The sequence below is a fragment of the Pseudomonas sp. R2-7-07 genome, from assembly GCF_003852355.1.
Taxonomy (GTDB): domain Bacteria; phylum Pseudomonadota; class Gammaproteobacteria; order Pseudomonadales; family Pseudomonadaceae; genus Aquipseudomonas.
In genome coordinates this window covers 1,444,766-1,501,475 of sequence record NZ_CP027759.1, presented here as the reverse complement: position 1 = coordinate 1,501,475, position 56,710 = coordinate 1,444,766, and the positions used below count along the sequence as shown (strand labels likewise).

Sequence of the window (56,710 nt, the reverse complement as noted above, 5' to 3'; positions counted from 1 at the left end):
AAAGGTTCAAGGACGAGCAATTCTGGGGGCAATTATGAAATATATTTGTAACTACTCAATTCTTAGGTTCCTGCCTTACCCGGAAACCGGTGAGTTCGTGAACATCGGTATTGTGCTGCTCGCAAATACGGGCGAATTCAAATTCAAAGTCGCTGCAAAACGCCAACGTGTCACGCGTTTCTTCGAGACTCTTGAGCATAAGGTCTATCTCCGCGCCAAAGGTGAAGTCGAGGACGAGTTCAACCGTCTCGTGGGATTCTTCGCGAACCATAAAACTGAGACGACGTTACTGACGAGTACGTTCAAACACCTCATCCATCCACGGGAAACGATGATGCGTTTCAGCCAGCCTGGATCCATGGCGACCGATAATATCGGACAAGCGCTGGACGAATTGTTTGAGCATTATGTAAATCACAGCTTTGCCAGTAAGGAATATCAAGAGAAGGTCCTAGAGCGTCAGCTAGGCACTCTTTTGGCCTCGTCGAATCTCAAGCAACTTTATAAAGAGCAACGATTGGGTACAAATGACTACGATGTGAGATTCCCATTCGTCATGCTTGACGATCAAATTGCTGAGCAGGCAATCAAACCGATTTTCTTTGGTCAGTCTGAACCAGGAAAAATCCTTGAACATGGTGACGCATGGCTGTCGAAAGTTATGCGTCTGAACAAAGCCAATAAATTAGCCAAGGACACCTTATTCATTGCTGAGCCTCCGGCCCAGGGTAAACCAAAGCTATTTAAGGCTTACGAGGAAGTCACACTTGCACTTGCTGAGTTCGACGGTGTGAGGGTCATCAACGCACACATGACAAACTCGCAAAAGCTCCAAGAAATAAAACGCGGCGTCCCGGAGATGTCTCACTAAAAAATCGGCCATGGCCGGTTTTTTCCATCCGTGCCACAAGCCCAGTCACGCCTGCATGCACACAGTTTACGGTCGTTCCATCGTCACGACCGATCCGTAACAGTCAGTCGCGGCGCCAGGCGAATTGACGTGGCATAATCCGCGATCTTTCATTTTTCATTCGTCCAAAGGGGGCAATTCCTTGACCGCTTCAAGCAAAACCTTGCACCTTTTCGGCATCAAAGCCTGCGACACCATGAAAAAGGCGCGCACCTGGCTTGATGAGCACGCTGTGAGCTATGAGTTCCATGATTACAAAACGGCCGGTATCGACCGCGAACACTTGACCCAATGGTGCGACGAGCACGGTTGGCAGGTGGTTTTGAACCGTGCGGGCACCACCTTTCGCAAACTCGAAGACGAACGCAAAGCCGATCTCGATCAGTCGAAAGCCATTGAATTGATGCTCGCGCAACCCTCGATGATCAAGCGCCCGGTGCTCGATCTCGGTGACAGAACCCTGATTGGCTTCAAGCCAGATAGTTATTCGGCGGCCCTCAAGTAGGCCAGCCTTCCATTTTTGTAGAGGTAACAGCATGTCCAATTCCCTGTTCAGCCTGGGCTTCGGCGTCGGCACTCAGAACCGCCAAGGTGCTTGGCTGGAAGTGTTTTACGCACAGCCCTTGCTCAACCCGTCGGCTGACATCGTCGCGGCCATCGCGCCGATCCTTGGCTACACCGAAGGCAACCAGGCGATTACCTTCACCGTCACCCAGGCCCTGCAACTGGCCGATGCGCTCAAAGGCGTCGACGCCACCCAGGCCGCCCTGTTGAGCCGCCTGGCTGAAAGCCATACGCCGCTGGTTGCGACCTTGCTGGCCGAAGACGCCGCTCTGACCTCCACGCCTGAGGCCTACCTCAAGCTGCACCTGCTGTCCCACCGCCTGGTCAAGCCCCACGGCCTGAACCTGGCCGGCGTGTTCCCGCAACTGCCGAACGTGGCCTGGACCAGCCAGGGCGCCATCGACATCGCCGAACTGGCCGAACGCCAGTTGGAAGCACGCCTGCGCGGCGAGCTGCTGGAAGTGTTCTCGGTGGACAAATTCCCGAAAATGACCGACTACGTCGTACCGAGCGGTGTGCGTATCGCTGATGCCGCCCGCCTGCGCCTGGGCGCCTACGTGGGCGAAGGCACCACCGTCATGCACGAAGGTTTCGTCAACTTCAACGCCGGCACCGAAGGCCCGGGCATGATCGAAGGCCGCGTATCGGCTGGCGTGTTCGTCGGCAAGGGTTCCGACCTGGGCGGCGGCTGCTCGACCATGGGTACCCTGTCGGGCGGCGGCAACATCGTGATCAAGGTCGGCGAAGGCTGCCTGATCGGCGCCAATGCCGGTATCGGTATCCCGCTGGGCGACCGCAACACCGTGGAGTCCGGCCTGTACGTGACCGCCGGGACCAAAGTTGCCTTGCTGGACGAGAAGAACCAACTGGTCAAAGTGGTCAAGGCGCGTGAGCTGGCCGGCCAACCGGACCTGCTGTTCCGCCGCAACTCCGAGACCGGTGCCGTGGAGTGCAAAACCCACAAATCGGCCATCGAACTGAACGAAGCGCTGCACGCTCACAACTAAGCAGCCACTCGATGCCCCAGCGGGCCGCACCTTCGGGTGCGGCTCGCTTATACGAGTCTTGAACCCCATGCTTGTGCCCTCCCCCTGGCGTGCCGACTTTCCAGCCATCGCCACCCTGCAACGGCAAGACCAGACCTACCTGGACAACGCCGCCACCACGCAAAAGCCCCAAGCCCTGCTGGATGCAATCAGCCATTACTACGCCAATGGCGCAGCCAATGTGCACCGTGCCCAGCATTTGCCGGGTGCCCATGCGACCCAGGCGTTTGAAGACAGCCGCAGCAAGGTTGCGCAGTGGTTGAATGCGGGTGACAGCGGGCAGGTAGTGTTTACCCACGGCGCAACCTCTGCGCTGAACCTCCTGGCCTACGGCCTCGAGCACTTATTCGACGCGGGCGATGAGATTGCCATCAGCGCCCTGGAGCACCACGCCAACCTGTTGCCCTGGCAGCAACTGGCCAGACGTCGCGCACTGACGCTGGTGATACTACCCCTGGACGCTGACGGCGTGATCGACCTTGACGCCGCTGCCCGGCTGATCGGCCCGCGCACGCGGCTGTTGGCGGTCAGCCAGTTATCCAACGTACTCGGCACCTGGCAGCCGCTCGACGCCTTGCTCGGGCTGGCCCGCAGCCACGGCGCGCTGACGGTGATCGACGGTGCCCAAGGCATTGTCCATGGCCGCCACGACGTGCAGGCTCTGGGCTGCGACTTCTATGTATTTTCCAGTCACAAACTGTACGGCCCAGACGGGGTCGGCGTGCTCTACGGCCGCCACGAAGCCTTGCACCGCCTGCGCCACTGGCAGTTTGGCGGAGAAATGGTGCAACAGACGGACTACCACAGCGCCAGCTTCCGCCCTGCCCCCCTGGGTCTTGAGGCGGGAACGCCACCGATAGCCGGCGTGATCGGCCTGGGGGCGACCCTGGATTACCTGACTTCGCTGGATCCACAAACGGTGGTCAGGCATGAAGCGGCACTGCACGATTATTTGCTGCGCGGCTTAAAAGCGCGCAATGGCGTGCGCATACTCGGCGCGCCGCAAGTGGCGCTGGTCAGCTTTGTGGTCGAGGGCGTGCATAACGCCGACCTCGCGCACCTGCTGACCGAGCAGGGGATCGCCGTGCGTGCCGGTCATCACTGTGCGATGCCACTGCTCAAGATGCTGCAACTGTCGGGGGCGATTCGCGTGTCCCTCGCGCTGTACAACGACTCCGATGACCTGGAACGCTTCTTTGAAGCGCTGGACCAGGCGCTGGATATGCTGCGATGAGCTTGCCGGTGGATGCGGTGGCTGCGCTGGAAGCCTTTCAGTCAGTCGGCAGTTGGGAACAACGCGCCCGAATGCTGATGCAATGGGGTGAGCGCCTGCCCGCCTTGGCGGATGAGGATAAGGTCGATGCCAACCTCGTACAGGGCTGTGAGAGCCTGGTGTGGTTGGTGGGGCATTTGCACAATGGCCACTGGCAGTTTGCCGCCAGCAGCGAAGCGCGGATGATTCGGGGGTTGGTGGCGTTGTTGCTGGCGCGGGTGAATGGGTTGTCGGCGGCTGAGTTGCAGGCGGTGGACTTGCCCGACTGGTTCACTCAACTCGGGCTTTCCCGCCAACTATCGCCGTCACGCAGCAATGGCCTCAATGCAGTCTTGCAGCGCATGCGTTCCCTGAGCCGTACACAAAACTGAATGTGGGAGGGGGCAAGCCCCCTCCCACATTTTCAGGCAGGCTTGACCCGCTCCGACGGCCGGCGAACCCCGGCCACAATCTTGTCCACCGCCTTGGTCGCCGCCACCATGCCGAACGTAGCGGTCACCATCATTACCGCGCCAAACCCTCCCGCGCAGTCCAGCTTCACGCCGTCGCCGACAAAGCTCTTCTGCAAACAGATGCTGCCGTCCGGCTTGGGGTAGCGCAGCTGCTCGGTGGAAAACACGCAGGGCACGCTGTAATGGCGGGTCACCGTGCGTGAGAAACCATAGTCACGACGAAGGGTGGAGCGTACTTTCGAGGCCAGCGGGTCGTTGAAGGTGCGGTTCAGGTCGCACACCTGGATCAGCGTCGGGTCGATCTGCCCGCCAGCGCCACCGGTGGTGATGATCTGGATCTTGCGGCGTTTGCACCAGGCAATCAGCGCCGCCTTGGCGTTGACCGCGTCGATGCAATCGATCACGCAATCGATGTTCGGGGTGATGTACTCGGCCATGGTGTCGCGGGTAACGAAGTCCGCCACCGCATGCACGGTGCAATCCGGGTTGATACCGCGCAGGCGTTCGGCCATCACCTGGACCTTGGGTTTGCCCACGGTGCTGTCCAGCGCATGCAGCTGGCGGTTGCTGTTGCTGACGCAAACGTCATCCAGGTCAAACAGCGAAATCTCGCCCACCCCGCAACGGGCGATGGCTTCTGCCGCCCACGAGCCCACGCCGCCGACGCCGACGATCGCCACATGGGCCGCTTTCAAGCGTTCCAGCCCTTCAATGCCATACAAGCGGGCGACGCCTGCAAACCGCGGATCTTCTGTGCTCATGACCATTACCCTAAAAACCGGCGCGCATTATGGACTACGCCGCGACAAGTTCGAAGCTTCCAGCTACAAGTAAAGAACTTAGGTGAACATTCGCGGACTAACGTCCGGCTTTTCTCTGTCTGCTGTACGCTCAGGGAAAGGCCGGTGTAGGATGCGCGCCGTTCGGTGCAGGCCGACACCTCTTTTCGTTCCACACCCTTTGGAACCCGAAATAACCATGGCATCGCGTAAATTTGGACTCAACCTGGTGATCGTGCTGGCAATCGCCGCGCTGTTCACTGGCTTCTGGGCGCTGATCAACCGCCCGGTCACCGCTCCCAACTGGCCCGAACAGATCTCCGGGTTCTCTTACTCGCCGTTCCAGCAAGGCCAGTATCCTCAGAAAAACCAGTACCCGTCTGACGACCAGATGCGCCAGGACCTGGCGATCATGAGCAAGCTGACGGACAACATCCGTACCTACTCGGTCGACGGCACCCTGGGCGATATTCCCAAGCTGGCCGAAGAGTTCGGTCTGCGGGTGACACTGGGGATCTGGATCAGCCCGGACCTTGAGCGCAACGAACGCGAAATCCAGCGCGCCATCGAAATCGCCAACAGCTCGCGCAGCGTCGTGCGCGTGGTGGTCGGTAACGAAGCGTTGTTCCGTGAAGAAATCACCCCGCAGGACCTGATCGTGCTGCTGGACCGTGTGCGTGCAGCGGTCAAGGTTCCGGTGACGACTTCCGAGCAGTGGCACATTTGGGAAAAAAACCCGGAACTGGCCAAGCACGTCGACCTGATCGCCGCGCACATCCTGCCGTTTTGGGAATTTATCCCGATGGACAAGGCCGGCCAGTACGTACTCGACCGTGCACGGGACCTGAAGAAACTGTTCCCGAAAAAGCCGCTGCTGCTGTCGGAAATTGGCTGGCCGAGTAACGGACGCATGCGCGGCGGTAATGAAGCCTCACCTGCCGACCAGGCGGTTTACCTGCGCACGCTGGTGAACAAACTCAATCGCCAGGGCTACAACTACTTCGTGATCGAGGCGTTCGATCAGCCTTGGAAAGTCAGCGACGAAGGCTCGGCGGGCGCTTATTGGGGCGTATTCAACGCCGCGCGTCAGCAGAAATTCAACTTTGAAGGCCCGGTGGTCGCAATCCCGCAGTGGCGCGTGCTGGCCATCGGTTCGGTGGTGCTGGCGCTGCTGTCCCTGACCCTGCTGATGATCGACGGCTCGGCCCTGCGCCAGCGCGGTCGTACCTTCCTGACGTTTATCGCGTTCCTGTGCGGTTCGGTGCTGGTGTGGATCGGCTACGACTACAGCCAGCAATACAGCACCTGGTTCAGCGTGACCGTGGGCATTCTCCTGGCCCTCGGTGCCCTGGGTGTGTTTATCGTGCTGCTGACCGAAGCCCACGAACTGGCGGAAGCGGTGTGGACCCACAAACGCCGGCGTGAATTCCTGCCGGTCGAAGGGGAATCGGACTACCGTCCGAAAGTGTCGATCCATGTGCCGTGCTACAACGAGCCGCCGGAGATGGTCAAACAGACCCTCGACGCCCTGGCCGCACTCGACTACCCGGACTACGAAGTCCTGATCATCGACAACAACACCAAGGACCCGGCGGTATGGGAACCGGTGCGCGACTACTGCGAAACCCTGGGCCCGCGCTTCAAGTTCTTCCATGTCGCGCCCCTGGCCGGTTTCAAGGGTGGCGCGCTGAACTACCTGATCCCGCACACCGCCAAGGACGCCGAAGTGATCGCGGTGATCGACTCGGACTATTGCGTGTCGCCCAACTGGCTCAAGCACATGGTGCCGCACTTCGCCGACCCGAAAATCGCCGTAGTGCAGTCGCCCCAGGATTACCGCGACCAGAACGAAAGCACCTTCAAGAAGCTCTGCTACGCGGAATACAAAGGCTTCTTCCATATCGGCATGGTCACCCGCAACGACCGCGACGCGATCATCCAGCACGGCACCATGACCATGACCCGTCGCTCGGTGCTCGAAGAACTCGGCTGGGCCGACTGGTGCATCTGTGAAGACGCCGAACTGGGCCTGCGCGTGTTCGAAAAAGGCCTGTCGGCGGCGTATTACCACGACAGCTACGGCAAGGGCCTGATGCCCGACACCTTTATCGACTTCAAGAAACAGCGTTTCCGCTGGGCCTACGGTGCGATTCAGATCATCAAGCGCCACACCGCCAGCCTGCTGCGCGGCAAAGGCACCGAGCTGACCCGTGGCCAGCGCTATCACTTCCTCGCGGGCTGGCTGCCGTGGGTGGCCGATGGCATGAACATCTTCTTCACCGTGGGCGCGCTGCTGTGGTCGGCGGCGATGATCATCGTGCCGACCCGCGTCGATCCGCCGTTGCTGATTTTCGCGATCCCGCCGTTGGCGTTGTTCGTGTTCAAGGTGGGCAAGATCATCTTCCTCTACCGCCGTGCGGTCGGGGTGAACCTCAAGGATGCCTTCTGCGCGGCCCTGGCCGGCCTGGCGTTGTCGCACACCATCGCCAAAGCGGTGCTGTACGGCTTCTTCACCACCAGCATTCCGTTCTTTCGTACACCGAAAAACGCGGATAACCACGGCTTCTGGGTGGCGATTTCCGAAGCCCGCGAAGAAATGTTCATCATGCTGCTGTTGTGGGGCGCCGCCTTGGGGATTTACCTGGTGCAAGGCCTGCCGAGCAATGACATGCGCTTCTGGGTGGTGATGTTGCTGGTGCAGTCGCTGCCGTACTTGGCGGCGCTGATCATGGCGTTTTTGTCGTCGCTGCCGAAACCGGCGCCGAAGGCAGAGCCTGTCACCGCCGTGTAAAAACTTGCGCAATGCACTAAACGGCGGCCTCTGGCCGCCGTTTTGCTATAAGATAACGGCCGTTTTACACGCCTTGCACACATCACTGTAGGAGCGAGCTTGCTCGCGAAAATCGTTAACGATGAAGCGGGCACCCTGAATGCACGCGGAGCCCTTGCGTTTTTCGCGAGCAAGCTCGCTCCTACAATTAGAACGTCGCTGTCTCGATTTCCGGAGTTCTCCCATGACGGCCCATGCCGACCTTTCGCCGACCCTTCAACTCGCCATCGACCTGATCCGTCGCCCGTCGGTCACGCCGGTCGATGCCGATTGCCAGAAGCTGATGATGCAGCGCCTGGGCGACGCCGGTTTTGCGCTCGAGCCGATGCGCATCTTCGAGGTGGATAACTTCTGGGCCACCCATGGCAAACGCGAAGGCCCGGTGCTGTGCTTTGCCGGCCACACCGACGTGGTGCCGACCGGCCCGGTGCAGGCCTGGCAGAACGACCCGTTCGACGCGCTGATCGACGAACACGGCATGCTCTGCGGCCGTGGCGCGGCGGATATGAAAGGCAGCCTGGCGGCGATGCTGGTGGCGGCGGAGCGTTTCGTCGCCGACTACCCGGACCACAAAGGCTCGGTTGCCTTCCTGATTACCAGCGATGAAGAAGGCCCGGCGCACCATGGCACCAAGGCCGTGGTCGAGCGCCTGGCCGCACGCAATGAGCGCCTTGACTGGTGCATCGTCGGCGAGCCATCGAGCACGACACTGGTGGGCGATGTGGTCAAGAACGGCCGTCGTGGCTCCCTCGGCGCCACCCTGACCGTGCGCGGTGTACAGGGCCACGTGGCGTATCCGCACCTGGCGAAGAACCCGATCCATCTGGCCGCACCGGCATTGGCCGAACTCGCCGCCGAGCATTGGGATGACGGCAACACCTTCTTCCCACCGACCAGTTTCCAGATCTCCAACCTTAATTCCGGCACCGGCGCCACCAACGTCATTCCCGGCGACCTGACAGCGGTGTTCAACTTCCGTTTCTCCACCGAATCCACCGTGGAAGGGTTGCAGCAGCGGGTCGCAGCGATCCTGGATAAACACGGCCTGGACTGGCATGTGGACTGGGCGCTGTCGGGTCTGCCGTTCCTCACCGAGCCGGGCGCATTGCTCGACGCGGTATCGGCCAGCATCAAGGCGATCACCGGGCGTGAAACCAAGGCATCCACCAGTGGCGGTACCTCCGATGGCCGTTTCATTGCGACCCTGGGTACCCAGGTGGTCGAATTGGGCCCGGTGAATGCGACGATCCATCAGGTCAACGAGCGCGTCCTCGCCAGCGACCTCAATGTGTTGACCGAAATTTACTACCAGACCCTGATCAAGTTGCTCGCCTGATGCTTGCCTGCCCCCTTTGCAGCGCCCCGCTCACTGCGGTGGACAACGGTGTGGCGTGCCCCGCCGGGCACCGTTTCGACCGCGCGCGCCAGGGTTACCTGAACCTGTTGCCGGTGCAGCACAAGAACAGCCGCGACCCGGGCGATAACCTGGCGATGGTCGAGGCGCGCCGCGACTTCCTCAATGCCGGGCACTACGCCCCTGTGGCCAAGCGACTGGCGGAGCTGGCCGCCGAACGCGCGCCACAACGCTGGGTGGACATCGGCTGTGGCGAGGGCTACTACACCGCGCAAATCGCCGATGCCCTGCCCGACGCCGACGGCTACGCCCTGGATATTTCCAAGGAAGCGGTCAAGCGCGCGTGCAAGCGCAACCCGGCGCTGACCTGGTTGATCGCCAGCATGGCCCGCGTCCCATTGGCCGACGCCAGTTGCCAGTTTCTCGCCAGCGTGTTCAGCCCGCTGGACTGGCAGGAAGCCAAGCGCCTGCTCAGCCCTGGCGGCGGTTTGATGAAGGTTGGCCCCACCCGCGGCCACCTGATGGAGCTGCGCGAACGCTTGTACGACGAAGTGCGCGAATACACCGACGACAAACACCTGGCACTGGTGCCGGATGGCATGGGCCTGGCGCACAGTGAAACCCTTGAGTTCACACTGTGCCTGGCCGAGCCCGGGGACCGCGCCAACCTGCTGGCCATGACGCCTCACGGCTGGCGTGCGAGCGCCGAGCGCCGCAGCGAGGTGATCGAAGCCGCCGAGCCGCTGCAGGTGACCGTGTCGATGCGCTACGATTATTTCGTGCTTCAATAACCGACTTTTCAGCACCCGCGAATGGATTTTCGAATCCCGCAACGAGGAACATCCATGCGCCAACCCGATATTGAGATTTACCTGAAGGACGCCGACGTCGACTACAAGGCCATCGCCGCCTGGCTGGGCGCCGCTTTGGGCCCCTGCACCGACTGGGTCCAGAAGGGCCAGACCTACAAGTGCAAAGCCGGCAACGTGCCGGTGACCTGGCTGCCAAAAGCCGTCGGCAAATGGAACAGCCTGTACCTGGAAAGCGACCAGACGCCGTGGGACGACGACATCGCCTGCGCCCGCGCCGCGTTTGCCGCATTGAATGTTGAAGTGCGCTGCGCGCCAGGGACTTGGGTCGAGGAAGAGGGTGAGGAAAGCGCCGACCGCTGGATGCGCATCAGTGCCGATGGTGAAGAAGAAATCACCTGGAAAACCGCCTGATTCCGAGTTGCAAACCCAATCAAAAAAATGTGGGAGGGGGCTTGCTCCCGATAGCGGTGGATCAGTCGATTTATTCAGCGACTGACACTCAGCAATCGGGAGCAAGCCCCCTCCCACATGGGTTGCAGCGGTGGACTTACAGGCCCACCACATCCTCCGCCTGCAAGCCCTTATCGCCTGTCACCACGGCGTATTCCACCTGTTGGCCCTCGGCCAGCGAGCGGTGGCCGTCACCGCGAATAGCGCGGTAGTGCACGAACACATCCTTGCCGTCTTCACGCTGGATAAAGCCATAGCCCTTGGCGTCGTTGAACCACTTCACACTGCCGGTTTCGCGCGTTGTCATCTGTTCACTCCCACTGGTTTTTATTATTGAGTCGCTGGCGTTGAACTGCCGAGTATAAGACACGTTCAAAAACCATCAACCCAACTTTACATCGCCGCTTTTTTGCCGATTTTCGATGAATACGGCACACTACCCGCCCGAGCGCCTGCTCGGTTTTTTCCACTTGAAGCAGTTCGCCTATGACCCGCTCCCCGTTCCGTCGTCTGGTGTTTGGCACCTTGCGTCGACTGCTGTACCTCTGGGTTCGCTCGGAGACGATCAACCAGTCGTCCCTCACCCTTAACCTGGACCGCAGCCGGCCGGTGTTCTACGTCCTGCAATCGCCCTCCCTGACCGAATTGGCCGTGGTCGATACCGAGTGCACCAAGGCCGGCCTGCCGCGCCCGGTGCTGCCGGTTTCGGTAGGCCCGTTGATGGAACCCGCAGCGTTCTTTTACCTCACGCCGGACCCGGATTGGCTCGGCCGCCAGGACAAGCGCGGCACACCGCCCACCCTGACGCGCCTGGTCAACACCCTGACAGAACATGCCGAAGAGAATGCACAAATCATTCCGGTCAGCGTGTTCTGGGGCCAATCCCCCGAAAGTGAGTCCAGCCCCTGGAAACTGTTGTTCGCCGACAGCTGGGCGGTCACCGGGCGCTTGCGCCGGTTGTTGAGCATTCTGATCCTGGGTCGCAAGACCCGGGTGCAATTCTCCGCGCCCATCAACCTGCGTGAATTGATCGAGCACAATAAAGGGCACGAACGCACCGTGCGCATGGCCCAACGCATCCTGCGCGTGCACTTTCGTAACCTGAAGACCGCCGTGATCGGCCCCGACCTGTCCCACCGTCGCAACCTGGTGAAGGGCCTGGTCAATATGCCGCTGGTGCGCCAGGCCATTGCCGATGAAGCCGAGCGCGAGAAAATCTCGCCGGAAAAAGCCAAGGCCCTGGCCCTGCGCTATGGCAATGAAATCGCCTCGGACTACACCTACACGGCGATCCGCTTCCTGGAAGTGGTGCTGAGCTGGTTCTGGAACAAAATCTACGACGGCATCAAGGTCAATAACATCGAGGGTGTGCAACAGGTTGCCCAAGGCTACGAAGTGATCTACGTGCCTTGCCACCGCAGCCATATCGACTACCTGCTGCTGTCCTACCTGCTGTTCAAGAATGGCCTGACCCCGCCGCACATTGCCGCCGGCATTAACCTGAACATGCCCGTGATCGGCAGCCTGCTGCGCCGTGGCGGTGCGTTTTTCATGCGTCGCACCTTCAAGGGCAACCCGCTGTACACCTCGGTATTCAACGAATACCTGCACACCCTGTTCACCAAGGGTTTCCCGGTGGAGTACTTCGTCGAAGGCGGCCGTTCGCGCACCGGGCGCATGCTGCAGCCGAAAACCGGGATGCTGGCGATCACCTTGCGCAGTTTCCTGCGCTCTTCGCGCATGCCCATCGTGTTCGTGCCGGTGTATATCGGCTACGAACGGGTGCTGGAAGGCCGTACCTACCTGGGCGAGCTGCGCGGTGCGAGCAAGAAGAAAGAGTCGATTTTCGATATTTTCAAAGTGGCAGGCGCGCTCAAGCAGCGCTTCGGCCAGGTCGCGGTCAACTTCGGCGAGCCGATCAAGCTGGCGGAGTTTCTCGACCACGAGCAACCGGATTGGCGCTCCCAGGAACTGGGCCCGAACTACAAGCCGGCCTGGCTGAATGAAACCACCCACCGCCTCGGCGAGCAGGTGGCCCGCCATCTGAACGAAGCCGCTGCGGTGAACCCGGTGAACCTGGTGGCATTGGCGCTGCTGTCTACCACTCGCCTGGCGCTGGATGAGCAGGCCATGGCCCGCCAGTTGGACCTGTACCTGGCGCTGCTGCGCCGCGTGCCCTATTCACCGCATACCACCCTGCCGGAAGGCGACGGCCTGGCGCTGATCAAGCACGTCAAGGACATGAAGCTGCTGTCGGAACAGAGCGATGCCCTGGGCAAAATCGTCTATCTGGATGAGCAGAACGCCGTCCTGATGACCTATTACCGCAACAACGTGCTGCACATCTTCGCCCTGCCCGCGCTGCTGGCGAGCTTCTTCCAGAGCAGTTCGCGGATGAGCCGCGAACAGATCCTGCGCTACACCCATGCGCTCTATCCGTACCTGCAGTCGGAGCTGTTCATCCGCTGGTCTCTGGAGGAGCTGGATGCGGTGGTCGACCAATGGCTGGATGCGTTCGTCGAACAGGGCCTGCTGCGCTTCGAAAACAACGTGTACCTGCGCCCGGCGCCGAGTTCGCGGCATTTCGTGCTGCTGACGCTACTGTCCAAGAGCATCGCCCAGACCCTGCAACGCTTCTACATGGCGATCTCGCTGCTGCTCAACAGCGGCCAGAACAGCATCAGCGCCGAGGAGCTGGAAGACCTGTGCACGATCATGGCCCAGCGGCTGTCGATCCTGCATGGCCTCAATGCTCCGGAGTTCTTCGACAAGAGCCTTTTCCGACATTTCATCCAGACCTTGCTGGAGCAAGATGTGCTGCGCCGCGATGAAGCCGGCAAGCTGAGCTATCACGACCTGCTCGGCGAGCTGGCCGAAGGCGCGGCCAAACGTGTACTGCCGGCGGACATTCGCTTGTCGATCCGCCAAGTGGCGTTGCATCGCGTCGATGGCGCGGCCGAGCAGCCGGTGGAACCGGCGCAATCCCCACAAGATTGAACAAGGCGCCGGGCGGTTTCCGGCGCCGTTGATAAGGAGCTGCACCATGAAGAAGATCATCCTCCTGGGCCTCACGGCCCTGCTCGGAGCCTGCCAATCCATGTCTCCCACCCCCAAGGCCAGCCTCGACGGCGAAGTGTTCTACCTGCAACGCATCGCGCTGCCGCCCACCGCCACCTTGAGCGTCAGCCTGCAAGACGTGTCGCTGATGGACGCCCCGGCCGTGGTGCTCGCCGAACAGAAAGGCCCGATCAAAGGCCAGGTGCCGCTGCCGTTTCACTTAAATTATGACCCGGCGCAGGTCAAGCCGGGCCATAGCTACTCGGTCAGCGCTCGCATCGAGGTGGATGGCAAGCTACTGTTCATCACCACTGAACGGCACGCCGTACAGCTCAACGGCCAGGATCAACAGCCACTGCGCGTGCGCGTCGATGCTGCAGCCCACTGAATTCAACCACAAGGAAGCGCCCATGCTCCGTAACCCTCTTCGCCTCACGGCCCTGCTCACCGGCCTGCTGCTGGGAACCAGCGCCATGGCCCTGGACCTTGGCAGCCTGTCCCAGGGCGACGCCAGCGGCGGCCTCAAGGACGCCTTGACCCAAGGCGCACAGATCGCCGTGAAACAACTGGGCACGCCCGGTGGCTTCAGCAATAACCCCGACGTGAAGATCGGCTTGCCAGGCAAGCTGGGCAAGGTCGCTGACAAGTTGAAGATGTTCGGCATGGGCGATCAGGTCACCCAGCTCGAAACCAGCATGAACAAAGCGGCGGAAACCGCCGTTACCCAGGCTCAGCCGATTCTGGTCAATGCCGTGAAAAACATGAGTGTGACCGATGCCAAAGGCATCCTCAGTGGCGGCCAGGACTCAGCTACCCAGTACCTGAACAAGAGCAGTCGCGACCAAATCCGCGCCAAGTTCCTGCCCATCGTCAAGGCTGCCACCGACAAGGTCGGCGTGGCCCAGCAGTACAACGCACTCGCCGGCAAGGCCGCCGCGTTTGGCGCGGTGGACGCCAAAAGCGCCAATGTTGAAAACTACGTGACCGAACAGGCGCTGGACGGCTTGTTCAAGATGATCGCGCAGCAGGAAGAAACGATTCGCAAGAATCCGGCAGCTGCCGCCACCAGCCTTGCCAAGAAAGTATTCGGCGCCCTGTAGACAGTGTATGCACCCGAGCAGGCGGGGAAGATCACCTGCTCGGGAGCCGCTCACTGCACCGTCAAAACAGCTTGCCGGCCAGCCCGCCAAAGATCACCGCACCCAGCGGCATCACGCCTACGCCGAACTTGATCGAGCCACCACCACCGCCACCGATCTCGCAGGCGGGTTGGGGTTTGCACTTGTCATTACAGTCATTTGCAGGTGGCTTGGGTTTTGCGCAGTTACCGCCGCCGAAGCTGCTGCTGACAGAAACGCTCAACGATTTGCCGATGAAAAATCCCATTGGACACTCCTTGAATCATCAGATTTGAGATCCGGCCCGACGGCGTGAAATCCGTCGGACTGAATACCTGTAATCAGGTAGTCCATGAGTGGCGAAACCTTAAGAAACGTTCCTTGCGAAGATTCCAATCATTGCCGCTTGACCCTGAACCACGCGGCGTAAAGCGCCGGTAGAAACAGCAGCGTCAACGCCGTCGCCACAATCAACCCGCCCATGATTGCCACCGCCATCGGCCCGAAGAACACACTACGCGACAGTGGAATCATCGCCAGTACCGCAGCAAGTGCGGTCAGCACGATCGGCCGGAAGCGTCGGACCGTGGCTTCAATGATCGCCTGCCAGGGCGCCAGTCCTGCCTTGATGTCCTGTTCGATCTGGTCGACCAATATCACCGAGTTGCGCATGATCATCCCCGACAGGGCGATGGTGCCGAGCATCGCCACGAAACCAAACGGTTGACGAAACACCAGCAGGAACAGGGTGACGCCGATCAGGCCCAAGGGCGCAGTCAGAAACACCATCGCGGTGCGTGAGAAGCTGCGCAGTTGCAGCATCAGCAAGGTCAGCACCACCACGATAAACAACGGCACGCCGGCCTTCACCGAGTTCTGTCCGCGCGCAGAGTCTTCCACGGTGCCACCGACCTCCAGCAAATAGCCGTCAGGCAACTCGGCACGCACGCCTTCAAGGGTCGGCAGGATCTGCTGGACCAGCGTCGCCGGTTGTTCCTTGCCATAGATATCGGCGCGCACGGTCACCGTAGGCAAACGGTTACGGTGCCAGATGATGCCTTCCTCAAAGCCATACTCAAGGGTTGCAATCTGGGCCAAGGCCACACTTTTACCGTTGTCGGTGGGTACGGCCAGGCTGGGCAGCAGCGACAACTCAGTGCGTTCGTGAACGGTGCCGCGCAGGAGGATTTCGATCAACTCGTTATCCTCCCGGTACTGGCTGACGGTGCTGCCGGTCAGGGAGCTTTGCAGGAATTTCGACAGATTGGCGGTGCTCACGCCCAGTGCTCGGGCGCGGTCCTGGTCGATATTCAGGTAGACGATTTTGCTCGGCTCTTCCCAGTCCAGATGCACATTGACCACGTGGGTGTTCTCGCGCACCTTGGTCGCCACCTTGCGCGCCAGGGCGCGGACTTCTTCGATGTGCTCGCCGGTCACGCGAAACTGCACGGGGTAGCCCACCGGCGGGCCATTCTCCAGGCGAGTGACGCGTGAACGCAGTTCGGGAAACTGTTCATTCAGGGTTTCGATCAGCCAGGTGCGCAGGCTTTCGCGCTCTTCGATGGTGTTGGCCAGCACCACAAATTGCGCGAAGCTGGCCGCCGGCAGTTGCTGGTCGAGTGGCAGGTAGAAGCGCGGTGAACCGGTGCCCACGTAGGCCACGTAATTGCCGATGCCAGCGTGTTCCTTGAGCAAGGTTTCGAGGCGTTTGACCTGCTCGGCAGTGTTGCTCAGGGAGGCACCTTCGGCCAGTTTCAGGTCGACCATCAGTTCCAGGCGACCGGAGGCCGGGAAGAACTGTTGCGGCACGAAACGGAACAATGCAACCGAGCCGATAAACAACAGCAGCGTCAGGACGATCACCGTCTTGCGCCGACGTACGCACCACTCCACCAATCGTCTTACGCGCTGGTAGAACGGCGTGCCGTAAGGGTCAGGACCGTTGGTGCCGTGTTTGGCCGCATGAATCTTCGCCAGGTCCGGCAGGAGCTTTTCGCCCAGATATGGTACGAACACCACGGCGGCAACCCAGGACGCCAGCAAAGCGATGGTCACCACCTGAAAGATCGAGCGGGTGTATTCGCCAGTACTCGATTGCGCGGTAGCAATCGGCAGGAAGCCCGCCGCCGTGATCAAGGTACCGGTGAGCATCGGGAACGCGGTGCTGGTCCAGGCGAAACTCGCGGCCTTGAGCCGGTCGTAGCCCTGCTCCATTTTGATCGCCATCATTTCCACAGCGATGATTGCGTCATCCACCAGCAAACCCAAGGCCAATACCAGGGCGCCCAGGGAGATTTTGTGCAGGCCGATGCCGAGGTAGTACATGGCGGCGAAAGTCATCGCCAGTACCAACGGAATCGCCAACGCCACCACCATGCCGGTGCGCACGCCCAAGGAAAAGAAGCTCACCAGCAACACAATGGCCAGTGCTTCAGCCAGCACCTGGACGAATTCGCCGACACTGGTTTTCACCGCTGCCGGTTGATCGGAGACCTTGCGCAACTCCATGCCCGCCGGAAGATTCTTCTGCAATCGTGCGAATTCACGCTCCAGGGCCTTGCCCAGCACCAGAATGTCGCCGCCGTCACGCATGGCCACGGCCAGGCCGATGGCGTCGGCGCCCATGTAGCGCATGCGCGGTGCCGGTGGGTCATTGAAACCACGGTGAATATCGGCCACATCGCCGATGCGGAAGGTTCGCTCGCCCACCCGAATCGGAAAGTTGCGGATCTCTTCCACGCTCTTGAAGTTACCCGACACCCGCAACTGCACCCGTTCGGTCGGGGTTTCAAAGAAGCCTGCGGTGGAGACCGCGTTCTGCTCCTGCAGCGCCTGCTGCACAGCGGCCATTGGCAGGCCGAGGGTAGCGAGCTTGAGATTGGACAGCTCGATCCAGACCTTTTCGTCCTGCAGGCCAAGCAGCTCAACCTTGCCCACGTCCGGCACCCGTTGCAGCTGAATCTGGATGCGGTCGGCGTAGTCCTTGAGCACGGCGTAGTCGAAACCGTCGCCGGTCAAGGCGTAGATATTGCCGAACGTGGTGCCGAACTCATCGTTGAAAAACGGCCCCTGAATATCCGGCGGCAAGGTCTGGCGGATATCGCTGATCTTCTTGCGCACCTGGTACCACAGCTCGGGAATCTGCGCCGAGTGCATGGAATCACGAGCGATGAAGGTGACTTGGGATTCGCCGGGCCGCGAGAACGAGACAATGCGTTCGTACTCGCCAGTTTCCATCAGTTTTTTCTCGATGCGCTCGGTGACCTGGCGTGAAACTTCCTGGGCCGTGGCCCCAGGCCAGTTGGTCTTGATCACCATGGCCTTGAAGGTGAAGGGAGGGTCTTCGCTTTGCCCCAGCTTGGTGTAGGACAAAGTGCCGACCACCGCCAGCAGGATCATCAGGAACAGTACGATCTGGCGATTACGCAACGCCCACTCGGAAAGATTGAAACCCATCGGGGACTACTCCTTGGCCGCCAGATTCACCACACGGTTGGCGCGATCCACCGGGCGCACTTGCTGCCCCTCATGGAGCACATGCACACCCGCCGCAATCACCCAGTCGGTGGGCGCCAGGCCTTCGAGTACCGGCACGGTCTTCTCGCCAAACGCGCCGATGCGCACGGGTGTGCGCTTGAGGGTGTTGTCCGGCTGCACACGCCAGACGTACGACGCGCCGTTCTCCGCACTCAGGGCAGACAGCGGCACCGACAGTGGAATCACACCGTCGACCTGTATGAATACGCGGGCGCTCTGGCCGAGTTCCGCCGGGACTTTACCGCCCGTGAACGCCACCCGCGCAGCGAAGGTGCGCGACTTCGGGTCGGCGGCGGGCGACAGCTCGCGAATGCGCCCGGCAAACCGTTGATCCGGCTGGCTCCACAGCTCAACCGACACCGGCTGGCCGATCTTGAAACGGCCGAAGCCTTGCTCAGGCAGGCTGATCAACACTTCACGCTCGCCATCGGTGGCCAGGGTGAACACGGTTTGGCCAGCGGAAACGACCTGGCCGACTTCAACCGCGCGCCTGGCGACGACACCGTCCTGGGGCGCACGCAGCACCGCATAGCCGGCCTGGTTGCTGGACACGTCGAATTCAGCGCTGATCTGCTTGAGACGTGCCTCACCGGCTCGATAAAGATTTTCAGAATTGTCGTACTGGGACCGGCTAACCATCTGACGCTCCATCAGGGTCTTGTAGCGGTCACGCTCGGCGCGCACCAGGCTCAGGTTGGCTTGGGCAGCCGCCACTTGGGCACGGGAGGCTTCCAGTTGCAGGCGCACATCCTGGGGGTCGAGCTCTGCCAGGGGCTGGTTGGCCTTGACCCGCTCGCCCTCTTCCACCAGGCGCTTGCTGACTTTGCCACCGATGCGAAAGGCCAGATCCGGTTCATAGCGGGCGCGCACTTCACCTGGATAGCTGTCCATCGCCTGCGCCGAAGGCTGGGGTTGCACCACCATGGCCGGGCGAAGGATGGTTTGGACCGCGTCTTCGTGGCCGCAGGCGGCTAACAGGAAGACCAAGCTGACAGGCAACGCAAGGGGCAGGAAAGTGCTGCGCATGCTGTAGGACCTTTCGCAAATGAAGCTAGGAATAATTATACTGGCCGGTATGTTATTAATACCAAACTCACCAGTCCAGTATTAAAGGTGAAAATGTCCGACAATCCTATAAACACCAATAGCCCCGGGCGCCCCAAGGACATGGCAAAACGCCAGGCAATCCTCGACGCCGCCAAAGTTCTGTTTTTGGGCAATGGCTATGCCAGTACCAGCATGGACGCTGTGGCCCTTGAAGCGGGGGTGTCGAAACTGACCGTCTACAGCCACTTCACCGACAAAGAAACCTTGTTCACTGCCGCTGTCGTCGCCAAGTGCGAGGAACAATTGCCGGTGATGTATTTCGAACTGCCCGAAGCGATGCCGGTGCAAACGGTGCTGCTGAATATCGCGCGCGGGTTTCATCGGCTGATCAACAGCGAGGAGTCGGTGAACCTGCATCGCCTGATGATGACGACCGGCAATCAGGACGTGAAACTCTCGCAGATCTTCTTCGAAGCAGGGCCCATGCGCATGTTGCAGGGCATGGAGCGTCTGCTCAGTCGAATCGACGAGAGTGGCGCCCTGAGCATCGACAAACCCTTCAAGGCGGCCGAGCACTTCTTTTGCCTGCTCAAAGGCACGGCGAACTTCCGTCTGCTGTATGGCTGTGGCGGGCAATTGAGCGAGGCGGACGCCGAGGCGCATGTGCAGGAGGTGGTGGGGTTGTTTATGCGGGCATATGGGCGAGGGGCAGCGGCAAGTGGTTAGCTGCAAGCGCCAAGTTCAGCGCGCTTGCAGCTTAAAGCTCAGGGCTTGAGTGCTTTTTTAGGATAAATATCGTACCGACTGGATTTACCCTCCAGCGCATGGCTCGGCTTGGGCCCCTCAATGCACGGTGCCTTGCGCGGGCGCTTGACCACCACACGGTGGCTGGCCAGGGCCAACGCCGCTGCGAGCAAGGCCGGTGCGTCAGGGTCATCGCCGACCAGTGGCCGAAACAGACGCATTTCCTTCTTCACCAGGGCGGTTTTCTCACGATGCGGGAACATCGGGTCAAGGTAGATCACCTGCGGCGGCTCGCCTGCCCAATTGAGCATCACCTCGATGGAGTTGCCCTTGAGCAGCTGCATCCGCGCCACGATCGGCGCCACTTCAAAATCCTCTGCAGCGCGTGCCAGGCCATCTTCAAGCAAGGCGCCGATCAACGGCTGGCGCTCGACCAGGCTCATCTCGCAGCCCAGGCTGGCCAGCACGAAGGCATCCTTGCCCAGGCCCGCCGTGGCGTCGAGCACGCGCGGGCGAACGCCTTGGGCGATGCCCACGGCCTTGGCGATCATCTGCCCGCTGCCGCCGCCGTACAGCCGCCGGTGCGCTGCGCCGCCTTCGATAAAGTCGACCCGCACCGGCCCTGGCGCGTCAGGCCCGAGCTGTTGCAACTGCAGGCCTTGTTCCCCGACTTGCAGGGAAAAATCCGCATCATCGAGTTGCACAGGCAAGCCAAGCAGCGCCGCCCACTGCTCGGCGCGGGCCTGGAATCCTTCGGCCAAAGCCTCGACCCGAATGCGGCTGGCCGCTGGTTGTTCGCTCATCAATCGCTACGCTCAAAAATATTAAGGATCGGCAAACACCGGCCGATAAAAACAACAGTCAGGTATTTTGCCAGAGCTGAGCGTCGACCGAAAAAAATGTCAGACATTCTTCCCCTAACTATCGGTGTACTGCCGACCCACAACCACTACGGCCTGCGCAATACTCAAGCGCTGGCCGGGGTGAGCCATGTGTGGCAGGACTTCTTCGCCCGCGCCCTGGCCGAGCAGCTCGGTGCCACGCCGGGCGCGCTGGCCGCCACGGCGACTGCACCGAAAGACCCGGCGGTGGAACCCAGCGAAGGCGCCGACCTGCTCGCGCAGATCCTCACCCAGCGCGAGTGCGACGTAAAAGACACCGTGATCGCCCCGCCTGAGCCGCTGTTCCTGCCGATTGCCGAACTCGAGACCGAGTTGCTGCCACCCGCAGCGCCGCCATTTCCTGATGAAGACATCATCGCCCAGCAACGCCAACAGAATTTCGAAAGCGGCTGGGTACGCCCGATTGTGCTGAATGCGGGTCAACCCGTCGCTGAGCCGGGCCCGGCGCCGCAACCCCGCCCGCTGCACTTGCCGATTGCCGAGTTCGAGCTGGACTTGTTGCCACCAGCCGCGACGCCGTTCACCGAACAGGATCTGGCAGAACAACAGAAGGCCCTGGATTTTGACTACCACTGGGCACGCCCGCTGATCGCCAACAACCTGCGCCTGGCCGCCTGACGCTTAGCGACACATCCACCAGCGGCCCATATCCAGATGGAAGTGGTTACGGTGCGCGGCGTTATAGTCGGGGCTCAACACCCCATTGAAAGCGTGACACGCGCCGTCACGCACCTGACGTAAAAATCGCGCGTCAGCGCCCTGCCCCGGCCAGTCCTTGAGCACACTGATACGGCGCCCATCAGCCAGGCGAAACCCGGCGATATCCAATGCATTGGCCGACGCGTGCTGGCTGAGTCGGCCTTCGGCGCGGTTGTAGACATTGCGACAGGCAAAACTGCCCAGGTGATCGACCCGCGTCACCGCTTGGCCGTATATCGCCTGAGCCGCCGGTTGCAGGCTGTGGCGCTCGAACAGGGCAAACGCTACCGCCAGTGGGCAACTGGCCAGGAAGCTGCTGCTCAAGCCAACCTCTGCGCCCTGTACCCTCAACGTGCTGCGCAGGGGGCAAGCGGCGTCGGCGCGCGAGTCGGCCTGATGGCTCACCCGCAACCCCGAGGTTGTCAGCACCTGGTCGCACAGCGCGGGATCATCCTGCAGCCGCCCCAGTTTGTAGCGCGTCAACAGGTTCGGACTGACGCGCACATCCAGCGGCGCCCATGGGTTCCATTCATGGGGCAACGGCACCCAGCCGCGCCATACGCCCACGGCCAGCGCGCCGCCGAGCACCAGCAACGCGCCCATCCACCTGATCGACCGCACCGCTTAGCCTTTGAAGAATCGATTGGCCTGGTCGAACGGCATCTTGCGCTCGGTAAAGGTAAAGGTGCCCAATCCGTAGATTTCCTGCGCCGCCCGATAAAACTCGCCATAGGCCGCCAGGGCCAGGGCCGAGCCCACGCTGATGCGCCGCACGCCCAGTTCGTTCAACTGCGCGACGCTGAGGTTCAGGCCACCGGACATCAATACATTCACCGGCTTGGGCGCGACGGCCTTGACCACCGCCAACACCTCTTCGGCACTGCGCAGGCCCGGCGCATACAGCACATCGGCGCCCGCTTCGGCGTAGGCTTGCAGGCGGCGAATGGTGTCGGGCAAGTCCGGGCGACCGTGCAGAAAGTTTTCTGCACGAGCCGTCAGCGTGAAGGGAAACCCCAGGCTGCGGGCGGCGGCAACGGCAGCCTCGACGCGCTCGACGGCGAGGTCGAAGGGGTAGATCGGATTGACGGCAACCCCGGTGGCATCTTCGATGGAGCCGCCGACGATACCGGTGGCGGCAGCGCGCAGGATGGTCTGGGCACAGCCTTCGGGGGTGTCGCTGAAGCCGTTTTCCAAGTCAGCGGCGACTGGCAGCGAAGTCGCCCGAACAATGGCTCCGGCATTGCCCAGGGTGTCTTCCAGCGACAGCGCGCCTTCCGCATCCGGCCGTCCCAGGCTGAACGCAAAGCCCGCGCTGGTGGTGGCCAACGCTTCGAAGCCCAGGCTGGCAAGCATAATGGCGGAGCCGGCGTCCCACGGATTGGGCATGACAAAGGCACGGTCGCGCTCGTGCAAGGCTTTGAAGGTTTCGGCGCGAAGGGTTTGGGCATCCATGACTGACTCCTGGCGGGAAAGAAGCCCTAGAGTAACCCCAGTTGCTCTGCGACGGGTTCTCGATGCAAGGTCGGCAGCGGCGCGAGCCCTGGCAAACGCTTCATCAACTGGTCGTGGAAACGCAAGGCCAATTGCGCGGCGAGGCGGTTGTCCGAGGTGTGCAGGAACATATAGGGGGTACGCCCCTCTTCGATCCAGCTGGCGATTTTTTCGACCCAGGGCTTCAGGAACGGGTCGTTGGCTTCCAGCTCGGGATGCCCGATAAAGCGCACTTGGGGAAACAGAGTCAGCGCCGCCGGGCGCGGAGGCACCCTGGGCTTTTTCGATTGGGCATGCAGGACAGCCGCCGAGGTGGAGGTACAACTGAACAGCGCGCGCGGATCGAGGCAGACGCGTTCGACACCGCGATCGCGCAGCAGGCGGTTCAGCCTACGCTCGGCCTCGCCTTTGGCGAAGAACTCTTCGTGGCGAACTTCAACGGCCAGTGGGCGATCGATGCCATCGAGGAATCCGGCCAGCTCACCGAGGCGCTGCGGGGTAAAAGCCTTCGATAGTTGTAGCCACAGCGGCGAAACGCGCTCGCCCAAGGGGCTCATCAAGCCGACGAAGCTTTCCGCCGCCGGCAACTGCTCGCGCAAGTCACCGGCATGGCTGATATCACCCGGGAATTTGGCGGTGAAGCGAAAGTGCTCGGGCATGATCTCGGCCCAGCGCTGCACCGTGGCGACCGAGGGGCGCGCATAAAACGTGGTGTTGCCCTCAACCGCGTTGAAGACTTGGGAATAGAATGCAAGGTAATCATTGGCGCGTGCATCGGCGGGATACAGATATTCTCGCCAGGCGTTTTCACTCCAGGACGGGCAGCCGATGTAGTAAGGCAGACGCATCAGATGTGGATATCGAGACCCAGCACTTCCATATCCCATTCGACAAAGCCGGCGGTGGTCAGGTAGCTGGCCAGGGCAGTTGCAACGCTTTTGCTCATGGAGCGGGGGAAGACCATGTCTTGCTGACGGGCGGGAAGACCGCTGATGCGGGCTTGGGTGCTGGGCTGCGCGTCGGAGTGGACTTCAATGAAGTCTGGCGAGTCCTCGACGGAGTCGTCCACAGTAACGTTAGCCTTACGCGGCTTACGTTTGATTGGGTACGACTGTGAGGAAAAGCCATCAATACGCATAGGCGCGAACTCGCTATCGGTAATGGCATTTTAGTGGCGCGATCCGTAGCGCGCAAATGCTCTGGTGATAACTAGAACACATAATTTGAAAAAGGTTTAAAACCCGGTGCAAATTCTGACGATTGGCGATATTTGCCGCAGATTTACCGCAATTCTGGCGTCAAATAATCCCTCGCTCTGCCTTGGTCTGTGCGACTTTATCGCGCAGGTAGACCGGCGCCGCCAGATCCGCCGCAATCGCCTCGCCGCGCTCGAAAGCAAAGCGTGCGAGGGTCAGCAGGTCTTCGGCATGGGGCAGCATCGCAGCGTCCTGATTCGCCAGCTGCACCCCCATACGCTCGCCATAGCCCCAGCCAGTCCCGGCACCGAACCAGTCGCCGCTGGCATCATCGGGCAGTACCGATGACTCCGGCGCTTGCACGGCTTCCACGCCAACCAGGCGCATTTCACCGGCACTCTCGCGGTAGCAGCCCCAATAGACTTCGTCCATGCGCGCATCAATCGCCGCCGCCACTTGCGTGGCGCCATGCTCACGCAGCGCACGTTGGGCCAGTACCGCGAGGTTGGAGACCGGCAATACCGGACGCTCCAACGCAAACGCCAGGCCCTGCACCACGCCAATGGCAATCCGCACGCCGGTAAACGCGCCGGGGCCACGGCCGAACGCGATGGCATCCACGGCGGCCAGGCTGGTTCCGGCGTCTTCCAGCAATTGCTTGATCATGGGCAGCAGCTTCTGCGCGTGCAGCCGCGGGATCACCTCGTAGTGGCTCGTTACCTTGCCGTCGTGCAGCAAGGCCACGGAGCAAGCTTCAGTCGCGGTGTCCAGGGCCAGCAGGGTGCTCATGGGTGTGGGTGTCCAAGTCGAAAAAAAGTGCGCCAGTATAAACAACAACGGCCCGCAAGCGGGCCGTTGTGAATGCAGCCGATCAACGCATCAGCTCAGTGCTTGCAGCACCTTGGCAGTGATCGCTTCCACGGAGCCGACGCCAGGAATATGGCTGTATTTAGGCTTGCCCTGTGCAGCGGACAGCTTCTGGTAGAAATCCACCAGCGGCTTGGTCTGGGAATGGTAGACCGACAGGCGATGACGCACGGTTTCTTCGGTGTCGTCTTTGCGCTGCACCAGGTCTTCACCGGTGACATCGTCCTTGCCGGCCACTTTCGGCGGGTTGTAGACGATGTGGTACACGCGGCCCGAACCTTCGTGAACGCGGCGACCGGCGATACGCTGGACGATTTCTTCGTCTTCAACCGCGATCTCGACCACCGCGTCCAACTCGACGCCCGCTTTCACCAGGGCTTCAGCCTGGGGAATGGTGCGCGGGAAGCCGTCGAACAGGAAACCGTTCTTGCAGTCTTCCTGGCTGATGCGTTCCTTGACCAGGTTGATGATCAGGTCATCCGAGACCAGGCCGCCGCTGTCCATCACGCTCTTGGCGATCAGGCCCAGCTCGGTGCCGGCCTTGACGGCCGCGCGCAGCATGTCGCCGGTGGAGATTTGTGGAATGCCGAATTTTTCAGTGATGAACTTTGCCTGAGTACCTTTACCGGCCCCGGGAGCTCCCAGCAGAATGACGCGCATCGATGTGCTCCTCAATTTTTTATAGAGATGACGCTCGGATTCGCCGCGTGGGGCCAATCTCGTAAAAATGTGGTTCCAGGCCGATCAAACGGCCAAAGGCTGATCAAGATACACAGCAGGCCCTTACCACACAAGCCGCCAAAAGTAGCAGAAACCCGCGCCAGGCATGCGTCAGCCAAAGGGTTTGCCTGGGCGCAACCTACCCCCTCAAACAACGACCGCCCGTTTCAGGGCGGTCGTCGCGGTTGATTCGCAAGCTATTGAGAACAGGCGAAAAACCTCAACCGGTGTTGCGCAAACCGGCGGCAATACCGGCGACGGACACCAGCAGCGCCTGTTCCAGAGGGCTGTCCTGCGCCGCTTCGCGTTGGCGCGAGCGAGCAAGCAATTCGGCCTGCAGCAGGTGCAAGGGGTCGAGGTAGGTGTTGCGCAGGCGGATGAACTCCAGGGTGTCCGGACTGTGGGCCAACAGCTGCGACTGGCCAGTCAGGCCAAGTACCACGTCACACGCCTGCGACAATAGGTCGCGTAAGTGCGCACCCAATGGCAGCAAGTCGGGCTGCACCAGGCGCTCATCATAGAGGCGGGCGATATCGGCGTCGGCCTTGGCCAGCACCATTTCCAGCATATCAATGCGCGTGCGGAAGAACGGCCACTGCTCGCGCATCTGCCCCAGCAATTCACCCTCGCCGCGCTCCAGGGCTTTGCTCAATGCCGCTTCCCAGCCGAGCCAGGCGGGCAGCATCAGGCGGGTCTGGGTCCAGCCGAAGATCCAGGGAATCGCGCGCAGGCTTTCAATACCGCCGGCGCGCCGCTTCGCGGGTCGACTGCCAAGCGGCAAACGCCCGAGCTCCTGCTCCGGCGTGGACTGGCGGAAATACTCGACGAATTGCGGATTTTCCCGCACCACCGCGCGGTAGGCGCTGACGCCGTCGGCCGCCAATTCGTCCATCAGATGACGCCAGGCCGGCTCCGGTGGCGGCGGTGGCAACAGCGTGGCTTCGAGTACCGCCGCCAGGTAGAGGTTGAGGTTCTGTTCGGCGATATCCGGCAGGCCAAACTTGAAGCGGATCATCTCGCCCTGTTCGGTGGTGCGGAACCGCCCCGCCACCGAGCCCGGCGGCTGCGACAGGATCGCCGCATGCGCCGGGCCACCGCCACGGCCGACGGTGCCCCCACGACCGTGGAACAACAGCAATTCCACTTGTTGCTCACGGCAGATATCCACCAGCCGTTCCTGTGCCCGGTACTGCGCCCAGGCGGCGGCGGTAGTGCCTGCGTCCTTGGCCGAGTCCGAATAGCCGATCATCACTTCCTGCGGGCCATGCAACCGCGCGCGATAGCCCGGCAGTTGCAACAGTCGCTCCATCACCGGCCCGGCGTTATCCAGGTCGGCCAGGGTCTCGAACAGCGGCACGACGCGCATTGGCCGCTGTACGCCCGACTCTTTGAGCAGCAACTGCACCGCCAGCACGTCCGATGCGGCGCCGGCCATGGAAATCACATAGGAGCCCAACGATGCGGCCGGTGCAGCGGCGATTTCGCGGCAGGTGTTCAACACCTCAGCGGTGTCCGCCGACGGGTTGAAATAACCCGGCAGCAGCGGTCGACGATTGGTCAGTTCTTTGCTCAGGAAGTTGATGCGCGTGTCTTCGTCCCAGTCTTCATACCGACCCAGGCCAAGGTAATCGGTGATTTCGGTCATGGCCGACGAGTGACGCGTGGAATCCTGGCGCACATCCAGGCGGACCAGGAACAGGCCGAACGTGACGGCGCGGCGCAGGCAGTCGAGCAACGGACCATCGGCAATCACGCCCATGCCGCACTCATGCAGCGACTGATAGCACAGCTCCAAGGGGCCGAGCAGGTCGCGATTGTCCTGCAACACCTGCGCCGGTGCCGGTGCAGGGCCACTCAACGCGGCATGGGCCCATTGGCGCGTGGCGCGCAGGCGTTCGCGCAGTTGCTTGAGCAAGGCGCGGTAAGGCTCGACGCTGTCCCCCACCTGAGCCTGCAATGCCGGGCTGGCCTGCTGCATGGACAGCTCGGAGGCGAGCTGATCGATATCGCGCAGATACAAATCCGCCGCCATCCAGCGCGCCAGCAGCAGCACTTCGCGGGTGACCGGCGCCGTGACATTCGGGTTGCCGTCCCGATCGCCGCCCATCCACGAGGCAAATCGAATCGGCGCGGCCGTCAGCGGCAGACGCAAACCGGTGGCGGCGTGCAAGGCCTGGTCGGCCTTGCGCAAATAATTGGGAATCGCCTGCCACAACGAATGCTCGATGACCGCAAAGCCCCATTTGGCTTCATCCACCGGCGTGGGCCGGACGCGGCGGATTTCTTCGGTGTGCCACGCCTCGGCGATCAGGCGTTGCAAGCGTTCACGGATCTGCTCGCGTTCGGCGCTGGTGAGGTCACGGTGGTCCTGCAGCGCCAGTTGCGCGGCAATCGCGTCATATTTCTGGATCAGCGTGCGGCGCGCGACTTCGGTGGGGTGGGCGGTGAGGACCAACTCGATCTCCAGCCGCGCCAATTGGCGGGCCAGGGATTCGTCACTGTGGCCTTCGCGTTGCAGACGGGCCAGCAACTCCGGCAGCACACGGGACTCGAAGGGCGCCGGCTGCGATTCATCGCGCCGATGAATCAACTGGTACTGCTCGGCAATGTTGGCCAGGTTGAGGAACTGGTTGAAGGCCCGCGCTACAGGCAGCAGTTCATCTTCCTGCAGCTGATTCAGGCTCGCGCTGAGCTCAGCGCCCGCGCCGCGCCGGTCAGCCTTGGCGCCTTTACGGATCTGCTCGATCTTGTCGAGAAAAGCATCGCCGTATTGCTCTCGAATGGTGTTGCCCAACAGTTCACCCAGCAGGTGAACATCCTCACGCAAGCGTGCATCGATATCACTCATCAGCCAATCTCCAGCCAGAAATCCGGGACGCGCAGGTGTTCCAGAGTGCCGTCGGCGGCGCTTTCTGACAAGACACTTTAAACCTTGCGGCTTGCAGCTAGTCTCAAGGTTAAGGCGCCGGGTTATCCACACCGGTGGCTGGTCACTCATTATTGAGGTTGCCATGAAAATTCAAGACCTGCCCCAGCATTGGGAAGAAACCGCCAAGGGTCGACTGACCCAAACCCAATACGCGATTCATCTGGACGTAGAAGCCGCCGCGCGGCTGGCCGCCCTTGCCGAAATGTACCCCAAGCGCCACACCGAAGAACTGCTTGGCGAATTGATCGGCGCCGCCCTCGAAGAGCTGGAAGCCAGCTTTCCCTACGTCAAGGGCCAGCAGGTGATTGCCACCGATGAGGAAGGCGATCCGCTGTATGAAGACGTCGGGCCCACACCGCGCTTTCTGACGTTGTCGCGCCGCTATCTGCATGATTTATCTGCGAGTGCTGACGAACCGCAGCACTGATCTCCCCTTATTCAAACCGATTCAACCCCTGTATTCCGGGCCTTTCAGCGGCCCGGGGTACCACTGCGCGGGGTGAAAGTTCCAATTTTCTGATACTGACCATTCAGTCAGATATTTTTTTAGGCAAATCGCCATCTCCGCTGAACTTTTGAAAAAAGCATCCGGTCACAGCCAGTAAGCCATCACTTGGAACGCTCGTTTGAACTGGCGTCATGTGCTTAACCGCCGGGCCCGCAAACGAACGCCAAGATGGATTTTTCAGGAGTTATCCAATGGAGTTGAAGACGATGAAGACCAGCACTGCCAAATCCTCGTTTAACCACCTGCGCGGGCTCAAATTGGCCGCGCTGGCAATCGGCACCAGCTTCGTTCTGGCTGGCTGTGCCGGTAACCCGCCGACCGAGCAATACGCAGTGACCCAATCTGCGGTCAACAGCGCGGTCAGCGCCGGCGGTACCGAGTTTGCAGCCGTGGAAATGAAGTCGGCCCAGGACAAGCTCAAAGAAGCCGAAATCGCCATGCACGACAAGAACTACGACAAAGCGCGTCAGTTGGCTGAACAAGCCGAGTGGGACGCTCGTGTCGCTGAGCGTAAAGCCCAGGCTGCCAAGGCTGAGCAAGCGGTGAAGGATTCCCAGAAAGCAGTTGACGAGTTGCGTAAGGAAGGCATGCGCCCGGCTGCTATCCAGCAGAAGTAAGCCGCTGCCCCTTGACTGCATCGCACCTGATATCGAATTAAAAGGACGACACGACTATGCGTAAACAATTGATGATCCCTGCCCTGTTGGCGATGAGCGTTGCCTTGGCAGCCTGCTCCACCCCGCCGAACGCAAATCTGGAAAACGCACGGACCAATTTCACGGCCCTGCAAACCAATCCACAGGCTACCAAGCTCGCGGCGCTGGAAACCAAAGACGCCAGCGAGTGGCTGGACAAGGCAGACAAGGCCTACCGCGACAAGGAAGACGAGAAGAAAGTCGACCAGTTGGCTTACCTGACCAACCAGCGTGTAGAAGTGGCCAAAGACACCATTTCTCTGCGTGAGTCCGAAGCCAAGCTGAAAAACGCTGGCGACGAACGTGCCCGCGCCCTGCTGGACGCCCGTGACGCGCAGATCAAGCAACTGCAAGACAGCTTGAACGCCAAGCAAACCGATCGCGGCACCCTGGTGACCTTTGGTGACGTACTGTTCGCCACCAACAAATCCGACCTGAAGTCCAGCGGCCTGGTGAATATCACCAAGCTGGCTCAGTTTCTGCGCGACAACCCGGACCGTAAAGTGATCGTCGAAGGCTACACCGACAGCACCGGTTCCGACTCGTACAACCAGAGCCTGTCCGAGCGCCGCGCGGCTTCCGTGCAACGTGCACTGGCACAGCAAGGCGTGGATATCTCGCGCATCGTGACCCAGGGCTACGGCAAGGAATACCCGGTTGCCGACAACGGCAGCGTATCGGGCCGTGCAATGAACCGCCGCGTTGAAGTGACCATCTCCAACGACAACCAACCGGTCAAGCCACGTTCTTCCGTCGCTAACTGATGGATTGAAGCGGCATAAAAAAACCCACCTCATGGTGGGTTTTTTTTGGGCTCGTCGAACTGGACGGTTCGACCGGTATCGTCAGCCGGCATTTGAATCTGCGCACCCGGCGGCTTATCCATCTGGCCATCGCGCTTGTACCGGCGAGCGGCTTCCTCTTCGAGCGCCAGGTGCTGTCTTGCCATGATCAGCATATTTTCCAGTACTGGAATCTTGAATTCCATCCTCGCCTCAAACCGTGTGAGTGACAACGCCTTGTGTGGTATCTGACGAAATAAGGTTCCAGGCATTCCTGCCGAGAGCGGCGACTGGACATCTGGATCATAAAAAACCGCCCCTATGGGCGGTTTTTCTCAGAGGCTTTGATCAGCCGCCGATCTGGCCTGAACCTTGATAGTCCGGCTGCTGGATCTGGCCCTGGCCCGCGCCCTGCCCGCCGCTCTGGCCATCTTCCGCGCCTTGACCACCCTGGGCATCTTGAGCGCCCTGCGCGCCACCTGCCTTCTGTGCGAGCAGCTTCTTCAGCAGCTCCTCCAATGCCTTGAGGGGGTCTTCACCACCGGCACCGCTATTTCCCTGGTTGCCTTGAGCACCTTTAGTTTTAAGTTCCTGAATTTGATTTTGTACATCCTTAATCTGCCGGTCGAGGCCTTGGGAGCTTCCCTGGCCATTGCCTGCACCGCCCACACCACCTGTGCCGCCCATGCCGCCCATGTTTGCGCCGCCCGAGATACCGTTGATTCCTGTCATAAATGCTAACCCCAACCTGTGAATTAATGGACCGATCAGCCTTGCCAATCAGTGCATAATCAGTGGTGGGTGGGCCAGGATGGTTCCGCCCGGCTCAGGGGCTGACACGCGTGAAATCAATAATCTGTAAAGACGAGGGTGGTTTCCCACGGTAGGGAGGCATATTTCACTGCTGCAACTGCGGAGTTTCCTGCCCAATGCACCGCACTGCCTGTTTCTTGTTATTCACCAGCACGCCACTCAGGCCTTTCTGGTCGGTGTGTCGAACATCACCAATACGCCATCAATGCACTGTGCCACTTGAGCGGCAGGGGTCAACGAGATTTTGTAGTCCTCACCCGGCACGGTCTTGAGCATCGTGAAATCGCTGAGCAACAGCGCATCCTCCGGCTTGGCGAAGTGCAGGTAGCCGTAGTACCACAGGCAACCGACAGTACCGATGATGGTGCCGATGCCAGTGAGAATCAGCGGGATCATGTTGCGCTCTTCACTCATTGCGGGCTCTCTGATGGGTCAGCTTCAGGTAGGGGATAATTCGGGATTTCGCCGAGACGCCGCAGGCCGTTGAAGTGCAGCGGGTCATCCAGGTAACGCAGCATCACGGTTTGCCAGGTCTTGTCGGCAAATGTCTGCACATGCCCACCTCGCGTCAGTTGCAACACCCTGGGCGCCGGTGCCGCCTGGTACAGGCGGATACCGTTGGCCAAGGGCACGATCGGATCATCCAGGCTGTGAAACAGCAGCTTGGGCACGCCAGTCAGTCGGGGCATGGCGTTGATCGCGCTGTCGGCGTCGGGCACCAGCCAGGACAGAGGGACCTGCAACGGCCATGTTAACCAGGACGTGCTCAGGGCAAATTGTCCCACGTCACGATAACTGGCGGGCACGCCATCCAATACCAGGGCCTTGAGCCGGGACTGGCGCTCGGGGTGGGCCGCCAGATAATGCACGGCTAACGCACCGCCCAGGCTCTGGCCAAGGACGATCAGCGGCTGGCCGCGGACTTCGGGCGCCTGATCGAGCCAACTGAACGCGGCGTCCACATCCTGATAAATCGCCGGCAATGACGGCTTGCCTTCGGAGAGCCCATAGCCGCGATAGTCGAGCAACAGCACTTGGTAGCCCTGCTCCGGCAACCACCAACTCCCGCCCAGATGCCAGGCCAGATTGCCGCCATTGCCGTGCAGGTGCAGCACCGTGCCTCTGAGTGGCACGCCGGGCTTGGCGGGTAGCCACCAGGCGTGCAGCTTTACGCCGTCGGCGGTGGTGAGGGTGACGTCGCGGTACGCAAGGTGGGCTTTTTGCGGCGTGAACGGCAGGCCGGGCTCCGGGTAGAACAGCAGGGAGCTGCAGCCGTTCAATGTGAGTAGCAGGCAAAGAATGCCGAGGATTCTCATCCGTTGAAGCCTCGTGGGTGAGTTGAAAATAGCCAGCATCCTTACAGGATATTGGAGTAGTCCGCCTCGATGCGGTCCAGGCTCAAATGGTTGAGGAAGTTGGAGAAGCACATCCACGCAGCCAGTGCGTTCATGTCGCGGAACTGTTCGGGCAGGTATTTGGGCGGCACCACCAGGCCTTCATCGACCAGTTGGCGCAAGGTGCGCATATCTTCAAGCGTGGTCTTGCCGCAGAACAACAACGGCACTTGCTCCAACTTGCCCTTGCGCACGGCCAACTGGATGTAGTTGTAGACCATGATAAAGCCCTTGAGGTAGGACAGATCCTTGGTAAACGGCAAGCCAGTGGGCACCGAGCCACGGAACACGCGACTGGCGTTGCCGTAGCTTTCAGCCATTTCAAAGCCTTGCTCGCGGAAGAATTCGAACACCTGCAGGAAGTCGGCGCCCTCCTCCACCATATGAATGGCGCGGGTGCGGTTGGTCAGTTTGCGCAGCCGGCTGGGGTAGGAGGCGAACGTGATGATCTCCATCAGGATCGCCAGGCCTTCCTGGGTCACGGTGGATGAGGGTGGGCCCTTGGACAGGAACGTGCAGATCGGCTGGTTCTGGCCATTGAGAGTGGTGCCCACATGCACCAGGCCTTCGTGCACTTCCAGGGCGCGCACGTCACGGTCGTTGAACATCGCGTCGGCGCGGATCTTGATGTAGTCGGCGCCCGCCGCCGCGTCGGCGACGATGCCATCGGATTCGAACACGCGGATGGTTTCTTCGGCCTCGCCGAACACTTTGTTCAAGCGCGTTTGCAGCAAGGCGACGGCGTCCTTGGCGGTCAAGGTCTTGGCTTCGTCCTTGAGGTCGCCACGGCCGTCGATATTGTTCAGGTAGTCCGAGAGCATCAGGCCCAGGTCGGCCAGGGTCGGGTCACCGGCGTGGAAGGCGTCGGACGCGGCGCCGTAGAGTTCCTGGGAAATCAGGCCGAAATCCTCGGTGCCACGGGCTTCGAGCATACGCACGACCATGCGGTACTCCCGGCACATACGGCGCATGATCTGCCCTACCGGGCTGAACTGGCCGAGGCGGCGGGTGATGTCGCGCTCGATGTTCTGGAATTCCAGCTTGACCGCACTGGAGTCGAACGACAACGGGCGGTTCAGGTAGTAATCGCGATCCACGGCGGGCATGGCCTTGCCCTTGGCCTTGAGAAAGCCCTGGCGAATATTCTCGTCCCACTTCACGGCGTCGAGGACGCGGATCGGCGTTTGCGCCAGCACAATGCGATCGGACAAGGTGCGTATCGTCTGCTGGTAATCGTCCACCCGGTGCTTCCTCTTTAAACGTGGCCTTGCTGGTATCAGACCGAAGCCAATACCAGGTGCATGTAACGCTTGAGTATCTCCAGCATCTCGTCACCGGTCAGAGGCTCTGCGCCGCCCAACAGGCCCTGATATTCCATCCGACTGATAATCGCCGTCAACACCTTGGCATCCTGTTGCGGCTCGCGCGAGCCCAATACCTGGAAAAACTGCCCGGTGCCCTGCAACAGGATCTGCTGGTGGGAGCGTACCAGTTCGGCCAGGCGCGGATTCAACAAGGCTTCCTGGCGGAAGGCCTGTTCGGCCATCAGGTATTCACGGCGGTTGGCCAGTTGGCGCTGCACGTAGTCGGCGGTCAGCCGCGCAATGTCATCGGCCAGCTGCGAACGCGACGCCGGGCTGCCATCGCCATAGGCGACCATCTCGCGCAGCAGGCCTTCGTTGCGTACCCACAGTTTGCCCATGAAGGCAGCGCTGCGCTCGACGTATTGGGCAAAGGTGTCGGTGAGCAGGTCATCGATGTCTTTGAAATAGTAGGTGGTCGCCGACAACGGTACGCCGGCCTCCGCCGCCACCGCCCGGTGGCGCACGGCACGGACCCCCTCGCGGACCACGATGCGCATGGCCGCATCGAGAATGTCTTGCCGGCGTTGTTCACTGCCCCGGCGGCTGGCCTTGCGGCCTTGGTACTGGACGCTTTCAGCCACGGCAGCGGCAATGCCGGCGGCGCCTTCTTGAGCCATTACGCGGTTCACCACACACATCCTTGAATAGAACAAAACCTGGCGCTGTTTGCTTGACGCGAGTACACGCCACATAAAAAAGCCGCCTTATAAAAGGCGGCTTCGGATTTCGCTACGGTTACGCTTGTGGCCGCATGTGCGGGAACAAGATCACATCGCGGATCGACGGCGAGTTGGTCAACAGCATCACCAGGCGGTCGATGCCGATACCTTCACCGGCGGTTGGCGGCATGCCGTATTCCAGCGCACGTACGAAGTCGGCATCGTAGTGCATGGCTTCGTCGTCGCCGGCGTCCTTGTCGGCCACCTGGGCCATGAAGCGCTCGGCCTGATCTTCCGCGTCGTTCAGCTCGGAATAGGCGTTGGCGATTTCGCGGCCACCGATGAACAGCTCGAAACGGTCGGTGACGTTCGGGTTGTCATCGTTGCGACGGGCCAGCGGCGACACTTCGAACGGGTACTGGGTAATGAAGTGCGGCTGTTCCAGCTTGTGCTCCACCAGCTCCTCGAAAATCATCACCTGCAGTTTGCCCAGGCCTTCGAAGCCCAGCACCTTGGCGCCGGCTTTCTTGGCGATGGCACGGGCCTTGTCGATGTCGTTCAGATCATCGGCGGTCAGCTCAGGGTTGTACTTGAGGATCGAGTCGAACACCGACAGGCGCACGAACGGCTCGCCGAAGTGGAAGACCTTGTCGCCGTACGGCACGTCGGTAGTCCCGAGAACAAGCTGCGCCAGCTCACGGAACAGTTCTTCGGTGAGGTCCATGTTGTCTTCGTAGTCGGCGTAGGCCTGGTAGAACTCCAACATGGTGAATTCAGGGTTGTGTCGGGTCGAGACGCCTTCGTTACGGAAGTTGCGGTTGATCTCGAACACCTTCTCGAAGCCGCCAACCACCAGGCGCTTGAGGTACAGCTCCGGCGCGATACGCAGGAACATTGGCAGGTCCAGCGCATTGTGGTGGGTTTCGAACGGCTTGGCTGCGGCACCACCGGGGATGGTCTGCAGCATCGGCGTTTCCACTTCGAGGAAGTCACGCTGCATCAGGAAGCTGCGGATGTGGGCGATGACTTGCGAACGCACGCGGAAGGTCTGGCGCACGTCTTCGTTGACGATCAGGTCAACGTAGCGCTGGCGGTAGCGCTGCTCGGTGTCGGTCAGGCCGTGGTGCTTGTCCGGCAGCGGGCGCAGCGACTTGGTCAGCAGGCGTACGCTGGTCATTTCGACATACAGGTCGCCCTTGCCGGAACGGGCCAGGGTGCCTTCGGCGGCGATGATGTCGCCCATGTCCCAGGTTTTCACCGAGGCCAGGGTTTCTTCGGAAAGGGTCTTGCGGTTGACGTAGACCTGGATACGCCCGGTCATGTCCTGGATCACCATGAACGAGCCACGGTTGAGCATGATGCGACCCGCCACCTTGACCGGGATCGCCGCTTCTGCCAGCTCTTCCTTGGTCTTGTCCGCGTACTGCTTCTGCAAGGCATCGCAGTAGTTTTCGCGGCGGAAGTCGTTGGGGAAGGCGTTACCCTTGGCGCGCTCGGCAGCAAGCTTTTCCTTGCGCAGGGCGATCAGGGAGTTTTCTTCCTGTTGCAGGGCTTGCGGGTCGAGTTGTTGGTCGCTCATGTCTTTTGAAATTCCATCACAGATACGTTTTCCCCAGCCTTCGGCTGGGGATCGCGAGGCAAGGACTAGGCGTCCCCCCCGCTCCTACAGGGTTCTTTAGAGGCCCGATTTCAGGCTGGCTTCCAGGTATTCGTCGATATCGCCGTCGAGCACCTTGTCGCAGTCGCTGCGTTCGATGTTAGTGCGCAAATCCTTGATCCGCGACGCATCGAGCACATAGGAGCGGATCTGGTGACCCCAGCCGATGTCCGACTTGGTGTCTTCCAGTGCTTGAGAAGCGGCGTTGCGCTTCTGCATTTCCTGCTCGTACAACTTGGCCCGCAACATTTTCATGGCGGTGTCCTTGTTCGCGTGCTGGGAACGCTCGTTCTGGCAACTGACCACGGTGTTGGTCGGTACGTGGGTGATACGGACGGCCGAGTCGGTGGTGTTTACGTGCTGGCCACCGGCACCGGAGGAGCGGTAGGTGTCGATACGCAGGTCGGCCGGGTTGATCTCGATTTCCACCTTGTCATCGATCTCTGGCGAGACGAAAACAGCGGAGAACGAGGTATGGCGACGGTTACCGGAGTCGAACGGGCTCTTGCGCACCAGGCGGTGTACGCCGATCTCGGTACGCAGCCAGCCAAAGGCGTATTCACCCTTGATGTGCACGGTGGCGCCCTTGATGCCCGCTACTTCACCGGCGGACAGTTCCATGATGGTCGCGTCGAAACCGCGTTTGTCGGCCCAGCGCAGGTACATGCGCAGCAGGATGTTGGCCCAGTCCTGAGCCTCGGTGCCGCCGGAACCGGCCTGGATGTCCAGGTAGGCGTTGTTCGGGTCCATTTCGTGGCTGAACATGCGGCGAAATTCAAGCTTGGCGAGGTTTTCCTCGAGACGGGCCAGCTCGGCGACGACATCGCCCACTGCGCCTTCGTCATCTTCTTCGACGGCCATGTCCAGCAGGTCGCGGCAGTCGGCCAGGCCGGTGTTCAGCTCGTCGAGCGTGTCGACGATCTGCGCCAGCGCAGCGCGCTCGCGGCCCAGTTCCTGGGCATATTCAGGTTTGTTCCAGACACTCGGATCTTCAAGCTCGCGATTGACTTCGGTCAGACGCTCATGCTTTTGATCGTAGTCAAAGATACCCCCGAATAGTTTCGGAGCGCTCGGACAGGTCCTTGATGGTGTTCAGGATCGGGTTGATTTCCATGGCGGGCAGCACTCGTTGGCGAACTTTTGAAAGCCGGCGAGTATAACGGCAAACGCCTGGAAACGGCAGCCCGCCTAGCCGAAAAGGCGCGGATTTGTACACAATCCCAAGGCCAATGAAGATCTAAATGTGGGAGGGGCGGTGCGACGATTCGACTTGCCCCCGATGGCGGCCTGGCAGCAGACCATTATGTTGGATCAGAGCGAGTACATATCCGTTGCTGCGGTAACGGCGGCTTAGGGTTCCGCCCTTACGGCGGGTCACTTTTGGAAAAGAGCCCCAAAAGTAACCAAAAGGGCTCTTGCCCCACCACTCGGCACCTCGCCTAGGCTCGGTGTGCCCGTAATCCGACATTGATTTGGAGGGCCGCCGCCACGCGCCATCATGGCGCGGGGCGGCTAAACCGGCATCCCTGCCGGTTTACCCTCCAAATCAATGCCGAATTCCGGCCAGCGTGGTTTAACGGGGCGCTTAAGATCAAGATCAAGAGCGGCTCGCTTCGCATCGTGGTTACCGGAGGCTGCTGCAAAATTGTGTAGATACCTGTGCCCCGATGCAGTCTGTCTGTCAGTTTATCCTGAGCTGACACACCGCCATCGGGGGCAAGCCCCCTCTCACATTTGGCTCTGAGCCGGCCTTGAGTTACTCGATGCCGACCTGATTGCGCCCATTGTTCTTTGCCATGTACAACCCCTTGTCCGCTGCCATGATCAACTGGCGGCAATCCGTACCTTGCACCGGGGTCAGAGTCGACAAGCCAATGCTGATGGTCAGGCTCGCGCCTTCCGCCGGCGCGATATGCGGGATGTTCAGCGCGGCCACCGCCATGCGCAGTTTTTCCGCGACCAGCCGCGCACCGCCCGGCGAGGTGTTGGGCAGCACCAGGGCGAATTCTTCACCGCCGTAACGCGCCGGCAGGTCCGAAGGACGGCTGCTGGCATCGCGGATGGTGGCGGCGACCTTGCGCAGCGCTTCGTCGCCTTCGACGTGACCGAAGCTGTCGTTGAAGGTCTTGAAGAAGTCCACGTCGATCATCAACAAGGAGAGTTGGGTCTGGTCGCGCATGGCACGGCGCCATTCCAGTTCCAGGTATTCGTCGAAGTGACGGCGATTGGACAGCCCGGTCAAACCATCGGAATTCATCAGCCGTTGCAGCACCAGGTTGGTGTCCAGCAACTGTTGCTGGCTGACCCGCAACGCGCGGTAAGCCGCGTCCCGCTGCAACAGGGTCATGTAGGAGCGCGAGTGATAGCGAATGCGCGCCACCAGTTCGATATTGTCCGGCAGCTTGACCAGGTAATCGTTGGCGCCGGCCGCAAAGGCTGCGCTCTTGATCAGCGGGTCCTCTTTGGTGGAGAGCACGATGATCGGGATATTCGCCGTGGCCGGGTGATTGCGGTATTCGCGCACCAGGGTCAGGCCGTCGAGGCCGGGCATGACCAGGTCTTGCAGAATCACCGTCGGCTTGATGCGAATCGCCTGGGAGATCGCCTGGTGCGGGTCGGCGCAAAAGTGGAAGTCGATATTTTCTTCATGGGCCAGGCCGCGCCGCACGGCTTCCCCGATCATGGCCTGGTCGTCGACCAGCAGCACCATGGCGGCGTTTTCGTCGGTCTTGAAGCCGTCGAGTTGTAAATCAATCATGTGCAGTCACCTGAATTACTGCCTGCAAACCAGCACAGCGGGAGATGTTCGATCATTTTGCAAAGACCTCCAGCAGTCGCGGCGCAATTCTGTCCAGTGGGCGAATTTCAACAGCGGCGTCAATCGCCGCTGCCGCTTTGGGCATGCCATACACCGCCGAACTGTTCTGGTCCTGGGCGATGGTCAAATAGCCTTGTTCTCGCATCAACTTGAGGCCCTGGGCCCCGTCGCGCCCCATGCCGGTCAGCAGTACGCCGACGGCGTCACCGTTCCAATGGCTGGCGACACTTTCAAAAAACACATCGATGGAAGGCCGGTAAATTTCGTTCACCGGCTCTGCGGTATAGGCTAGCGTGCCATTTTTCAACAAGCGAATATGGTGGTTGGTACCGGCCAGCAAGACCACCCCGCTTTGGGGCGGCTCCCCTTCACGGGCCAGGCGCACCGGCAGGCCGGACGCGCTGCTCAACCACTCGGCCATACCGGCGGCGAACACCTGATCCACATGCTGCACCAGTACGATCGCGGCAGGAAAGTCACGCGGCAACCCCTTGAGCAGCACTTCCAGAGCCGCGGGGCCACCCGCCGACGAACCGATGGCCACCAGGCTTTGGCGCTTGCCGGTGCTGCGCTGCGGCGCGGTTTCAGCGCGTACGCGGCTGCCGCGCTGGCCGATCAGCCAGCCAATATTGAGGATCTTGCGCAACAACGGCGCCGCCGCATCCTTGGGGTTGCCCACCCCCAGCGCCGGCGTGTCCACCACATCCAACGCGCCGTGGCCCATGGCTTCAAAGACTCGGCTGACGTTGGCCTGGCGGTCCACGGTGACGATCACGATCGGGCATGGCGTATCGGCCATGATCTGGCGGGTCGCTTCCACGCCGTCCATCACCGGCATGATCAAGTCCATCAGGATCAGATCCGGCGTCACCTCAGCGCAACGCTGCACCGCTTCCAGGCCATTGCTGGCCACCCACACCACTTCATGGGCAGGTTCGAAACTCAAGGCGCGACGCAACGCCTCGACGGCCAACGGCATGTCATTGACGATTGCAATCCTCATGCCCGGGCGCCTCCAATCAATTCAACCACGGCGTCGAGCAGGGCGTCGTCGTGGAAGCTGGCTTTGGCTAAATAATAGTCGGCGCCGGCGTCGAGGCCACGGCGTCGGTCTTCTTCACGATCCTTGTAGGAAACCACCATCACCGGCAACGATTGCAGGCGACTGTCACGGCGCAAGAGTGTGACCAATTCAATACCGTCCATGCGTGGCATATCAATATCTGTGATAAGCAGGTCGAAATCCTCGGAGCGCAATGCGTTCCAGCCATCCATGCCATCGACCGCGACGGCCACTTCATAACCGCGATTGAGTAATAACTTGCGTTGCAGCTCACGCACGGTCAGCGAGTCGTCCACCACCAGCACGCGCTTGCGCGGCGCTTCGGTGGCCTGCTGGCTGCGCCTTGCGATGCGCTCCAGGCGGCCGGTGTTGAGCAACTTGTCCACCGAACGCAGCATGTCTTCCACGTCGACGATCAAGGCCACCGAGCCATCGTCGAGCAACGCGCCTGCGGAAATATCCTGGACCTTGCCCAAGCGAGCATCCAGCGGCAACACCACCAGGGTGCGCTCGCCGATGAAACGTTCCACGGCAATCCCATACACGGCATCGCGCTCACGGATCACCACCACTTTCAAGGTTTCCGAAGGGGTCTGCCCCGGTGGACGCTGCAACAACTGGCTGGCGGCGACCAGGCCGACATGCCGGCCCTCGTGCCAGAAATGCTGGCGACCTTCCAGCTGCACAATGTCCTCGGGGGCCAGGTCGCACATGCGTTCGATGTGCGCCAGTGGGAAGGCATACGCCTCTTCGCCGACTTCCACCACCAGGCTGCGCACCACGGACAGGGTCAGCGGCACCTCCAGATGAAAACGGCTGCCCTGCCCTGCCGCCTGCTCCAGCACCACCGCACCGCGCAATTGACGCACCATATGCTGCACCGCATCCAGGCCTACGCCGCGACCGGACACTTCGGTGACCTTGTCGCGCAAGCTGAACCCCGGCAGGAACAGAAACGTCAGCAGTTCCTCCTCGCTCAGGCGCAGCGCGGTTTCCACGGGGGACAAGTGCCGGTCGACAATGGTGCCGCGCAGGCGCTCAAGGTCGACGCCGTTACCGTCATCGCTCAACTCCAGCACCAGCAGTCCGGCTTGATGCGACGCGCGCAGGCGAATCAAGCCTTCCGCCGGCTTGCCCGCCAGCAGCCGCTGCTCGGGCATTTCAATGCCATGGTCGACGGCATTGCGCAGCAGGTGCGTCAGTGGCGCCTCGAGCTTTTCCAGCACGTCACGGTCGACCTGGGTCTTCTCCCCTTCGATCTCCAGGCGCACTTGCTTGCCCAGGCTGCGACCGAGGTCGCGCACCATGCGCGCCTGTCCGGTCAGCACATCGGCAAACGGGCGCATGCGACAGGCCAATGCAGTGTCGTAGAGCACCTGGGCCCGCTGGCCGGCCTGCCAGGTGTACTCGTCCAGCTCAGCATTTTTTTCCGCCAGCAACGCCTGGGCTTCGCTCAACAAGCGGCGGGTATCGGCCAGAGCTTCCTGGGCCTCGAGGTTCAAATCGACGACCTTGAGGTGACCGTCCAGCACATCCAGAGCGCGCAGGCTGTTGCTTTGAATGCGTTTGAGGCGCTGCAGGCTGACGAGGTAAGGCTTGAGTCGCTGGGTTTCCACCAGCGACTTGCTGGACAGGTCCAGCAGGCTGTTCAAGCGCTCGGCCGTGACCCGCAGCACGCGCTCGCCGCCTTCGGTCATCGGTTTGCTCTGACGCGGCGGCTCGCTCGGCACGGCTGGCGCTGGCTCAGGTTCCGGCGCCAGCGCTTCGATTACCGGCGCGGGCGCGGGTTTCGGCGCGAGCATGGCGCTGGATTGCGACGGGTCCAGCAAGCGCTCCATCAGCGCCACATAGGCGGCAATATCCGCAGGCCCGACATCATTGCCCGGGGTGGCGATGCGCATCAGTAAATCCGTGCCCTGCAGCAACGCGTCGATATGTTCGGGCTGCAGGTACAAGCGGCTTTCCTGGGCGCTGACCAGGCAATCCTCCATGACATGGGCCACGCTGACGCCGGCCTCCACGCCGACAATCCGCGCCGCGCCCTTGAGCGAATGCGCGGCGCGCATGCAGGCCTCGAGCTGGTCGGCCTGGGTCGGGTTGCGCTCCAGCGCGAGCAGGCCTGCGCTGAGCACTTGGGTTTGCGCGTCGGCTTCCAGGCTGAACAATTCCAACAGCGAGGCATCGCGCATCTGGTCGGGGGTCATGCGAGGCTCCGGGTCACGGCGGACAGCAATTGGGCTTCGTCCAGCCAGCGCAGGCTGCGACCTTTCCACTGCACGACACCCTGGGTGAAGCGCGCGCTGGCCTGGGTGCCGGAGGCCGACGCGGCGTTCAAGGTGCGCTCATCGATGGCATGGATGCCATCCACTTCGTCCACCGGCACGACTACCGGGCCATCCTGCGCGGCAATGATCAGCATGCGCGGCATGATGCGCCCGCCAGTGACGCCGGTGCTGCTGCTGTCCAGGCCGAGCAATTCCACCAGCGACAGGCAGGCCACCAATGCCCCGCGCACGTTGGCCACGCCCAGCAAGGCCCGGGAACGCTGGTGAGGCAACGAGTGGATCGGTTGCAACGGCGCCACTTCCACCAGGCAACGGGTGGCAATGCCCAGCCATTCTTCGCCGAGGCGGAACATCAGCAAGGAGCGGGTGACCACCTGGTGAGCGAGCTCGCCAGCCGCCTGCGCAGGCCGGTCGTCCTGCTGCAGCGCATAGCGGTCGAGCAGGCGCGTGGCGGCGGCGGAATACACCGAGCAGTTGCGGCAATGGATGTGCTCTGCCAGCAAGGGGCAGGATTTGTCGCCATGAATGCCGATGCGGTTCCAGCAGTCATCAATGGCTTGGGTGTCGGCCAGGGTCAGGTCCAGGCCTGCGGTGTCGAGCGCGTCAGGGCTACTCATCGTTTGGACTCACTGTCAGCTCGCTCGCTACGCGCGGCGCGCGCCTGCAAACGGCGCGCCCCCGCACTGTCGCCCTGAGACTCGAGCAACGCGGCCAGGTGCATCAAGGCCTGCGGATGCTGCGGTTCCAGGTACAAGGCTTTGCGGTAATAACTCTGCGCCTCCACGGCGCTGCCGGCGACATCGCTGAGCAGGCCCAGCCAGTAGAACACGGCGGCGGCCGGCGGATGGCTGTTCAAATAACGTTCGCAGGCAGCACGGGCCTCGGCACTTTTGCCTTGATTGGCCAAGGTGGCGATCTGGTTGAGCATCTCGCCTGCCTCCGGGGGCGGCGCTTTGACCGGTGCCGCCTGGGTGCCGGCCGTGCTGAACGGGCGCGGCTTGAGCGCGATCGGCGCCGGACTGCGTTGCGACGCGGGCGCCGGCATCGGTACAAACACCGGGGCGGGTGCGACCGGTTCCACATGCCGACTGAACGCAAAGGACTGCGGCACACCAATCGAACGCATGCCATGGCGCCCCAGCAGGCCGCCTTCGGCCGGGCCGATAAACAGCACGCCGTCCACGTGCGTCAGTTCCTTGAGCACGTCGAAAACTTGCTTCTGGGTGGGCTGGTCGAAGTAGATCAGCAGGTTGCGACAGAACACAAAGTCGTAGGTGGGTTCGTTGGCCAGCAGTGCCGGGTCGAGCAAGTTGCCGACTTGCAGGCGCACCTGTTCGCGAACCCGGTCGGCGATGCGATAGGTACCGCCGTCTTCAGTGAAGTGACGGTCGCGAAATTCAAGGTCGCCGCCACGAAACGAGTTCTTGCCGTACACACCGCGGCGGGCACGCTCCACGGACAGCGGGCTGACGTCCATTCCTTGTACCTTGAATTGGTGCGGCGCCAGGCCCGCGTCAAGCAGGGCCATGGCAATCGAATAGGGCTCTTCGCCGGTGGAGCATGGCAGGCTGAGAATGCGCAAGGCGCGCATCTGCTTGATCTCGGCCAACCGTGCGTGTGCCAGGCGGGCCAAGGTGGCAAAGGACTCGGGGTAGCGGAAAAACCAGGTCTCGGGGACGATCACCGCTTCGATCAGCGCCTGCTGCTCATCATGGGAGCTGTGCAGGAGCTGCCAGTACGCCTCTGCCGTCTGCGCCTGGGCCAACTGGCAACGCTGACGCACCGCGCGCTCGATGATCGCCTCGCCCACCGAGGCGACGTCCAGGCCGATGCGCTCTTTAAGGAAGGCCCAGAAGCGCGGGTCACTGCTCATAGGCTCAACTCGCTGGAAAACAGCAAGGCGCGCACGTCATCGGTCAACAGCTCGGCGACACCAATCCATTGCATCAAGCCCAGCGCATCTTCGCGCACCGGCCCCAGGTAAGGCGCCTGGCGGTTATCCAGGCCATAGGGCTGGAATTCGGCGGGGTCGCAACGCAAGGTGTCGGTAGCCTGTTCCAGAATCAGCCCCAGCCAACGCGCTTCGCTCCAGGGCTGTGGCTGATAATTGACCAGCACCAGCCGCGTGCTGGTACGCGCTTGGGCCGCAACGCCGAACGTCAAGGCGCTCAGGTCGATGACCGGCACCAGCGCGCCACGATGGGCAAAGATGCCCGCCACCCACGCCGGTGCATGAGCGATGGGCTTGAGCGGCAGGCGCGGCAGCACCTCGACCACTTCCGTCGCCTTGAGGGCAAAGCGTTCACTGCCGATGTGGAACACCAGGAACAACGCCTTTTTCGCTGCCGGGACGGCGCCGCGTTTAGCCGCGAGGTCGCTCATCAGACTTTGAAACGCGACACGCCGCTGCGCAGACCGACCGCAACCTGGCTCAGTTCATCGATGGCAAAACTGGCCTGGCGCAGGGACTCGACGGTCTGGCTGCTGGCATCGCCCAGTTGCACCAGCGCGTGGTTGATCTGCTCGGCGCCGGTGGCCTGGGCCTGCATGCCTTCATTGACCATCAGCACTCGCGGCGCGAGGGCCTGCACTTGATGGATGATTTGCGACAGTTGCTCACCCACCTGCTGCACTTCGAACATGCCTCGGCGCACTTCCTCGGAGAACTTGTCCATGCCCATCACCCCGGCCGACACCGCCGACTGGATCTCACGCACCATCTGCTCGATGTCGTACGTCGCGACGGCGGTCTGGTCGGCCAGGCGGCGTACTTCGGTGGCGACCACGGCAAAACCGCGCCCGTACTCACCGGCTTTCTCGGCCTCGATGGCGGCGTTGAGGGACAGCAGGTTGGTCTGGTCCGCCACTTTGACGATGGTCACCACCACCTGGTTGATGTTGCCGGCCTTTTCATTGAGGATCGCCAGCTTGGCATTGACCAGGTCGGCGGCGCCCATCACCGAGTGCATGGTTTCTTCCATGCGCGCCAGGCCCTGCTGACCGGAACCGGCGGCGACCGAGGCCTGGTCGGCGGCGGTGGACACTTCGATCATGGTGCGCACCAGGTCCTTGGAGGTCGCGGCGATTTCACGGGAGGTGGCGCCGATTTCAGTGGTGGTGGCGGCGGTTTCAGTGGCGGTCGCCTGCTGCTGCTTGGAGGTAGCGGCGATCTCGGTCACCGAGGTCGTGACCTGCACCGACGAGCGCTGTGCCTGGGAAACCAGAGCGGTCAGTTCGGTCATCATGTCGTTGAAGCCGGTTTCAACCACGTTGAACTCGTCCTTGCGCTCCAGATTCAGGCGCTTGCTCAGGTCGCCGGTGCGCATGGTTTCGAGGATATCGACGATGCGCTGCATCGGCGCCATGATTGCGCGCATCAACAGCAGGCCACACAGCGCAGCAGCAAGAATCGCCAGCAGCAGCGAGACGCCCATGCTGATTTTTGCGGCCTCGACGGCACTGTCGATGGCGTCGGTGGCGCCGTCGGCGACCTGTTTATTCGCGAGGATGATGTCATTGAGTTTCATGCGGCCGGCGACCCAGGCGGGCGTCAGTTGTTCGTTGAACAGCTTGAGTGCCTCGGCGGCGTTGTTGTTCTGCTGCGCCTCGAGCACCTTGGCGAGGGTCTGGTTGTAGCTCTGATGCAGCTTTTCGAAGGCATCGAACTCGTTGCGGTCCTGAGTGGAGCTGATGGTTTTCGTGTAATCGGCCATGTACTTTTCAAGGCGCGTTTCGAAAGACTTGTAGCCTTGCTTTTCGACCTCGGAAACGCCCTGGTTCTTGTGGATCCCCACCAACTCCTGGGTTTGCAGGTAGCTGTCGACCCAGGCGCTGCGAATCATCGAGCTTAAAAACACGCCAGGCACGGCGTCGTCCCGGACCAGGGTTTCGCTGGATTCGATTTTCAGCAGCCGTGAATACGAGAGCACGACCATCAGCAGCATGATCGCGATGATTACCGCAAAGCTCGCCAAAATCCGTTGGCGCAGGGTCCAGTTCTTCACAGTAATTCCTCGCAAGCCATTCAAATGGAGGGGAGTATAGCTGAGCGAAGGCGTCTATTAATCAATGGTTTTCGGGGGTTTTGGCAACGGTGCCAGTATTGGGCTGCGCCATTGCGGCGGCTCAAACCAGCCTCGATTTAAATGTGGGAGAGGCTTGCTCTCCCCACACTTGAATGGATGCACGGCGCTGCTTATGCGTTGAGGCGTACCTGTTTCTCCAGCTCTACCTTCAAACCCGGCTCAAGTTTCAGTTGGCGCGCCAGTTCGTCCAGGTAGGCCTTCTCCATGAAGTTTTCCTCGTCCACCAGCATCACGCTGGCGATGTACATTTCGGCGGCCATCTCCGGGGTGCTGGCGGCGCGGGCGACGTCGGCCGGGTCGAGGGGTTTGTTCAGCTCCGCGTGCAGCCAGGTTTGCAGCTCGCGGTCGTTGTCGAGTTTGGTGAACTCGCCTTCGATCAACGCGCGTTCACGCTCATCCACGTGGCCGTCGGCCTTGGCGGCGGCAACCAGCGCCTTGAGAATGCCCTGACTGTGCTGCTCGACCTGGGCCGGCGGCAGGCGGTCGATGGTCTGCGGCTCACCCTGGGGCGCGCTGGCCTGCTGCGCCTGCCAATTGCCATAGGCTTTGTAGGCGATGACCCCCAAGGCGGCCAGGCCTCCGTAGGTCAGGGCCTTGCCGCCGAATTTGCGGGCTTTTTTGTTGCCCAGCAGCAAGCCCATGGCGCCGGCCGCCAGTGCGCCACCGCCGGCGCCTCCGAGCAAACTGCCGAGCCCGCCGCCGCCAAGCAGCCCACCGAGGGCGCCTTTGTCGGCTGATGGGCGCTGGCCGCCAGCCTTGTTCTGCAACATGTCCTGACCAGACTTGAGCAACTGATCGAGCAATCCACGGGTATTCATGCGTAGCCTCCAGACACTTGGGTTCGTAGGACCAATAGGCCCCCAGCGTAAAACTAAGTGCAAAAAAGCCCCGATCTAGAGTGCTTCCAGATGTAACGCTCATCCTGATATCAGAAATGTCTTGTTGCACAGCGGCGCCATCATCCCGCCATCAATGATTTTTCCTTCACCATCGAACCGCTTAAGCTATCCGGCGTCTGTTTATTGTCCGTTGCGTTTGGCCGAAGGCATGTCCGAACCGTTATTTCTGATCCGTTACGTGCCAGGAACGGCGCGGGATTCGCTCACGACAGGTTGTCTCTATGCACCGCAGGAATTTGCTCAAAGCGTCCATGGCCATTGCGGCCTACACCGGTTTGTCGGCCAGTGGCCTGTTGGCCGCGCAGGCCTGGGCCGGGAACCGTGCCGCCGATGGCAAGGCCGTGGCATTCGATTTTGAAACGCTCAAAGCCCAGGCCAAGCAGCTCGCCGGCAGCGCGTATAAAGATACTCGGCAGGTGCTGCCACCCACCTTGGCGACCATGACGCCACAGAATTTCAACGCCATCGGCTATGACGCCAACCATTCGTTATGGAAGGAACTGAAGGGGCAGTTGGACGTGCAGTTTTTCCACGTCGGCATGGGTTTCAAGACGCCGGTGCGCATGCACAGCGTCGACCCCAACACCCGCGAGGCCCGCGAAGTGCACTTCCGCCCTTCGCTGTTCAACTATGAAAAAACCACGGTCGACACTAAACAACTGACCGGCGATCTGGGTTTCTCCGGCTTCAAGCTGTTCAAGGCGCCGGAGCTGGACCGGCATGACGTGCTGTCGTTCCTCGGTGCCAGCTACTTCCGTGCAGTGGACTCCACCGGCCAGTACGGCCTGTCGGCGCGCGGCCTGGCGATTGACACCTATGCGAAAAAACGTGAGGAATTCCCTGACTTCACGCAGTTCTGGTTCGAAACCCCGGACAAGAACGCCACCCGCTTCGTGGTCTACGCCCTGCTCGATTCGCCCAGCGCTACCGGCGCCTACCGCTTCGATATCGACTGCCAGGCCAATCAAGTAGTGATGGCCATCGACGCGCATATCAACGCGCGCACCGCCATCGAACAGCTGGGGATTGCGCCAATGACCAGCATGTTCAGTTGCGGCACGCATGAGCGGCGAATGTGCGACACCATCCACCCACAAATTCACGACTCGGACCGACTGGCCATGTGGCGCGGCAACGGCGAGTGGATCTGCCGCCCGCTGAACAACCCGGCCAAGCTGCAATTCAACGCATTCGCCGACACTAATCCCAAAGGTTTTGGCCTGGTCCAAACCGACCACGAATTCGCCAGTTACCAGGACACGGTGGACTGGTACAGCAAGCGCCCCAGCCTGTGGGTGGAACCCACCACCGCTTGGGGTGAGGGCTCGATCGACCTGCTGGAAATTCCGACCACCGGCGAAACCCTCGATAACATCGTGGCCTTCTGGACCCCGAAAAAGCCGGTGGCGGCCGGTGATTCGCTCAACTACGGCTACAAGCTCTACTGGAGCGCCCTGCCGCCGGTGAGCACACCGCTGGCCCAGGTCGACGCGACCCGTTCAGGCATGGGTGGGTTCACCGAAGGTTGGGCCCCGGGCGAGCATTACCCTGAGGTATGGGCACGCCGCTTTGCCGTGGACTTCAAGGGCGGCGGCCTGGACCGTTTGCCACCCGGCACGGGCATAGAGCCGGTGGTCACCTGCTCCCACGGCGAGGTGAAAGACTTCAGCGTGCTGGTGCTCGATAACATCAAGGGCTATCGCATTCTGTTCGACTGGTACCCCACCAGCGACAGCGTGGAGCCGGTAGAGCTGCGCTTGTTTATCCGCACCCAGGACCGCACCTTGAGCGAAACCTGGCTGTATCAGTACTTCCCGCCCGCGCCGGACAAGCGCAAATACACCTGAACCATCTGTGGCGAGGGAGCTTGCTCCCGCTGGGCCGCGAAGCGGCCCCAAACGATGGAACTGCTGCGCAGTCCAGCGGGAGCAAGCTCCCTCGCCACAGGTACCGTGTTCGCCTTGCCTGACGGGCATCGTGGCGAGCCCGTTTCGTCATTCAGAACCGCGACACGGTTTTCATCGCCCCGATCAGATAGCGCATCGCTACCTGGTCGCTCTCGGTGAGGGCGCGATAATGCGCCAGCAATTCAACTTCATCCGAACTCAATCTGCGGCCACGCAAGAACATCCTGCGGGTCAGAAAAGATAACACCCCACCCGCTACACCATAGGACTTGGCCATGGACTACTTCTCCTGATATCGATCCAATACTCCTGCCTTAAGCTTAGAAAGAATCCAGTTACGTGTGGGATTTTTTTAGAGTATTAACTTAAATAATTAGATCGGTAATAAATACCTACAGTCGATTCCCATGCATTCGTCGCTTAAATCCGCCTTCTTCATATAGGCGGGCAAAAAAAACCCACCGGATCAGGGTGGGCTCTGTAGGCATACGCTAAGGATCAATCCCTGAGATCGGACTCATGAATCGGCTGGTCGCGGTGCGTCGCCCGCTGATATTGCGCCGGCCAGATCGCCTTGCGCCCGCCCAGGTCATCGTCGGCATGCAGCGGCCAGTACGGATCGCGCAACAATTCACGGGCGAGGAAGATGAGGTCGGCCTGGCAGGTGCGCAGGATGTGTTCGGCCTGGGCCGGTTCGGTGATCATGCCGACCGTGCCGGTGGCGATGCCCGACTCTTTGCGCACGCGCTCGGCAAAGCGCGTCTGGTAGCCGGGGCCGGTGGGGATTTCGGCGTTGGCGGCGGTGCCGCCGGAGGACACGTCGATCAAGTCCACGCCCAGGTCTTTCAGGCGGCGCGCCAGTTCGACGGTTTCATCGGGGTTCCAGCCGTCCTCCACCCAGTCGGTGGCCGACACGCGCACGAACAGCGGCAAGTCCTGGGGCCACACGTCGCGCACCGCGCGGGTGACCTCAAGGACCAGGCGGATGCGGTTTTCGAACGAGCCGCCGTACTGGTCCTGACGCTGGTTGCTGATGGGCGACAGGAACTGATGCAGCAGGTAACCGTGGGCGGCATGGATCTCTACCACTTCGAAGCCGGCCGTCAATGCACGCTTGGCGGCGGCGACGAAATCGGCGATCACCTGCTGGATCTGCCCTTCGTCCAGCGGCGTGGGTTGCGTGTGCTGGGGGTCGAATGCGATGGGCGATGGGCCGACCGGCACCCAGCCACCGTCTGCTGGCTTGACGCTGCCATGCTTGCCAATCCAGGGCCGATACGTGCTGGCCTTGCGCCCGGCGTGCGCCAACTGAATACCCGCCACCGCGCCTTGGGCCGCAATGAAGCGCGTAATGCGTTGCAGGGGTTCGATCTGTTCGTCTTTCCACAGGCCCAGGTCCTGGGCGGTGATGCGGCCATCGGCGGTCACGGCGGTGGCTTCGGTAAAAATCAGCCCGGCGCCACCGACGGCGCGGCTGCCCAGGTGCACCAGGTGCCAGTCGTTGGCCAGGCCATCCTCACTTGAGTACTGGCACATCGGTGAGACCGCGATGCGGTTCAACAGGGTGAGTTGACGCAGGGTGTAGGGTTCGAGCAGCTGACTCATGGCGCACCTCTTCGGGTTCTGTGGGCAAGCTCCAAGGCTCTCTTTCATGGTGCTTAGAGCCTAGTCGACAACGACGGATCGCACAGGGTTCAGAGGTAAAGGGTTCAGAGGTAAACGGTTCAGAAGTAAACCGGGAGCCGATTGCCGGCTCCCGCAGGACAGCGCCTTACATTTCGACCTGGGTGCCCAGTTCGATCACCCGGTTGACCGGGAGTTTGAAGAAGCGCAGGTTGCCGTTGGCATTCTTCAGCATGAACGCGAACAACGCTTCGCGCCAACGCGCCATACCCTTGATGCGCGAGGCGATCACGGTTTCACGGCTCAGGAAGTAGGTGGTGCGCATCGGGCTGAAATCCAGTTCGTCCAGATGGCACAGCTTCAGCGCCTCGGGCACGTCCGGCTCATCGGTAAAGCCGAAGTGCAGGATCACCCGGAAGAACCCTTCGCCATAGGCGTCTACTTCGAAACGCCGCGTCGCAGGCACACGCGGGATGTCTTCGTAGACCACGGTCAGCAGCACCACCTGCTCGTGCAGCACCTGGTTATGCAGCAGGTTGTGCAACAGCGCGTGGGGCACGGCGTCGGGCCGCGCCGTGAGGAACACCGCCGTGCCCTGCACACGATGGGGCGGCTGCACGCGGATACTGCTGATGAATATCGGCAGCGGCAGGCCACCTTCGTCGAGGCGCTCGACGAGCAATTGCTTGCCGCGCTTCCAGGTGGTCATCAGCACGAACAGCACGATCCCGGCCAATACCGGGAAGGCACCGCCCTGGATGATCTTCGGCACGTTGGCGGCAAAGTACAGCCCGTCTACCAACAGGCAGCAGAGCAACACCGGCACCGCCAGCACCGGCGGCCATTTCCACAGCAGCAGCATCACCGCAGACACCAGGATCGTGGTCATCAGCATGGTGCCGGTCACCGCTACGCCATAGGCCGACGCCAGCGCACCGGAAGACTCGAAGCCCAGCACCAGCAGGATCACGCCGACCATCAGCGACCAGTTCACCGCGCCGATATAGATCTGGCCCTGTTCGGCACTGGAGGTGTGTTGAATGTGCATGCGCGGGATATAGCCCAACTGGATCGCCTGGCGCGTCAACGAGAACGCACCGGAAATCACCGCCTGGGACGCAATCACCGTGGCCAGGGTCGACAGCACCACCAGCGGGACCAGCGCCCAGCTCGGCGCCAACAGGTAGAACGGGTTGCGGGCCGCTTCCGGATCGCCCAGCAGCATGGCGCCCTGGCCGAAATAGTTGAGCACCAGCGCCGGCAGCACCAGGATGAACCAGGCGCGGGCGATGGGTTTGCGGCCGAAGTGGCCCATGTCGGCGTAAAGCGCTTCCGCCCCGGTCAGGGCCAGCACCACTGCGCCGAGGATGGCCACGCCAATTCCGGGGTGCGCCTCGAAGAAGCGCACGGCCCACATCGGGTTCATGGCACTGAGCACCTCAGGGTGCAGGGTGATGCCATACACACCGAGGCCGCCGAGCACCAGGAACCAGGTCACCATCACCGGGCCGAACAGCTTGCCGATGCGGTCAGTGCCGTGTTTCTGGATCAGGAACAGCGCCACCAGTACCACCAGCGCGATAGGGACTACCCACCGTTCCAGGCCATCGAAAGCCAGTTCCAGGCCCTCGACGGCCGACAATACCGAAATCGCCGGGGTGATCATGCTGTCGCCGTAAAACAGCGCCGCGCCGCACAAGCCGCACACCACCAGGAAACTACGCAACTTCCTGCGCTCCCCCGCCGCACGGCGCGCCAGGGCGGTCAGTGCCATGATGCCGCCTTCGCCCTGGTTATCGGCGCGCAGCACAAACAGCATGTACTTGATCGACACGACCCAGATCAGCGACCAGAAGATCAGCGCCAGGATCCCCAATACGCCGTCATGGTTGACCTGCACCCCATAACCGCCGTTGAACACCTCTTTAAGGGTGTAGAGCGGGCTGGTGCCGATATCGCCGTACACCACCCCGACCGCTGCCACCAGCATGCCAATCGGCTTGGCGTTTGAATGCTCGGCACCCGCTGCCTGACTACTTGCCTGACCCATCAACCACTCCTGCCCTTTGACCTGAGGTCTTTTATAAACAACGTGCCCAAACGGCCCCTAGCATGCGCTGTTTTACTTCACGTAACAGACGTTTTGTTGACCTTAGGATTTTACCTACGCGCAACGGCGCGAAGCATAGCGCAGCACTCGTCGCATTTCCCTGCATAAAGCTGGTCACCCGCCGCCAGAATTGCGCACTTTTTGATCAGAGGCGTCACAAACGCCTGTGTACCGCCGTGTCGTGCCCGACTGGCGGCGTCATTCAATACCGAGGTTAAGAATTTCACCCTGGCCAGCACCAGGTGTAAGGTTCGGACCCAACCATCACCAGCTCATGGGCAAAACATGAAGAGCAAGCCGGCACTCCCTAAAAGTAGGCAAGCGTTTTAAAGTCGATTGGGACTTTCAGGAAGCGCCCGAAAGCAGAGTGTTACTCCGTGAAAACGACCACTTAACTACGTTCATTGACGGTGTTCTGGTCGGAATGGGCATCACAGAAAAACAGGTCAGTTGCGCTTCCGGCCGGACAGGAACAGTTAACAGGCTGGACGAGGCCACGGCCATTAGGTTGGCTAGTATCCTCAGCGATCTGCTACTCCCGTTGGTTACCAAAGAGCACAAACGTCTCGTCGCTCAAGCAAAGCTCCCTGAGCATCTTAGGGATGCTCCGCGGGACTAATGACCCCCGGCCCTCCATTCGCGAACGATGTTGCATCGCGGATCATGAGCAGCTACCCTCAACAGTACGCCAATGACGGATAGCGCATTAGGTGATATTCATTGAGTCCCCCATCTTCACGGAAGATCTTGGCGAGCTTCTGAGCGATGAAAGCTACCGCGAATTTCAGGAGTACCTAGCCGAAAACCCAACGGCTGGTGATGTGATCCAAAGCACCAACGGACTGAGGAAGGTCCGCTGGAGCGCGAACGGGAAAGGTAAGAGCGGTGGGGTTCGGGTGATCTATTTCTACCTATCGGCGGCTTACCAGATCAGGCTGATCCTGATCTACCGTAAGGGGATAAAAGACGATCTATCCCCAGCGGAAAAGAAAGTACTGGCAGAGTTAAACAAAGGGTGGAAATGATGGAAAAGAATCTGTTCAACCGCCTGGTCGAAAGCATGACCCAGATGGACGAGATTGACCGTGGCGAACGCCCGCCGTCCCGTGAGTTCCATGTGGATGCGGTGAAGGTCAAAATGATCCGCAAGGCCACAGGACTTTCCCAGGCACGTTTTGCCAAAGCGATTGATGTCGCGGTGGGAACGCTCCAAAACTGGGAGCAAGGTCGGCGGGAGCCAGAAGGCCCCGCACGGGCACTCCTGCGCGCCATACACAATGATCCTGGGCACGTATTAGCGGCTCTTGAGCAACGCTAGGACGTTGACCTGCCACACCTGGTCGCCCTTCGGCACGCTGGGCATGCTCAGGCCGTGGGGTAGGATCGTTTGGATATAGGGCTTGTGCGGCAGACCGTATGCAAAGCACACCACCAACTGGGTGCCTTCCTCGGGAAAGGCATAGATGCCCATTTCCTCGCCACCGGTGGGCAGCGGCAAAGGCACGCCGGCCAAGATCGGCAGCTTTGTGTCTGGCTCGCCGTCAGGCCCCATGACCTCGATGTCGACCGCATAGCGCGGCCGGAAGTCATCACAGATCCCGGCGCCGGCCGGGGCATCGGCCACGGTGACAACCCGTGCAAAGCGTGGCAGGTGGTAACCGCCGGTAAGTTCAGGGAATTGTCGTTCTACGCTGCGGCGGATTGCGTCGTCCATCGGATGACCATCTGGTTGTCGATGAGCGCCACACTGGTGATACGCTCGCCATGGTTGATTGTTGCACCTGGTCGCAACCCGGGAAGGGCTGCAATCATCGCGCCTTGATTGCCCTGGTAGTCGTCGAACAGTTCCACCGGCAGCTGTAGCGATGGGCGAACCCCAAAGAAGCTGTCAGCCCAACTGCCCAAGAACACTTTCCCGTCGCCCTGCTGCTGCCAGATGAAGTCAGGGATGTTGAAAACCCGGGCCAGGCTGTCCATGGCTTGGTAGCCAGCGGCCAGGCTGTAGAAAAAACGGCGCCTTGACGCCGGCGTAGGGCAGATCCGGGACGCGAAGGCGCAATTCGGTTTACTGGCTGATCTCGACCAGAACGGCGCGCAGGTCAAGCGAGCACTCGTCGCATTTCCCTGCATAAAGCTGGTCAAGTGCGCGGCCCGCCGCTAGAATTGCGCACTTTTTGATCAGAGGCGTCACAAACGCCCGTGTACCGCCGTTTCGTGCCCGACTGGCGGCGTCATTCAATACCGAGGTTAGACATGTCCACCACCATCGCAAAAGCCAACCCCAAGGTCGGCTTTGTATCCCTGGGTTGCCCGAAGGCTCTGGTTGACTCCGAGCGCATCCTCACGCAACTGCGTATGGAAGGCTATGACGTCGTGTCCACTTACCAGGACGCCGACGTGGTGGTGGTCAACACCTGCGGCTTTATCGACTCGGCCAAGGCTGAATCCCTGGAAGTGATCGGCGAAGCCATCAAGGAAAACGGCAAGGTCATCGTGACCGGCTGCATGGGCGTGGAAGAAGGCAATATCCGCAACGTCCACCCAAGCGTGCTTGCCGTGACCGGCCCGCAGCAGTATGAGCAGGTGGTCAACGCCGTACACGCCGTGGTGCCGCCGCGCCAGGACCACAACCCGCTGATCGACCTGGTGCCGCCGCAAGGCATCAAGCTGACCCCGCGTCACTACGCTTACCTGAAGATTTCCGAAGGCTGCAACCACAGCTGCAGCTTCTGCATCATTCCGTCGATGCGCGGCAAGCTGGTCAGTCGTCCGGTCGGCGACGTGCTGGACGAAGCCCAGCGCCTGGTCAAATCCGGCGTGAAAGAGCTGCTGGTGATTTCCCAGGACACCAGCGCCTATGGCGTCGACGTCAAATACCGCACCGGTTTCTGGAATGGCGCGCCGGTGAAAACCCGCATGACCGAACTCTGCGAAGCCTTGAGCAGCCTGGGCGTGTGGGTGCGCCTGCATTACGTTTACCCGTACCCGCACGTTGACGAGCTGATCCCATTGATGGCCGCCGGCAAGATCCTGCCGTACCTGGACATCCCGTTCCAGCACGCGAGCCCCAAGGTGCTCAAGGCCATGAAACGCCCGGCCTTCGAAGACAAGACCCTGGCGCGCATCAAGAACTGGCGCGAAATCTGCCCGGAACTGATCATCCGCTCGACCTTTATCGTCGGTTTTCCTGGCGAAACCGAGGAAGACTTCCAGTACCTGCTGGACTGGCTGACCGAAGCCCAGCTGGACCGCGTCGGCTGCTTCCAGTACT

53 protein-coding genes and 3 pseudogenes (2 of these 56 cut by a window edge) are annotated in these 56,710 nt (G+C 61.2%); 22 read left to right on the top strand and 34 right to left on the bottom strand.

Annotated elements, in window-relative coordinates; genetic code table 11:
- From C4J86_RS06710 to C4J86_RS06685, 6 genes are all read left to right on the top strand, one after another.
- Nucleotides 1-38, top strand: the final stretch of a protein-coding gene (locus C4J86_RS06710; protein ID WP_124369874.1) for a HipA family kinase. It extends 709 nt beyond the left edge of the window; only the last 38 of its 747 coding nucleotides appear in the window; the start codon falls outside the window, past its left edge; it ends in the stop codon at nt 36-38.
- Nucleotides 35-871: a DUF3037 domain-containing protein gene (locus C4J86_RS06705; protein WP_124369873.1), complete on the top strand. Its 837-nt coding sequence runs from the start codon at nt 35-37 to the stop codon at nt 869-871. Before C4J86_RS06710 ends, C4J86_RS06705 begins: the two co-directional genes overlap by 4 nt.
- A 181-nt stretch (nt 872-1,052) precedes the next feature.
- Nucleotides 1,053-1,415 (top strand): ArsC family reductase, encoded by a 363-nt coding sequence (locus C4J86_RS06700; protein WP_099583364.1) that lies wholly within the window; start codon nt 1,053-1,055, stop codon nt 1,413-1,415.
- Between the two features lie 31 nt (nt 1,416-1,446).
- Nucleotides 1,447-2,481 (top strand): 2,3,4,5-tetrahydropyridine-2,6-dicarboxylate N-succinyltransferase, encoded by a 1,035-nt coding sequence (dapD, locus tag C4J86_RS06695; RefSeq protein ID WP_124366109.1) that lies wholly within the window; start codon nt 1,447-1,449, stop codon nt 2,479-2,481.
- Nucleotides 2,482-2,548: 67 nt separating this feature from the next.
- Nucleotides 2,549-3,754 carry an aminotransferase class V-fold PLP-dependent enzyme gene (locus C4J86_RS06690; protein ID WP_124369872.1) on the top strand — a complete coding sequence of 402 codons (1,206 nt, stop codon included), beginning with the start codon at nt 2,549-2,551 and terminating at the stop codon, nt 3,752-3,754.
- Nucleotides 3,751-4,164 carry a SufE family protein gene (locus C4J86_RS06685; protein WP_124369871.1) on the top strand — a complete coding sequence of 138 codons (414 nt, stop codon included), beginning with the start codon at nt 3,751-3,753 and terminating at the stop codon, nt 4,162-4,164. The genes C4J86_RS06690 and C4J86_RS06685 overlap by 4 nt, the downstream gene beginning before the upstream one ends.
- Nucleotides 4,165-4,196: 32 nt before the next feature.
- Here the strand turns inward: C4J86_RS06685 and tcdA are convergent, their stop codons facing one another.
- Nucleotides 4,197-5,006: a tRNA cyclic N6-threonylcarbamoyladenosine(37) synthase TcdA gene (gene tcdA / locus C4J86_RS06680; protein ID WP_372237484.1), complete on the bottom strand. Its 810-nt coding sequence runs from the start codon at nt 5,004-5,006 to the stop codon at nt 4,197-4,199.
- A 217-nt stretch (nt 5,007-5,223) separates the two neighbouring features.
- Here tcdA and C4J86_RS06675 point away from each other — a divergent pair, with 217 nt between their 5' ends.
- From C4J86_RS06675 to C4J86_RS06660, 4 genes are all read left to right on the top strand, one after another.
- A complete protein-coding gene (locus C4J86_RS06675; RefSeq protein WP_124361598.1) occupies nt 5,224-7,815 on the top strand; it encodes a glycosyltransferase in 2,592 nt (863 codons plus the stop codon).
- A gap of 223 nt (nt 7,816-8,038) precedes the next feature.
- Entirely contained in the window at nt 8,039-9,190 is a 1,152-nt protein-coding gene (gene dapE / locus C4J86_RS06670; RefSeq protein WP_124369870.1) for a succinyl-diaminopimelate desuccinylase, read from the top strand.
- Nucleotides 9,190-9,999 (top strand): putative RNA methyltransferase, encoded by an 810-nt coding sequence (locus C4J86_RS06665; protein WP_124369869.1) that lies wholly within the window; start codon nt 9,190-9,192, stop codon nt 9,997-9,999. The genes dapE and C4J86_RS06665 overlap by 1 nt, the downstream gene beginning before the upstream one ends.
- A gap of 54 nt (nt 10,000-10,053) precedes the next feature.
- Complete coding sequence (locus tag C4J86_RS06660) at nt 10,054-10,431, top strand: hypothetical protein (protein WP_065932867.1); 378 nt, start codon at nt 10,054-10,056, stop codon at nt 10,429-10,431.
- Nucleotides 10,432-10,567: 136 nt separating this feature from the next.
- Here the strand turns inward: C4J86_RS06660 and C4J86_RS06655 are convergent, their stop codons facing one another.
- Complete coding sequence (locus C4J86_RS06655) at nt 10,568-10,777, bottom strand: cold-shock protein (protein ID WP_124366102.1); 210 nt, start codon at nt 10,775-10,777, stop codon at nt 10,568-10,570.
- A gap of 179 nt (nt 10,778-10,956) precedes the next feature.
- Between C4J86_RS06655 and plsB the strand changes: the two genes are divergently transcribed.
- The 3 genes from plsB to C4J86_RS06640 are packed head-to-tail and all read left to right on the top strand — an operon-like array spanning nt 10,957 to nt 14,627.
- The gene (gene plsB, locus C4J86_RS06650) at nt 10,957-13,467 is read left to right on the top strand and encodes a glycerol-3-phosphate 1-O-acyltransferase PlsB (protein WP_124369868.1); all 2,511 of its coding nucleotides are present in this window, start codon (nt 10,957-10,959) and stop codon (nt 13,465-13,467) included.
- Between the two features lie 46 nt (nt 13,468-13,513).
- Nucleotides 13,514-13,915 carry a YbaY family lipoprotein gene (locus C4J86_RS06645; protein ID WP_124369867.1) on the top strand — a complete coding sequence of 134 codons (402 nt, stop codon included), beginning with the start codon at nt 13,514-13,516 and terminating at the stop codon, nt 13,913-13,915.
- Nucleotides 13,916-13,937: 22 nt separating this feature from the next.
- Nucleotides 13,938-14,627, top strand: coding sequence for a DUF4197 domain-containing protein (locus C4J86_RS06640; RefSeq protein WP_124361593.1), 690 nt, complete (start codon nt 13,938-13,940; stop codon nt 14,625-14,627).
- A 61-nt stretch (nt 14,628-14,688) separates the two neighbouring features.
- On the opposite strand, the gene C4J86_RS06635 is transcribed toward C4J86_RS06640, so the two are convergent.
- From C4J86_RS06635 to C4J86_RS06625, 3 genes are all read right to left on the bottom strand, one after another.
- Entirely contained in the window at nt 14,689-14,913 is a 225-nt protein-coding gene (locus C4J86_RS06635) for a hypothetical protein (RefSeq protein ID WP_124369866.1), read from the bottom strand.
- Between the two features lie 128 nt (nt 14,914-15,041).
- Nucleotides 15,042-18,101, bottom strand: a complete 3,060-nt coding sequence (locus C4J86_RS06630) for an efflux RND transporter permease subunit (RefSeq protein WP_124369865.1) — start codon at nt 18,099-18,101, stop codon at nt 15,042-15,044.
- A gap of 6 nt (nt 18,102-18,107) precedes the next feature.
- On the bottom strand, nt 18,108-19,208 hold the full coding sequence (locus C4J86_RS06625; protein ID WP_124369864.1) for an efflux RND transporter periplasmic adaptor subunit: 1,101 nt from the start codon (nt 19,206-19,208) through the stop codon (nt 18,108-18,110).
- 93 nt (nt 19,209-19,301) lie between these two features.
- On the opposite strand from C4J86_RS06625, the gene C4J86_RS06620 reads away from it, so the two are divergent.
- A complete protein-coding gene (locus C4J86_RS06620) occupies nt 19,302-19,955 on the top strand; it encodes a TetR/AcrR family transcriptional regulator (protein ID WP_124369863.1) in 654 nt (217 codons plus the stop codon).
- Between the two features lie 38 nt (nt 19,956-19,993).
- Here the strand turns inward: C4J86_RS06620 and C4J86_RS06615 are convergent, their stop codons facing one another.
- Nucleotides 19,994-20,776 (bottom strand): class I SAM-dependent methyltransferase, encoded by a 783-nt coding sequence (locus C4J86_RS06615; protein WP_124369862.1) that lies wholly within the window; start codon nt 20,774-20,776, stop codon nt 19,994-19,996.
- Nucleotides 20,777-20,872: 96 nt separating this feature from the next.
- Between C4J86_RS06615 and C4J86_RS06610 the strand changes: the two genes are divergently transcribed.
- Entirely contained in the window at nt 20,873-21,493 is a 621-nt protein-coding gene (locus C4J86_RS06610) for an energy transducer TonB (protein WP_124369861.1), read from the top strand.
- Nucleotides 21,494-21,496: 3 nt separating this feature from the next.
- Here the strand turns inward: C4J86_RS06610 and C4J86_RS06605 are convergent, their stop codons facing one another.
- The 7 genes from C4J86_RS06605 to ppc form a co-directional block, all read right to left on the bottom strand.
- The gene (locus C4J86_RS06605) at nt 21,497-22,177 is read right to left on the bottom strand and encodes an extensin family protein (protein WP_124369860.1); all 681 of its coding nucleotides are present in this window, start codon (nt 22,175-22,177) and stop codon (nt 21,497-21,499) included.
- A gap of 21 nt (nt 22,178-22,198) precedes the next feature.
- Complete coding sequence (locus C4J86_RS06600; protein ID WP_124369859.1) at nt 22,199-23,026, bottom strand: isocitrate lyase/phosphoenolpyruvate mutase family protein; 828 nt, start codon at nt 23,024-23,026, stop codon at nt 22,199-22,201.
- 26 nt (nt 23,027-23,052) lie between these two features.
- Nucleotides 23,053-23,913, bottom strand: a complete 861-nt coding sequence (locus tag C4J86_RS06595; RefSeq protein ID WP_124369858.1) for a DUF72 domain-containing protein — start codon at nt 23,911-23,913, stop codon at nt 23,053-23,055.
- A complete protein-coding gene (locus C4J86_RS06590; RefSeq protein ID WP_124361584.1) occupies nt 23,913-24,203 on the bottom strand; it encodes a hypothetical protein in 291 nt (96 codons plus the stop codon). The genes C4J86_RS06595 and C4J86_RS06590 overlap by 1 nt, the downstream gene beginning before the upstream one ends.
- Before the next feature lie 160 nt (nt 24,204-24,363).
- Nucleotides 24,364-25,050, bottom strand: a complete 687-nt coding sequence (gene tsaB / locus C4J86_RS06585; RefSeq protein WP_124369857.1) for a tRNA (adenosine(37)-N6)-threonylcarbamoyltransferase complex dimerization subunit type 1 TsaB — start codon at nt 25,048-25,050, stop codon at nt 24,364-24,366.
- Between the two features lie 90 nt (nt 25,051-25,140).
- On the bottom strand, nt 25,141-25,788 hold the full coding sequence (adk, locus tag C4J86_RS06580; protein ID WP_124369856.1) for an adenylate kinase: 648 nt from the start codon (nt 25,786-25,788) through the stop codon (nt 25,141-25,143).
- Between the two features lie 280 nt (nt 25,789-26,068).
- Complete coding sequence (gene ppc / locus C4J86_RS06575) at nt 26,069-28,696, bottom strand: phosphoenolpyruvate carboxylase (RefSeq protein WP_124369855.1); 2,628 nt, start codon at nt 28,694-28,696, stop codon at nt 26,069-26,071.
- 163 nt (nt 28,697-28,859) lie between these two features.
- Between ppc and C4J86_RS06570 the strand changes: the two genes are divergently transcribed.
- The 3 genes from C4J86_RS06570 (at nt 28,860) to C4J86_RS06560 (ending at nt 30,744) form a co-directional block, all read left to right on the top strand.
- Nucleotides 28,860-29,204 carry a pilin assembly protein gene (locus C4J86_RS06570; protein WP_124369854.1) on the top strand — a complete coding sequence of 115 codons (345 nt, stop codon included), beginning with the start codon at nt 28,860-28,862 and terminating at the stop codon, nt 29,202-29,204.
- Between the two features lie 272 nt (nt 29,205-29,476).
- Nucleotides 29,477-29,902: a DUF4398 domain-containing protein gene (locus tag C4J86_RS06565; RefSeq protein WP_124361579.1), complete on the top strand. Its 426-nt coding sequence runs from the start codon at nt 29,477-29,479 to the stop codon at nt 29,900-29,902.
- 56 nt (nt 29,903-29,958) lie between these two features.
- A complete protein-coding gene (locus tag C4J86_RS06560; protein WP_104501912.1) occupies nt 29,959-30,744 on the top strand; it encodes an OmpA family protein in 786 nt (261 codons plus the stop codon).
- Nucleotides 30,745-30,773: 29 nt separating this feature from the next.
- Here C4J86_RS06560 and C4J86_RS06555 read toward each other — a convergent pair whose 3' ends face one another.
- From C4J86_RS06555 to C4J86_RS06480, 16 genes and pseudogenes are all read right to left on the bottom strand, one after another.
- On the bottom strand, nt 30,774-30,968 hold the full coding sequence (locus C4J86_RS06555; RefSeq protein ID WP_124369853.1) for a hypothetical protein: 195 nt from the start codon (nt 30,966-30,968) through the stop codon (nt 30,774-30,776).
- Nucleotides 30,969-31,110: 142 nt separating this feature from the next.
- The gene (locus C4J86_RS06550) at nt 31,111-31,494 is read right to left on the bottom strand and encodes a hypothetical protein (RefSeq protein ID WP_177412740.1); all 384 of its coding nucleotides are present in this window, start codon (nt 31,492-31,494) and stop codon (nt 31,111-31,113) included.
- Between the two features lie 166 nt (nt 31,495-31,660).
- Nucleotides 31,661-31,989: pseudogene (locus C4J86_RS06545) on the bottom strand (hypothetical protein).
- On the bottom strand, nt 31,986-32,891 hold the full coding sequence (locus tag C4J86_RS06540; protein ID WP_124369852.1) for an alpha/beta hydrolase: 906 nt from the start codon (nt 32,889-32,891) through the stop codon (nt 31,986-31,988). Before C4J86_RS06540 ends, C4J86_RS06545 begins: the two are co-directional and overlap by 4 nt.
- 41 nt (nt 32,892-32,932) lie before the next feature.
- Nucleotides 32,933-34,210 carry a flavohemoglobin expression-modulating QEGLA motif protein gene (locus C4J86_RS06535; RefSeq protein ID WP_124361575.1) on the bottom strand — a complete coding sequence of 426 codons (1,278 nt, stop codon included), beginning with the start codon at nt 34,208-34,210 and terminating at the stop codon, nt 32,933-32,935.
- A gap of 35 nt (nt 34,211-34,245) precedes the next feature.
- Nucleotides 34,246-34,962, bottom strand: a complete 717-nt coding sequence (locus C4J86_RS06530; RefSeq protein ID WP_124366085.1) for a TetR/AcrR family transcriptional regulator — start codon at nt 34,960-34,962, stop codon at nt 34,246-34,248.
- Between the two features lie 106 nt (nt 34,963-35,068).
- Entirely contained in the window at nt 35,069-36,571 is a 1,503-nt protein-coding gene (gene lysS, locus C4J86_RS06525) for a lysine--tRNA ligase (protein ID WP_124369851.1), read from the bottom strand.
- A 96-nt stretch (nt 36,572-36,667) separates the two neighbouring features.
- Nucleotides 36,668-37,763, bottom strand: a protein-coding gene (prfB, locus tag C4J86_RS06520) for a peptide chain release factor 2 (RefSeq protein ID WP_100226016.1) whose coding sequence is annotated in 2 segments (ribosomal slippage) — nt 36,668-37,690 and nt 37,692-37,763 — 1,095 coding nt in all. Because the reading frame shifts where the segments join, the coding sequence is not laid out codon by codon here.
- A 642-nt stretch (nt 37,764-38,405) separates the two neighbouring features.
- Nucleotides 38,406-39,407, bottom strand: coding sequence for a diguanylate cyclase (locus C4J86_RS06515; protein WP_124369850.1), 1,002 nt, complete (start codon nt 39,405-39,407; stop codon nt 38,406-38,408).
- A 52-nt stretch (nt 39,408-39,459) separates the two neighbouring features.
- Nucleotides 39,460-40,470 (bottom strand): chemotaxis response regulator protein-glutamate methylesterase, encoded by a 1,011-nt coding sequence (locus C4J86_RS06510; protein ID WP_124369849.1) that lies wholly within the window; start codon nt 40,468-40,470, stop codon nt 39,460-39,462.
- Nucleotides 40,467-42,734: a hybrid sensor histidine kinase/response regulator gene (locus tag C4J86_RS06505; RefSeq protein WP_124369848.1), complete on the bottom strand. Its 2,268-nt coding sequence runs from the start codon at nt 42,732-42,734 to the stop codon at nt 40,467-40,469. Before C4J86_RS06505 ends, C4J86_RS06510 begins: the two co-directional genes overlap by 4 nt.
- The gene (locus tag C4J86_RS06500) at nt 42,731-43,432 is read right to left on the bottom strand and encodes a chemotaxis protein CheW (protein ID WP_124369847.1); all 702 of its coding nucleotides are present in this window, start codon (nt 43,430-43,432) and stop codon (nt 42,731-42,733) included. The genes C4J86_RS06505 and C4J86_RS06500 overlap by 4 nt, the downstream gene beginning before the upstream one ends.
- Nucleotides 43,429-44,688, bottom strand: a complete 1,260-nt coding sequence (locus tag C4J86_RS06495) for a protein-glutamate O-methyltransferase CheR (RefSeq protein ID WP_124369846.1) — start codon at nt 44,686-44,688, stop codon at nt 43,429-43,431. The genes C4J86_RS06500 and C4J86_RS06495 overlap by 4 nt, the downstream gene beginning before the upstream one ends.
- Nucleotides 44,685-45,197: a chemotaxis protein CheW gene (locus C4J86_RS06490; protein WP_124369845.1), complete on the bottom strand. Its 513-nt coding sequence runs from the start codon at nt 45,195-45,197 to the stop codon at nt 44,685-44,687. Before C4J86_RS06490 ends, C4J86_RS06495 begins: the two co-directional genes overlap by 4 nt.
- Nucleotides 45,197-46,819 carry a methyl-accepting chemotaxis protein gene (locus tag C4J86_RS06485; protein WP_124366077.1) on the bottom strand — a complete coding sequence of 541 codons (1,623 nt, stop codon included), beginning with the start codon at nt 46,817-46,819 and terminating at the stop codon, nt 45,197-45,199. Before C4J86_RS06485 ends, C4J86_RS06490 begins: the two co-directional genes overlap by 1 nt.
- A gap of 191 nt (nt 46,820-47,010) precedes the next feature.
- Complete coding sequence (locus C4J86_RS06480) at nt 47,011-47,718, bottom strand: tellurite resistance TerB family protein (RefSeq protein WP_124369844.1); 708 nt, start codon at nt 47,716-47,718, stop codon at nt 47,011-47,013.
- A gap of 302 nt (nt 47,719-48,020) precedes the next feature.
- Between C4J86_RS06480 and C4J86_RS06475 the strand changes: the two genes are divergently transcribed.
- Nucleotides 48,021-49,646 carry a glucan biosynthesis protein D gene (locus C4J86_RS06475; protein ID WP_124366076.1) on the top strand — a complete coding sequence of 542 codons (1,626 nt, stop codon included), beginning with the start codon at nt 48,021-48,023 and terminating at the stop codon, nt 49,644-49,646.
- Between the two features lie 151 nt (nt 49,647-49,797).
- Here C4J86_RS06475 and C4J86_RS06470 read toward each other — a convergent pair whose 3' ends face one another.
- The 3 genes from C4J86_RS06470 to C4J86_RS06460 all read right to left on the bottom strand — a co-directional run bounded on the left by C4J86_RS06470 (nt 49,798) and on the right by C4J86_RS06460 (nt 53,379).
- Complete coding sequence (locus C4J86_RS06470; protein WP_124369843.1) at nt 49,798-49,983, bottom strand: hypothetical protein; 186 nt, start codon at nt 49,981-49,983, stop codon at nt 49,798-49,800.
- 221 nt (nt 49,984-50,204) lie between these two features.
- Complete coding sequence (locus C4J86_RS06465) at nt 50,205-51,311, bottom strand: NADH:flavin oxidoreductase/NADH oxidase (RefSeq protein ID WP_124366074.1); 1,107 nt, start codon at nt 51,309-51,311, stop codon at nt 50,205-50,207.
- A gap of 166 nt (nt 51,312-51,477) precedes the next feature.
- Nucleotides 51,478-53,379, bottom strand: a complete 1,902-nt coding sequence (locus C4J86_RS06460) for a potassium transporter Kup (protein WP_124361561.1) — start codon at nt 53,377-53,379, stop codon at nt 51,478-51,480.
- Between the two features lie 770 nt (nt 53,380-54,149).
- Here C4J86_RS06460 and C4J86_RS06455 point away from each other — a divergent pair.
- Together C4J86_RS06455 and C4J86_RS06450 are read left to right on the top strand one after the other, a co-directional pair.
- Nucleotides 54,150-54,464, top strand: a complete 315-nt coding sequence (locus C4J86_RS06455) for a hypothetical protein (protein WP_124369842.1) — start codon at nt 54,150-54,152, stop codon at nt 54,462-54,464.
- Nucleotides 54,464-54,757, top strand: a complete 294-nt coding sequence (locus tag C4J86_RS06450; RefSeq protein WP_124369841.1) for a DNA-binding transcriptional regulator — start codon at nt 54,464-54,466, stop codon at nt 54,755-54,757. Before C4J86_RS06455 ends, C4J86_RS06450 begins: the two co-directional genes overlap by 1 nt.
- A 9-nt stretch (nt 54,758-54,766) precedes the next feature.
- Here the strand turns inward: C4J86_RS06450 and C4J86_RS06445 are convergent.
- Nucleotides 54,767-55,153, bottom strand: a pseudogene (locus tag C4J86_RS06445) (hypothetical protein); the annotation flags it as partial.
- Nucleotides 55,126-55,543, bottom strand: a pseudogene (locus tag C4J86_RS06440) (hypothetical protein); the annotation flags it as partial. The pseudogenes C4J86_RS06440 and C4J86_RS06445, both read right to left, overlap by 28 nt.
- 149 nt (nt 55,544-55,692) lie before the next feature.
- Here C4J86_RS06440 and rimO point away from each other — a divergent pair.
- Nucleotides 55,693-56,710: the 5' portion of a 30S ribosomal protein S12 methylthiotransferase RimO gene (gene rimO / locus C4J86_RS06435; RefSeq protein ID WP_124361557.1), read on the top strand. It continues 323 nt past the right edge of the window; 1,018 of the gene's 1,341 nt are visible here — the first part of the coding sequence; its start codon is at nt 55,693-55,695; its stop codon lies beyond the right edge, outside the window.

Coding starts and splice junctions, on each gene's coding strand:
- C4J86_RS06705 (WP_124369873.1), top strand. CDS start 35: ATGAAATATATTTGTAACTACTCAATTCTTAGGTTCCTGCCTTACCCG.
- dapD (WP_124366109.1), top strand. CDS start 1,447: ATGTCCAATTCCCTGTTCAGCCTGGGCTTCGGCGTCGGCACTCAGAAC.
- C4J86_RS06690 (WP_124369872.1), top strand. CDS start 2,549: ATGCTTGTGCCCTCCCCCTGGCGTGCCGACTTTCCAGCCATCGCCACC.
- C4J86_RS06685 (WP_124369871.1), top strand. CDS start 3,751: ATGAGCTTGCCGGTGGATGCGGTGGCTGCGCTGGAAGCCTTTCAGTCA.
- tcdA (WP_372237484.1), bottom strand. CDS start 5,006: ATGAGCACAGAAGATCCGCGGTTTGCAGGCGTCGCCCGCTTGTATGGC.
- C4J86_RS06675 (WP_124361598.1), top strand. CDS start 5,224: ATGGCATCGCGTAAATTTGGACTCAACCTGGTGATCGTGCTGGCAATC.
- dapE (WP_124369870.1), top strand. CDS start 8,039: ATGACGGCCCATGCCGACCTTTCGCCGACCCTTCAACTCGCCATCGAC.
- C4J86_RS06665 (WP_124369869.1), top strand. CDS start 9,190: ATGCTTGCCTGCCCCCTTTGCAGCGCCCCGCTCACTGCGGTGGACAAC.
- C4J86_RS06660 (WP_065932867.1), top strand. CDS start 10,054: ATGCGCCAACCCGATATTGAGATTTACCTGAAGGACGCCGACGTCGAC.
- C4J86_RS06655 (WP_124366102.1), bottom strand. CDS start 10,777: ATGACAACGCGCGAAACCGGCAGTGTGAAGTGGTTCAACGACGCCAAG.
- plsB (WP_124369868.1), top strand. CDS start 10,957: ATGACCCGCTCCCCGTTCCGTCGTCTGGTGTTTGGCACCTTGCGTCGA.
- C4J86_RS06645 (WP_124369867.1), top strand. CDS start 13,514: ATGAAGAAGATCATCCTCCTGGGCCTCACGGCCCTGCTCGGAGCCTGC.
- C4J86_RS06640 (WP_124361593.1), top strand. CDS start 13,938: ATGCTCCGTAACCCTCTTCGCCTCACGGCCCTGCTCACCGGCCTGCTG.
- C4J86_RS06635 (WP_124369866.1), bottom strand. CDS start 14,913: ATGGGATTTTTCATCGGCAAATCGTTGAGCGTTTCTGTCAGCAGCAGC.
- C4J86_RS06630 (WP_124369865.1), bottom strand. CDS start 18,101: ATGGGTTTCAATCTTTCCGAGTGGGCGTTGCGTAATCGCCAGATCGTA.
- C4J86_RS06625 (WP_124369864.1), bottom strand. CDS start 19,208: ATGCGCAGCACTTTCCTGCCCCTTGCGTTGCCTGTCAGCTTGGTCTTC.
- C4J86_RS06620 (WP_124369863.1), top strand. CDS start 19,302: ATGTCCGACAATCCTATAAACACCAATAGCCCCGGGCGCCCCAAGGAC.
- C4J86_RS06615 (WP_124369862.1), bottom strand. CDS start 20,776: ATGAGCGAACAACCAGCGGCCAGCCGCATTCGGGTCGAGGCTTTGGCC.
- C4J86_RS06610 (WP_124369861.1), top strand. CDS start 20,873: ATGTCAGACATTCTTCCCCTAACTATCGGTGTACTGCCGACCCACAAC.
- C4J86_RS06605 (WP_124369860.1), bottom strand. CDS start 22,177: ATGGGCGCGTTGCTGGTGCTCGGCGGCGCGCTGGCCGTGGGCGTATGG.
- C4J86_RS06600 (WP_124369859.1), bottom strand. CDS start 23,026: ATGGATGCCCAAACCCTTCGCGCCGAAACCTTCAAAGCCTTGCACGAG.
- C4J86_RS06595 (WP_124369858.1), bottom strand. CDS start 23,913: ATGCGTCTGCCTTACTACATCGGCTGCCCGTCCTGGAGTGAAAACGCC.
- C4J86_RS06590 (WP_124361584.1), bottom strand. CDS start 24,203: ATGCGTATTGATGGCTTTTCCTCACAGTCGTACCCAATCAAACGTAAG.
- tsaB (WP_124369857.1), bottom strand. CDS start 25,050: ATGAGCACCCTGCTGGCCCTGGACACCGCGACTGAAGCTTGCTCCGTG.
- adk (WP_124369856.1), bottom strand. CDS start 25,788: ATGCGCGTCATTCTGCTGGGAGCTCCCGGGGCCGGTAAAGGTACTCAG.
- ppc (WP_124369855.1), bottom strand. CDS start 28,696: ATGAGTGATATCGATGCACGCTTGCGTGAGGATGTTCACCTGCTGGGT.
- C4J86_RS06570 (WP_124369854.1), top strand. CDS start 28,860: ATGAAAATTCAAGACCTGCCCCAGCATTGGGAAGAAACCGCCAAGGGT.
- C4J86_RS06565 (WP_124361579.1), top strand. CDS start 29,477: ATGGAGTTGAAGACGATGAAGACCAGCACTGCCAAATCCTCGTTTAAC.
- C4J86_RS06560 (WP_104501912.1), top strand. CDS start 29,959: ATGCGTAAACAATTGATGATCCCTGCCCTGTTGGCGATGAGCGTTGCC.
- C4J86_RS06555 (WP_124369853.1), bottom strand. CDS start 30,968: ATGGAATTCAAGATTCCAGTACTGGAAAATATGCTGATCATGGCAAGA.
- C4J86_RS06550 (WP_177412740.1), bottom strand. CDS start 31,494: ATGACAGGAATCAACGGTATCTCGGGCGGCGCAAACATGGGCGGCATG.
- C4J86_RS06540 (WP_124369852.1), bottom strand. CDS start 32,891: ATGAGAATCCTCGGCATTCTTTGCCTGCTACTCACATTGAACGGCTGC.
- lysS (WP_124369851.1), bottom strand. CDS start 36,571: ATGAGCGACCAACAACTCGACCCGCAAGCCCTGCAACAGGAAGAAAAC.
- C4J86_RS06515 (WP_124369850.1), bottom strand. CDS start 39,407: ATGATTGATTTACAACTCGACGGCTTCAAGACCGACGAAAACGCCGCC.
- C4J86_RS06510 (WP_124369849.1), bottom strand. CDS start 40,470: ATGAGGATTGCAATCGTCAATGACATGCCGTTGGCCGTCGAGGCGTTG.
- C4J86_RS06505 (WP_124369848.1), bottom strand. CDS start 42,734: ATGACCCCCGACCAGATGCGCGATGCCTCGCTGTTGGAATTGTTCAGC.
- C4J86_RS06500 (WP_124369847.1), bottom strand. CDS start 43,432: ATGAGTAGCCCTGACGCGCTCGACACCGCAGGCCTGGACCTGACCCTG.
- C4J86_RS06495 (WP_124369846.1), bottom strand. CDS start 44,688: ATGAGCAGTGACCCGCGCTTCTGGGCCTTCCTTAAAGAGCGCATCGGC.
- C4J86_RS06490 (WP_124369845.1), bottom strand. CDS start 45,197: ATGAGCGACCTCGCGGCTAAACGCGGCGCCGTCCCGGCAGCGAAAAAG.
- C4J86_RS06480 (WP_124369844.1), bottom strand. CDS start 47,718: ATGAATACCCGTGGATTGCTCGATCAGTTGCTCAAGTCTGGTCAGGAC.
- C4J86_RS06475 (WP_124366076.1), top strand. CDS start 48,021: ATGCACCGCAGGAATTTGCTCAAAGCGTCCATGGCCATTGCGGCCTAC.
- C4J86_RS06470 (WP_124369843.1), bottom strand. CDS start 49,983: ATGGCCAAGTCCTATGGTGTAGCGGGTGGGGTGTTATCTTTTCTGACC.
- C4J86_RS06465 (WP_124366074.1), bottom strand. CDS start 51,311: ATGAGTCAGCTGCTCGAACCCTACACCCTGCGTCAACTCACCCTGTTG.
- C4J86_RS06460 (WP_124361561.1), bottom strand. CDS start 53,379: ATGGGTCAGGCAAGTAGTCAGGCAGCGGGTGCCGAGCATTCAAACGCC.
- C4J86_RS06450 (WP_124369841.1), top strand. CDS start 54,464: ATGGAAAAGAATCTGTTCAACCGCCTGGTCGAAAGCATGACCCAGATG.